We start from the raw sequence: 57,671 nt of genomic DNA, 5'->3' as shown, positions 1-57,671 counted from the left end.
GCCCTTCAGCCAGGTGATCTTGTTCTTCTTGAACAGGAACTCGATCCCGCTCGTCATCTTCTCGACGATCGCATCCTTGCGGCCGAGCATCTTCGCGACGTCGATCTTCACGCCGTCGACCGTGATGCCGTGGTCGGCCAGGTGATGCGACGTGTTCTCGAACTCTTCCGACGATGCGAGCAGCGCCTTCGACGGAATGCAGCCGACGTTCAGGCACGTGCCGCCGAGCTTCAGCGCGCCGGCCGGGTTCTTCCACTTCTCGATACAGGCAACGGTCTTGCCGAGCTGCGCGGCGCGGATCGCGGCGATGTAGCCGCCGGGGCCGGCACCGATCACGACGACGTCAAATTCCTTGGACATGACAATCCTTTCTACTTGTACGTCCGCAGGTTCGCGCGCGTGCGCGAACCTGCGGAACGGGTCAATGCAGTGAGACTCGGCTTACAGGTCGAGCAGCAGACGTGCCGGATCTTCCAGCGCATCCTTCATCGCGACGAGCGACAGCACGGCTTCGCGGCCGTCGATGATGCGGTGGTCGTACGACAGCGCGAGGTAGTTGATCGGGCGGATCACGATCTGGCCGTTCTCGACAACCGGGCGCTCCTTCGTCGCGTGCACGCCGAGGATGGCCGACTGCGGCGGGTTGATGATCGGGGTCGACAGCATCGAGCCGAACACGCCGCCGTTCGAGATCGAGAACGTACCGCCCGTCATTTCCTCGATCGACAGCTTCCCGTCCTTCGCCTTCTGGCCGAATTCGGCGATCTTCTTTTCGATCTCGGCGAGGCTCAGCTGATCCGCGTTGCGCAGGATCGGCACGACGAGGCCGCGCGGCGAGCCGACAGCGATACCGATGTCGAAGTAGCCGTGGTAGACGATGTCGTTACCGTCGATCGACGCGTTCACGAGCGGGAACTTCTTCAGCGCGTGCACGGCCGCCTTCACGAAGAACGACATGAAGCCGAGCTTCACGCCGTGTTCCTTCTCGAACTTGTCCTTGTACTTCGAGCGCAGGTCCATGACCGGCTGCATGTTGACTTCGTTGAACGTCGTCAGGATCGCGTTGGTCTGCTGCGATTCGAGCAGACGCTCGGCGATACGCGCACGCAGACGCGACATCGGCACGCGCTGTTCCGGACGATCGTTCAGCCAGGTCGTTGCCGACGCGGGCACCTTCACTTCCGGCAGCGACGGCTTCGCGGCAGCGGCCTTGGCCGGTGCGGCGGCCGGAGCGGCCTTCGGTGCGCTGCCTGCGGACAGTGCGTCGCCCTTCGTGACTCGGCCGTCGCGGCCCGAACCTGCGACGTCGCCCGCCGACAGGCCCTTCTCGGCCAGCAGCTTCGAGGCAGCCGGCGATGCGGTTGCCGACGATGCCGTTGCGGCGGCCGGCTGTGCGGCCGGTGCGGCGGCAGCAGGCGCTGCGGCCGGCTTGACTTCGGCGGCGCCAGCCGCTGCTTCGGCAGCACCTGCCTTCGCTTCGGTGTCGATCGTCGCGATCAGCTGATCGGCAACCACGGTGTCACCGTCGTTCTGCAGCACTTGCGCGAGCACGCCCGCTGCCGGTGCCGGCACTTCGAGCACGACCTTGTCGGTCTCGAGTTCGATCAGGATTTCGTCCTGCGCGACTGCTTCGCCCGGCTTCTTCTTCCACTGCAGCATGGTCGCTTCCGAAACCGACTCCGAAAGCTGGGGGACTTTGACTTCTACGATAGCCATGTGATTTTCCTGGATGCTTAATCTGGGTAATGACGAGGTTCGTGCGATTCCTTCGGCCGGTGCGGCGCGCCACGCGCCCGGCAGGCCAAAAGAGACGGGAAAGCGCCGCGCGCCTTCCCGTTTCGCTTCCGTCGGTTATTTCGCGATCGATCCGCTCTTCAGGCGGCCGAAAGCACCTTCGATCAGGGCCTTCTGCTGCTCGTAGTGCTTCGCGTAGTAGCCAACCGCCGGCGAGGCCGAAGCCGGACGGCCGCTGTATGCCAGCTTCTGCCCTTCCTTCATGCCTTCCTTCAGATGGTGCTCGACGTAGAACCAGGGGCCCTGGTTCTGCGGCTCGTCCTGCACCCAGACCACTTCAGTCGCGTTCTCGTACTTCTTCATTTCGGCTTCGAACTGCTTGTGCGCGAACGGATACAGCTGCTCGATACGGATGATCGCGACGTCGTTCGCCTTCGCTTCGCGGCGATGCGCGACGAGGTCGTAATACACGCGGCCCGAGCAGGCCAGCACGCGCTTGACCTTCTTCGCGTCGATGCCGCCGTCGGTTTCGCCCAGCACCGGCTGGAACGAACCCTTCGCCAGTTCCGACAGATCCGACACCGCTTCCTTGTGACGCAGCAGCGACTTCGGCGTTGCGACGATCAGCGGCTTGCGGAACAGGCGGATCATCTGGCGGCGCAGCAGGTGGAAAATCTGCGCCGGCGTCGTCGGCTGAACGACCTGCATGTTGTGATCTGCACACAGCTGCAGGAAACGCTCGATACGCGTCGACGAGTGTTCCGGACCTTGCCCTTCATAGCCGTGCGGCAGCAGCATCGTGAGACCCGACACGCGGCCCCACTTCACTTCGCCCGACGAGATGAACTGGTCGATCACGACCTGCGCGCCGTTGACGAAGTCGCCGAACTGCGCTTCCCACAGCACGAGCGTGTTCGGCTCGGCGGTCGAGTAACCGTATTCGAAGCCCAGCACCGCCTCTTCCGACAGCACCGAGTCGATCACCGTGAACTTCGCCTGGCCTTCGGCGATGTTCTGCAGCGGCACGTACGTACCGTCGTTCCAGCGCTCGCGGTTCTGGTCGTGCAGCACCGCGTGACGGTGCGTGAACGTGCCGCGGCCCGAGTCCTGGCCCGTCAGGCGCACCGAGTAGCCCGATGCGACGAGCGACGCGAATGCGAGGTGTTCGCCCATGCCCCAGTCGAGCGGCTGGTCGCCGCGCGCCATGTTGCGGCGGTCGTTGATCACGCGCTCGACGAGCGGGTGAACCTTGAAGTTTTCCGGGACCGTCGTGATGCGTTCGCCGAGGCGCTTCAGTTCGGCGAGCGGCACGGCCGTATCGGCTGCATCCGTCCACTTGCGGTTCAGGAACGGAACCCAGTCGACTGCGTACTTGCTCTTGTAGTTCGACAGGACCGGGTCGACCGTGTGGTGACCGTCGTCCATCGCCTTGCGGTACGCCTTCACGTAGTTGTCGGCGTCTTCCGCGGTGATCACGCCCTGCTGCACGAGCTTCTCGGCGTACAGCGCACGGGTGCCCGGGTGCTGCGCGATCTTCTTGTACATCAGCGGCTGCGTGACGGCCGGCGTGTCCTGCTCGTTGTGACCCAGCTTGCGGAAGCAGACGATGTCGATCACGACATCCTTGTGGAACTGCATCCGGTAGTCGATCGCGATCTGGATCGCGAGCACGACAGCTTCAGGATCGTCACCGTTCACGTGCAGCACCGGCGCTTCGATCATCTTGACCACGTCGGTACAGTACAGCGTCGAGCGCGCATCGCGCGGGTCCGACGTCGTGAAGCCGATCTGGTTGTTGATGACGATGTGCAGCGTGCCGTGCGTGCCGTAACCGCGCGTCTGCGCGAGGTTCAGCGTTTCCATCACGACGCCCTGGCCAGCGAAGGCCGCGTCGCCGTGGATCTGCACCGGCAGCACCTGCAGGCCGTCTTCGTCGCCGCGACGGTCCATCCGCGCCTTCGCCGAACCTTCGACCACCGGGTTCACGATTTCGAGGTGCGACGGGTTGAACGCGAGCGACAGGTGGACCGGGCCGCCTTCCGTCGACACGTCCGACGAGAAGCCCTTGTGGTACTTCACGTCACCGGCCGGCAGGTCGTCGACGTGCTTGCCTTCGAATTCGGCGAACAGGTCGGCCGGCATCTTGCCCAGCGTGTTGACCAGCACGTTCAGACGGCCGCGGTGGGCCATGCCGATGATGATTTCCTGCACGCCGCTCTTGCCCGCGTGCTGGACGACTTCGTCCATCGCCGCGATGAAGCTTTCGCCGCCTTCGAGCGAGAAGCGCTTCTGGCCGACGTACTTGGTGTGCAGATAGCGTTCGAGACCTTCCGACGCCGTCAGGCGATTCAGGATGTGCTTCTTCTTGTCGGCCGAGAATGCCGGCGTCGCACGGGTCGACTCCAGGCGCTCCTGCCACCAGCGCTTCTGCTCCGGATCGCTGATGTACATGTACTCGGCGCCGATCGTGCCGCAATACGTGTCGCGCAGACCCTTGACGATGTCACGCAGCGAAGCCTGGTCGAAACCGAAGTACAGGTTGCTTGCGCTGTACGTCTGGTCGAGGTCGCCTTCGGAGAAGTCGTAGAACGCGGGTTCGAGTTCGGGAATGGCGGGACGTTCGCGACGCTTCAGGGGGTCGAGATTGGCCCATTGCGAGCCGAGGAAGCGATAAGCGCTGATGAGCGACTGAACATGGACCTGCTTGCGCGCGGTCGCGAGGTTGCTCGTGCTTTCGCGCGGGATGAAGGCATTGGCCTTCGCACGCTCGGCGAACGATTCGACGATCGGGAAATGAGCGACGTCATTGGCACTCGAGCCGTCCGTTGCAGGCACATTCTGCAGCGCGTCGAAATACTCTCGCCAATTCTCCGGCACCGACGCCGGATTGTTGAGGTATGCATCGTACAGTTCTTCAACGTACGAAGCATTGCCGCCGAACAGATAGGAGTTCAGCTGAAACTGCTTCATTACATCTGACATTTTACGCTCACCTTTCTTCGAGCTTCTCGAGAAATAGCGGGTTACTCAACCTTCCGCGACACGGCCTGACCGTTTAGCGGATTGCGAATCAAGTCTTGCTTGGAAGGACCTAAAACTTGCGTGCGCGCAGCATATCACAGAACCGATACCGGAGTTCACGGCGAAATGTGCCTGAAAGCACCGCGCGACGGGGTTTTGCCGGATTGCCACGACCTGCGGGAACAGTGTTTTGCAGGTCATCCGGTTGCACATCGCGCAGGTGCAAAAAAGGCTGCCCGAAGGCAGCCTTTTCCGTGATGCAGCGAACGGTCGAAATGCTTAGTCGACCGCGCCTTCGCGGCTCGCGCGGCGACGCTCGTGCTCCTTCAGGAAGCGCTTGCGCAGGCGGATCGACTGCGGCGTCACTTCGACGAGCTCGTCGTCGTCGATGAATTCGACCGCGTATTCCAGCGACATCTGGACCGGCGGCACGAGACGCACGGCTTCGTCGGTACCCGAAGCACGCACGTTGGTCAGCTGCTTGCCCTTGATCGGGTTCACGACGAGGTCGTTGTCGCGGCTGTGGATGCCGATGATCATGCCCTCGTACAGCGCATCGCCCGGCTTCACGAACATGCGGCCGCGATCCTGCAGCTTCCACAGGGCGTAGGCCACCGCTGCGCCGTCGTCCTGCGAGATCAGCACGCCGTTGCGGCGCTCGAAGACCGAACCGTCCTTGACCGGTGCGTACGAATCGAAGATGTGGCTCATCAGGCCCGTGCCGCGCGTGAGCGTCAGGAATTCGCTCTGGAAGCCGATCAGGCCACGTGCCGAGATCTTGTATTCCAGACGCGTACGGCCACGGCCGTCCGACGCCATGTCGAGCATTTCGCCCTTGCGGCGACCCAGCTCTTCCATCACGCCGCCCTGGTGTTCGTCTTCGAGGTCGACGGTCAGCAGCTCGAACGGCTCGTGACGCACGCCGTCGATTTCCTGCATCACGACGCGCGGACGCGACACGGCCAGCTCGTAGCCTTCGCGACGCATGTTCTCGACGAGAATCGTCAGGTGCAGCTCGCCGCGACCCGACACTTCGAACACCGTTTCGTCGCCCGTATCCTTCACGCGCAGCGCGACGTTGTGGTTCAGCTCCTTCATCAGGCGGTCGCGGATCTGGCGGCTCGTCACGAACTTGCCTTCGCGGCCCGCGAGCGGCGACGAGTTGACGAGGAAGTTCATCGTCAGCGTCGGTTCGTCGACGGTGATCATCGGCAGCGCTTCCGGCGTGTCGATCGCGCAGATCGTCGCGCCGATGCCGACGTCTTCAATACCGTTGATCAGCACGATGTCGCCCGCTTCGGCCGACTCGACCTGCACGCGCTCGAGGCCCTTGAACGACAGCACCTGGTTGATCTTGCGGTTCAGCACGTCGCCTTCCGGGCCGAAGCGCATCACGACCGGCTGGCCCGGCTTGATGCGGCCGCGCGTGATACGGCCGACGCCGATCCGGCCAACGTACGTCGAATAGTCGAGCGACGTGATCTGGAGCTGCAGCGGCGCTTCCGGATCGGCCGGGCGAACCGGCACGTGCTCGAGGATCGCCTCGAACAGCGGGCGCATGTCGCCATCGCGCGCAGCCGGGTCGAGCGACGCGTAGCCGTTCAGGCCCGACGCGTAGACGATCGGGAAGTCGAGCTGCTCTTCGGTCGCGCCGAGCTTGTCGAACAGGTCGAACGTCTGGTTGATCACCCAGTCGATACGCGCGCCCGGGCGGTCGATCTTGTTGACGACGACGATCGGCTTCAGGCCGAGCGCCAGCGCCTTCTTCGTGACGAAGCGCGTCTGCGGCATCGGGCCTTCGACCGCGTCGACCAGCAGCAGCACCGAGTCGACCATCGACAGCACGCGCTCGACTTCACCGCCGAAGTCCGCGTGCCCCGGGGTGTCGACGATGTTGACGTGCGTGCCTTCGTATTCGACCGCGCAGTTCTTCGCGAGAATCGTGATCCCGCGTTCCTTTTCGATGTCGTTCGAGTCCATCACACGCTCGGCGACTTGCTGGTTGTCGCGGAAGGTGCCGGACTGGCGAAGCAGTTGGTCGACGAGCGTCGTCTTGCCGTGGTCGACGTGAGCGATGATGGCGATATTGCGAAGGGCGCGGGTCATAGAAACCTGGAAATCGTTTGAACGCGCAAACGCGCCCGCTCGTTTTCACGGGCGCGCGCTGTTGCAGCTTGGAAAGCCACAAATTATAGCACGTGAGAATGTCGAGAGCTGACCGACACGATGTAACGTGCCAAGACGGACTGCTCCGCCCTCTCCCGAAACCGGCAACCCATCCGGCCCCGCCGCCCGCAGCGGCGCCAAAAACCTTATCGAGACAAGGGATTCTCGAGCGACGAAGCACGCCCTTTGCCGTTCGATTAACATTTGCCGCGGCAAGCAATTGTGCCTATACTGCTGCCTAGTCAACTATTGCAGCTTCAGGGTTTTATGTCGGATTCTCCTACCCAACCGCCCGTTTCGCCACTGTCCACGTATCAGATGAACGACAGCGTCGGTTATCTGATGTCGCGCGTGAAGTCGGTGATGACCAACCTCGTCACGCAACGCACGCAGGAAGAGCTCGGCATCACGGGCACGCAGGCGAGCATGCTGTTCATGATCGCGGTCGGCAAGTGCTCGACGGCCGCCGAACTCGCCCGCGAATACGGGATCGACGCAAGCGCGGTCACGCGCCTGCTCGACCGGGTCGAGAAACGCGGCTTGCTGTCCCGCGTCCGCAGCATCGAGGACCGGCGCGTCGTGCGCCTCGAACTCACCGACGAAGGCCGTGCGCTTGCCGAACGGCTGCCGCCGATTTTCCGCAGCGTGCTCGATCAGGTGCTGGACGGGTTTACGCCGGAAGAAGTCGGGTTCCTGAAGAGCATGTTGCGCCGCATTCTCAGCAACTATTGCGAGACGGCTGGCGCCAGCATCGCGTAATAGTTGCCATAACAATTACTTTTGACAGATTAATGTAAGGAAATCCTTGCAGTGTCCATCATTCATTCCGAGTCAGGGGTTAGCGCGATGAAATCCTCCCCGTTGTCCGAGCGCGCCGGATCGTGCCGCGCCGCCGTCGCCGCCGCGGTCGCCGCACTGGCGCTGGCGGGCTGCGCGAACTACTTCGGCATCAAGAGCGACAAGCAGATCGCCCCGGCGTCGCAATTCGAATCCGCCCAGAGCCTGCCGGCCCAGGGTGGCCAGTGGCCGGCGCTCGACTGGGCCAACCAGTTCGGCGATCCGCAATTGCCGAAGCTGATCGACGAAGCGCTGCAAGGCAATCCGTCGATTGCGCAGGCGCAGGCACGCATCGCGAAGGCATCGTCGTACATCGAATCGTCGCGCTCGAACCTGATGCCGAAGGCCGAAGCCAGCTATTCGTGGACACGCGAGCTGTACTCGTCGAACGCACTGTTCCCGCCCCCGTACGGCGGCCAGTGGTACAGCGAAAACAACGCGCTTGCGAGCGCGTCGTGGGAACTCGACCTGTGGGGCAAGAACCGCGAACGCCTGCACACGGCCGTGTCGCAGGAAAAGTCCGCCGAAGCCGACATGCAGCAGGCGCGCATCACGCTCGCGTCGTCGGTCGCGCGTAGCTACAACTCGCTCGCGCAGCTCTATGCGCTGCGCGACATCGCGCAACGCGAGATCACCAATCGCGAGACGGTCGGCAAGATCACCGACGGCCGCGTGTCGGCCGGCCTCGACACCAACGTCGAACGCCAGACGGCCCGCGGCAACATCGCGACGACCCAGGCTTCGCTGTCCGACCTCGACGGCCAGATCACGACGGTGCGCTACCAGCTCGCCGCGCTGCTCGGCAAGGGGCCGGATCGCGGGCTGCAGATCGCGGCGCCCGTGATGAACCCGAGCGGCGAAGTCGCGCTGCCCGGCAACCTGCCGGCCGATCTCGTGTCGCGCCGCCCCGACATCGTCGCCGCGCGCTGGCAGGTCGAGGCCGCGATGCACGACGTGAAGGAAGCGAAGGCCGAGTTCTACCCCGACGTGAACCTCGCGGCCGGTTTCGGCTTCGATGCGTTCGGCTGGGGCAAATTCCTGAACTTCGCGAGCCGCCAGGCGCAGTTCGGCCCGGCGATCCACCTGCCGATCTTCGACGCCGGCGCGCTGCGCGCCCAGCTCAAGGGCCGCTACGCGGACTTCGACCTGTCGGTGGCGAACTACAACCAGACGCTGATCAGCGCGCTGAACGACGTCGCGACGCAGGTCGCGTCGATCCGCGCGGTCGATCGCCAGATGGGCGACGCGCAACGCGCACTCGACGCGTCGACGCGCGCCTACGATCTCGCGGTGATCCGTTACAAGGCCGGGCTGTCGCCGCAACTGCAGGTGCTGACGGCGGACAGCAACCGCCTCGCCTCGGAGCAGACGGTGACCAACCTGAAGATGCGCCGCCGCGACATGCAGCTCGCACTGATCAAGGCGCTGGGTGGCGGGTTCGATGCGACCGGTACGCCGCTCGCCGCGCCCGACACCACCAAGCCGACAAAACAGGCCGCCAACTGATCCGGCGCCACCACTACGCAGACACTCGAAATAACGGACGGAGAAAATCGCCATGAGCGACCAACAAAACGCCGCCAGCGCGCAGCCGCAGGGCAACGGCAAGCGCAAACGAATGATGACGCTACTCGTCGCGGTCATCGTGATCGCGGCCATCGCGTATGGCCTGTACTACTTCCTCGTCGCACGCTTCCATGAAGGTACCGACGATGCGTACGTAAACGGCAACGTCGTGCAGATCACGCCGCAGGTAACGGGCACCGTGATCGCCGTGAAGGCGGACGATACGCAGACGGTCAAGGCCGGCGATCCGCTGGTCGTGCTCGACCCGGCCGATTCGCAGGTCGCGTTGCAACAGGCGGAAGCCAATCTCGCGCAGACGGTGCGCCAGGTGCGCGGCCTGTTCGTCAACGACGACCAGTACCGCGCGCAGGTCGCGCTGCGCCAGTCCGACCTGTCGAAGGCCCAGGACGACCTGCGTCGCCGCATGGCCGTCGCGCAGACGGGCGCCGTGTCGCAGGAAGAAATCTCGCACGCACGCGACGCCGTGAAGGCCGCGCAGGCATCGGTCGATGCCGCCCAGCAGCAGCTCGCGTCGAATCGCGCGCTGACCGCGAACACGACCATCGCATCGCACCCGAACGTGATGGCCGCCGCCGCGAAGGTTCGCGACGCCTACCTCGCGAACGCGCGTAACGTGCTGCCGGCGCCGGTCACCGGCTATGTCGCGAAGCGCTCGGTGCAGGTCGGCCAGCGTGTGTCGCCCGGCAACCCGCTGATGTCGGTGGTGCCGCTGAATGCCGTGTGGGTCGACGCGAACTTCAAGGAAGTCCAGCTGAAGCACATGCGCATCGGCCAGCCGGTCGAAATGACGGCGGACATCTACGGCTCGTCGGTCACGTACCACGGCAAGGTCGTCGGCTTCTCGGCCGGCACGGGCTCGGCGTTCTCGCTGCTGCCGGCGCAGAACGCGACCGGCAACTGGATCAAGGTCGTGCAGCGCCTGCCGGTGCGGATCGAACTCGATCCGAAGGATCTCGACAAGCATCCGCTGCGCATCGGCCTGTCGATGCAGGTCGACGTGGACATCAAGGACGAACGCGGCGACCAGCTCGTCAACGCGCCGAACACCGTCTACGAGACCAACGTGTTCGCGAAGTACGGCGACGAAGCCGACGCCGAAATCGCACGCGTCATCGCCGAGAACGCAGGCGGCAATGCGCCGGCCCCGGCCGCGGCGAAGCAGAACAGCGCCGCGAAAATGATGTAACCGTTCCGACTCCGGAAAGACAACCGACATGGCACAGGCTCCTGTCTCGTACCCGCCCCTGCAGGGCGGGAAACTTTTGCTCGGGACGATCGCGGTATCGCTCGCGGTGTTCATGAACGTGCTCGACACGTCCATCGCGAACGTCGCGATCCCGACCATCTCGGGCGATCTCGGCGTATCGTCCGACCAGGGCACGTGGGTCATTACGTCGTTCGCGGTCGCGAACGCGATCTCGGTGCCGCTGACGGGCTGGCTGACCGATCGCTTCGGACAGGTCCGCCTGTTCCTCGCATCGATCATCCTGTTCGTCATCTCGTCGTGGATGTGCGGCCTCGCGCCGAGCCTGCCGTTCCTGCTCGCATCGCGCGTGCTGCAGGGCGCGGTCGCGGGGCCGATGATTCCGCTGTCGCAGTCGCTGCTGCTGTCGAGCTATCCACGCGCGAAGGCGCCGATGGCGCTGGCGCTGTGGTCGATGACGACGCTGATCGCACCGGTCGCGGGTCCGATCCTCGGTGGCTGGATCTCGGACAACTATTCGTGGCCGTGGATCTTCTACGTGAACATCCCGGTCGGCATCGCCGCCGCGCTCGCCACGTGGTCGATCTATCGCACGCGTGAATCGACGATACGCCGCGCACCGATCGACGGTGTCGGCCTCGCGCTGCTCGTGCTGTGGGTCGGCTCGCTGCAGATCATGCTCGACAAGGGCAAGGATCTGGACTGGTTCTCGTCGACGACGATCGTCGCGCTTGCGCTGATCGCGATCATCTCGTTCGCGTTCTTCGTGATCTGGGAACTGACCGCCGAGCACCCCGTCGTCGACCTGTCGCTGTTCCGTCGGCGCAACTTCACGGGTGGCACGGTCGCACTGGCAGTCGGTTACGGGCTCTACTTCGGCAACCTCGTGCTGCTGCCGCTGTGGCTGCAGACCCAGATCGGCTACACGGCGACCGACGCCGGCCTCGTGATGGCACCGGTCGGGCTGTTCGCGATCCTGCTGTCGCCGTTGACCGGCAAGTTCCTGCCGCGCACCGATCCGCGCTACATCGCGACCGCCGCATTCCTGACGTTCGCACTGTGCTTCTGGATGCGCTCGCGCTATACGACAGGTGTCGACGAGTGGTCGCTGACGCTGCCGACGCTCGTACAGGGTATCGCGATGGCCGGATTCTTCATCCCGCTCGTGTCGATCACGTTGTCCGGCCTGCCCGGCCACCGCATTCCCGCGGCGTCCGGCCTGTCGAACTTCGTGCGGATCATGTGCGGCGGCATCGGTACGTCGATCTTCCAGACCGCGTGGGACCACCGCAACAACTTCCATCACGCGCAACTGGTCGAGCAGACGAACGTGTACAACCCGACGTTCAACCAGGCCGTCACGCAGATGGGCAACCTCGGGCTGACGCAGGACCAGGCGCACGGACTCATCAACAACCTGGCGACGCAACAGGCCGCACAGCTCGGTGTGAACGATCTGTTCTACATCTCGGCGGCGATCTTCGTGCTGCTGATTGCGCTGATCTGGATCACCAAGCCCGAACGCTCGGGCGGCGGCGATGCCGGAGCGGCGGCGTCCGCGGCGCACTGAACGCCGTCCGGCCGCAGCGCCGCGCGATCAAACGCACCAAACAAAAAACCCGGTCGATTTCGACCGGGTTTTTTTATGCTACCGAGCGCTTGCGCCGCCGCATCATGCAGCCGTCACGACGAGCCGCTCCGGTGCGAGCACGCCATTCGCCTTGCGTGCCACGCCGAGCAACCGCGTTGCGTCGTACACGCGCACGCGCTCGCCATCAGCCGCCTCGAGCGGCCCGAGTTCCGACAGCGGCAGGCGCTGGCCATGCAGGAACCGCTTCGCGGATGCCTCGTCGAGACGAACGGACGGAAACGTCGACAGCAACGCATCGACCGGCTGCAGCCATGCATCGCGAGCCGATTCGGCCGCATCCGACAGCGCGTCGAGCGTCACCGCATGTTCGAGCGTCAGCGCACCCACGCCCGTGCGACGCAGCATCGTCAGATGCGCACCGCAACCCAGCGCCTCGCCGATATCCTCCGCGAGCGTGCGCACGTACGTGCCCTTGCTGCAGGTCACGCGAAACGTCACGTCGGGCAGTTCGCAAGCGAGCAGCTCGAGTACATGGATCGTCACATTGCGGCCTTCGCGCTCGACGGTCTGACCCGCACGCGCGTATTCGTACAGCGGCTTGCCATCGCGCTTGAGCGCCGAATACATCGGCGGGACCTGCACGATCTCACCCGTGAAGCGCACGAGCGCGGCTTCCACCGCCGCCTGGTCGCATTCGACGGGCCGCGTGTCGATCACGTCGCCTTCCGCATCGCCGGTGGCCGTGCGCTGGCCAAGACGCATCGTCGCTTCGTAGGTCTTGTCGGCCTCGAGCAGATCCTGCGAGAACTTCGTCGCCTCGCCGAAGCACAGCGGCAGCAGGCCCGAAGCCAGCGGATCGAGCGTGCCGGTGTGACCGGCTTTCTTTGCGAGAAGCAGGCGCTTCGCGCGAATCAGCGCGTCGTTGCTCGACAGGCCGACCGGCTTGTCGAGCAGGAGGACGCCGTCCAGCACGCGCCGGGGCACGCGCGGACGTTGGGGTGCTGCATTCGTCATAGGCCGGTCGAGCTCAGTCGTCCTTGGCCGGCGCGTCGGCCTCGTCGTCGTCCTTCGCGCGCGTCGAGTTCGCTTCCTTGATCAGGCGCGACATCTCGACGGCCTTCTCGATCGTCTGGTCGTAGTGGAAATGCAGCGTCGGCACCGTATGAATGTGCAGACGCTTGAACAGCAGGTTGTGCAAGTGACCCGACGCATGATTCAGCGCCTCCTGCGTCTTTTCAGGATCGCCGGTGAGCGCAGTGAAATAGACCTTCGCGTGCGCATAGTCCGGCGTGAGCTCGACGCTCTGGATGGTCACGATGCCGATACGCGGGTCTTTGACCTCGCGCATGATGAGTTCGGACAGATCGCGCTGAATCTGGTCGGCGATCTGAACGTTGCGATTGGGGGAAGTACGTTTCCTGGACATGATCGATCCGTGATCCGTTTATCAGGATAAAGCGGCGGCCACGATTGGCACACCACCATGAAAATGGGCGGGACAGGCCCAAGCCTGCCCCGCCCATGAGCCGATGCGCGACGATTACAGCGTCCGCGCGACTTCGGTCACTTCGAAGACTTCGAACTGGTCGCCTTCGACGATGTCGTTGAAGTTCTTCACCGACATACCGCACTCGAAGCCCTGCTTCACTTCCTTCACGTCGTCCTTGAAGCGCTTCAGCGATTCGAGTTCGCCCGTGAAGATCACGACGTTGTTGCGCAGCACGCGCACCGACGACGAGCGCTTGACGATGCCGTCCGTCACCATACAGCCGGCGACCGCACCGATCTTCGGCACCTTGAAGACCTGGCGCACCTCGACCATGCCGGTGATGACTTCGCGCTTCTCCGGCGCCAGCATGCCCGACATCGCCGCCTTCACCTCATCCACTGCGTCATAGATGATGTTGTAGTAACGGATATCGATGCCGTTCGATTCGGCCAGCTTGCGCGCCTGTGCATCCGCACGCGTGTTGAAGCCGATGATGACCGCCTTCGATGCCGTTGCGAGGTTGACGTCGTTTTCGCTGATGCCACCCACCGCGCTGTGCACGATCTGCACGCGCACTTCGTCGGTCGACAGCTTGAGCAGCGACTGCACGAGTGCTTCCTGCGAACCCTGCACGTCTGCCTTGATGATGAGCGGCAGATTCTGCACTTCGCCTTCGCCCATCTGCTCGAGCATGCTTTCCAGCTTCGCGGCCTGCTGCTTCGCAAGCTTGACGTCGCGGAACTTGCCTTGACGGAACAGGGCGATTTCACGCGCCTTGCGCTCGTCCGGCAGCACGATCACTTCCTCGCCCGCGCCCGGCACTTCCGACAGACCCTGGATTTCGACCGGGATCGACGGGCCGGCTTCCTTCGTCGGCTTGCCGTTCTCGTCGAGCATCGCGCGAACACGGCCGTAAGCCGTACCGGCCAGCACGATGTCGCCGCGGTTCAGCGTACCGGACTGCACGAGGATCGTTGCGACCGGGCCTTTGCCCTTGTCGAGCTTCGCTTCGATCACGATGCCCTTGGCCGGCGCTTCGACCGGTGCCTTCAGTTCCAGCACTTCGGCTTGCAGCAGCACGTTCTCGAGCAGATCGTCGATACCCGCGCCCGTCTTCGCCGACACCGGCACGAACGGCGAATCGCCACCGTACTCTTCCGGCACGACGCCTTCCGCGACCAGCTCCTGCTTGACGCGATCGAGGTTCGCATCCGGCTTGTCGATCTTGTTGATCGCCACGACGATCGGGACACCACCCGCCTTCGCGTGGGCAATGGCTTCCTTCGTCTGCGGCATCACGCCGTCGTCGGCTGCCACCACCAGCACCACGATGTCGGTCGCCTTCGCGCCGCGTGCACGCATTGCCGTGAACGCTTCGTGACCCGGCGTGTCGAGGAACGTGATGACGCCACGCGGCGTATCGACGTGATAAGCGCCGATGTGCTGCGTAATGCCGCCCGCTTCGCCAGCGGCAACCTTCGCGCGGCGGATGTGGTCGAGCAGCGAGGTCTTGCCGTGGTCGACGTGACCCATGACCGTGACGACCGGCGGACGCGGCAGTTGCTCCGCATCGGTACCCGTTTCGCCTTCGACGAGCAGCGCTTCCGGATCGTCCAGCTTCGCGGCAACCGCGCGGTGGCCCAGTTCCTCGACGATGATCATCGCCGTTTCCTGGTCCAGCACCTGGTTGATCGTGACCATCTGGCCCATCTTCATCATCACCTTGATGACTTCGGAGGCCTTGATCGACATCTTGTGCGCGAGATCGGCAACCGACACGGTTTCCGGCACGTGCACTTCACGGACGATCGGTTCGGTCGGCGCCTGGAACGTCGAACTGTCCTGGTGACGGCCACGGCCCTTCGGGCCGCCGCGCCAGCCGCGGTCGACGCCGCCGCTCGAATCACCGCGCGTCTTGATGCCGCGGCGCTTCGACGCGTCGTCCTGCCAGCCGCCCTTGCCTGCGCCCGGTTTCTTGTTGCGGTCGCCCGCGCCTGCCGGCGCCTGCGTCGTTGCCGGGGTGGCAGCGCCGGCCGGCTTCTTGACGGCCGGACGCGCCTGCGCGCCTTCCGGCTTCGCCGGCTTGTGCAGCGTACCCTTCGCTTCGGCCGGCTTCGGCGGCTCGACCGGCTTCGGCGGCTCGACCGCCTTGACCACGGCCTTGCGCGGCGTGTTCATCATTTCGCGGATCGCGCGCGCCTCGGCTTCTGCCGCCGCACGACGCTTGCTGATCTCTTCCTGCTCGGCGCGCGCCTTGTCCGCCGCCTCGCGGGCTGCGTCCTCGGCCTTCTTCGCCGCTTCACGCTGGGCCGCACGTTCGGCGGCCGCGCGCGCTTCGTCCTGCGCCTGCGCGGACTGCGCCTGCGCGGACTGTGCCTGCGCGGACGGTGCGCTTGCCGTTTCCTGCTCGGCCGCGGCGGCCTGCTGCGCTGCTGCCTGCTGCTGGGCCGCAGCGGCTTCGGCCGCGACACGCTTCGCCGCCGCTTCTTCCTCGGCGCGACGGCGCTCCGCTTCAGCCGCTTCCTCGCGGGCGCGGCGTTCGGCTTCCTCGCGCTCCAGGCGTTCCTGGCGCTCGCGCAGTTCCTGCGCTTGCTTCTCGAGCAGCTCGGCCTCGCGGCGCGCTTCTTCCTCGCGACGCTTCAGTTCTGCATCGTCGTCCGCTTCGGCGACCTGCGCCTGACCCTGTTCCGCACCCTCGCTCACGTCGTCGCGCTTGACGAACGTACGCTTCTTGCGGACCTCGACCTGAATGGTGCGAGCCTTGCCCGTCGCGTCAGATTGCTTGATCTCCGACGTATGCTTGCGGGTCAGCGTGATCTTGCGCTTGTCGCCGTCGGTTGCGCCGTGCGACTTGCGCAAATGATCGAGCAGACGCGCCTTGTCCGTTTCGGACAGCGCATCGTCTTCACTCGCTTTCTGGACGCCCGCTGCCTGCAGCTGTTCGAGCAGCACACCAGCAGGCATTTTCAGTTCCGCGGCAAATTGGGCTACGTTGTTACTCGCCATTCATTCCTCTTAGTGCAAGGACCGATTCCTTGCTGTTAGCATCGGGTCAGGCCATACGGCCGCCATCAAATCAGTGCGCCATGGTCATTTCTCACTGGAACCAATGTTCACGTGCTTTCATGATCAACGCCTTAGCGGCATCCTCTTCCATTCCGGTCAGGTCGACCAGTTCATCCACTGCAAGCTCGGCGAGATCGTCTCGCGTCTGCACACCGTGTTCGGCCAGCTTCGCGAGCAGCTCCGGCGTGATGCCGTCGAGGCTCTTGAGATCCAGCGCTGCGTTCTCGACTTTTTCTTCGTTCGCGATAGCCATCGTCAACAGCGCATCGCGTGCGCGGTTGCGCAGTTCGTGCACGGTGTCCTCGTCGAACGCTTCGATCTCGAGCATTTCGTTGAGCGGCACGTAGGCGATCTCTTCGAGGCTCGTGAAGCCTTCGTCGATCAGGATGTCGGCAACTTCTTCGTCGACATCGAGACGCGCCATGAACAGTGCACGCAGCCGGTCGCGCTCTTCACCCTGCTTCAGGGCGGATTCGTCCGGCGTCATGATGTTGATCTGCCAGCCGGTCAGTTCACCGGCGAGGCGAACGTTCTGACCGCTGCGGCCAATCGCGACAGCCAGTTCGTTCTCGTCGACGACGACGTCCATCGAATGCTTTTCTTCATCGACGACGATCGACTGGACAGCTGCCGGCGCGAGCGCGCCGATCACGAACTGGGCGGGATCCTCTGACCATAGCACGATGTCGATGTTTTCGCCACCGAGCTCGTTGCGCACGGCCTGCACGCGCGAACCGCGGATGCCGACGCAGGTGCCGATCGGATCGATCCGCTTGTCGTAGGCGATGACGCCGATCTTCGCGCGCACGCCCGGGTCGCGGGCAGCCGCCTTGATCTCGAGCAGGCCTTGCTCGATTTCCGGCACTTCCATCTCGAACAGCTTCATCAGGAACTCGGGCGCCGTACGCGACAGCTCGATCTGCGGGCCGCGCGCGGTGCGGTCGACCTTCGCGATGTACGCACGCACACGGTCGCCCACGCGCAGATTTTCCTTCGGGATCAGCTGATCGCGGCGCAGCAGCGCCTCGACACGGCCCGATTCGACGATGAAGTTGCCCTTGTCGAGGCGCTTCACCGTACCGGTCATGATCTTTTCGCCACGCTCGAGGTAGTCGTTCAGGATCTGCTCGCGTTCCGCGTCGCGCACCTTCTGCAGGATCACCTGCTTCGCGGCCTGCGCGCCGATGCGACCGAACTCGATCGACGGAACGGGTTCCTCGACATACTCGCCGACTTCGACGTCGGCATTCTGCTCACGTGCTTCGAACAGCAGGATCTCGCGATCCGGCTCCTGCAAGCCTGCCTCGTCGGGCACGACGAGCCAGCGACGGAAGGTTTCGTGCTCGCCGCTTTCGCGATCGATATGGACGCGGATTTCGGCGCCTTCGTCGAACAGCTTCTTGGAAGCGGAAGCGAGCGCAGCCTCGAGGGCGCCCAGCACCACATCCTTGTCGACGTTTTTCTCGCGCGCCAGCGCATCCACCAGCATCAACACTTCGCGACTCATTATTTGCGGCTCCTAAAGTCAACTTGCGGAATCAGGCGGGCTTTATCGATATCGGCCAGCGTGAAATCCAGCATGGCTGCCTCGCCCTTCTTCCCCTCAAATTCCAAACCGATCGTTTCGCCATTCGGCGCGTGCAGAATGCCCCGGTACGTCTTGCGCCCGTCCAGCGGCTTTTTCAAGGTCACGGAGACTTCGCTGCCAGCGAAGCGCTCGAAGTCGGCCAGCTTCTTCAACGGGCGGTCGAGCCCCGGGGACGAGACTTCGAGCCGTTCGTAATCGATGTTTTCGACCGTCAAGACGTGCTGGAGCTGACGCGTGACCTTTTCGCAATCTTCGAGCGAGATGCCGGCAGGCTGATCGATATAGATGCAAAGCATGCCGCGCCCGGTGCGCTCGAGATCCACCAGCTCGTAGCCGAGCCCGGTGACCGTGGTTTCTATCAGTTCCGTCAGTTGCACTGTGTCCTCTCAGGTGTTCGCGCCCGCCGCTCGCGATTCACCCGCGGGCGCGCGCCTTAGCCGGCGCAGGAAGCGCTACCCGAGATGCCTAACCGTTTCAGCAAAAAAAAATGGGCGGAACGCCCATCTTCTTACTGGTGGTCGCACCTGAGCCGCACATTGAATCCGTACGCCCAGCGACTCCGCGATTATAGCGATTTTTGGCGCAAACGCCAAGCCAGCCGGTAAAAGCAGCGCGTCGCGCGCCTTTACGGACCAAAAATACGAAATCGGGTTATCCGATCAGCCGGCCCCTTCCTGCCAGGCCGGAGATCGGTCATGCCCGCTGCGGCGCAGCGGCACGCGACATATATATAGTCGAAAGCGATCGGCGCAATGCGGCGCACCGGCAAAAATCGGCCAGACGCCGATCGGGCCGGCATGCCGGCGGCCTTGCGCCGCCGTGCGCCGATACGCGTTTAGCGGCTGCGCGGGCGGCTGCGCTGCGGACGTTGGCCGCCGCGCGGGCCGCCGCCGCCGTTGCCGGCGCCTTCAGCCCGATTGCCGTTCGGATTGCGATTGCCGCCAGCCTTGCTGCCACCACGCTTGCCGCCCGCGCCTTCGCGCTTGGGGCCCGCGCCGTACGATGCGCGATTGCCGTCGACGTCGCGGCCGCCACCAGGGCGGTTGCCGTCACGGCCACCCGCGCCGCGGTTGCCATCACGAGCGCCACCGGCACGGTTACCGTAGCCCGACGGCGAAACCGGCAGGCTGCCGTAGCCGCTCAGGCCCGGCAGGCCCGGCCCGCCGCGCCGGCCGCCACCGCGACGCGGCTGGTCGAGCTGCCCGTGCGTCGTCAGCACCGGCTCACGACCGATGAAACCCATCGACGTCTCCATCGGATCGGGCTGGCGGCGCTCGACCTGGCCGGCACCGCCGCGCTTGCCCTTCTCCTCGGTCGGCGCCTTCAGGCCGACGGTCGCCATCAGCTTGCGCACCTGCGCATCGTCAAGCTCCTCCCAGCGGCCGCGCTTCAGGCCGCGCGGCAACGGGATCGGGCCGTGACGCGTACGGATCAGGCGGCTCACCATCAGGCCGACCGCCTCGAACATCCGGCGCACTTCGCGGTTGCGGCCTTCGGCCAGCGCGACGTGATACCAGTGATTCGTCCCTTCGCCGCCGCCATCGCGGATGCGCAGGAAATTCGCCGGACCGTCGTCGAGTTCGACGCCGTGCAGCAGCTTTTGCCGCATGCCTTCGGCCAGCTCGCCGACGACGCGCACCGCGTACTCGCGCTCGACGCTGTAGCGCGGATGCATGAAGCGGTTCGCGAGGTCACCCGAAGTCGTCAGCATCAGCAGACCTTCGGTGTTGAAGTCGAGACGGCCCACTGCAAGCCATTTCGCCGTCTTCATCGGCGGCAGGCGATCGAACACCGACGGGCGGCCTTCCGGATCCGCGTGGCTGACGATCTCGCCCGTCGGCTTGTGATACAGCAGCACGCGCGGCGGCTTGTTCGGCAGCTTGCGCTTGACCGGCTTGCCGTTGATCCGCACCTGGTCGGTCGGCATGATGCGCTGGCCGATGTGCGCGGGCTCGCCGTTCACCGACACGCGGCCGGCGACGATCAATTCTTCCATTTCGCGGCGCGAGCCCATGCCCGCTTCCGCCAGCACCTTGTGGAGCTTCGGCGCATCGTCGTCCGGCGACAGCACGCGCTTGTTCGCCGGCTGGTTGCGGCCGCGACGCAGCATCGGCGCACGCACGCCGCTACCGCCCGCGGAGTTGTCCGCGTCGAATGCGGGCGACGTCACGTAAGCGAACAGCTCGTCCTGGGACGCCTCGCCTTCCGCCTTCGCCGGAGCACCTTCAGCCTTCGGAGCGCCGCGTCGGCCCTGCCCGCCCTGGCCAGTCTTCGCCGCGCCTTCGCGCTTGCCGGCCGGCTTGCGGGCACCCTTGGCCGCACCTTCCTTGTTGCGCGGCGCGCGCGCCGGCTGCGCTTCGGCCGCCTCGGCCGGCTGCGCATCCGCGCCTTCGCCGCCCGGCTGCTCGCCTTCGGCGCCCTTCGACTTGGCTGCCGCGCGGCGCCGCGCGATCAGGCTGCGCGGGCCTCGCCGCAAACCGCGGCGGGGACGCTCGTCGCCACCGGCCGAAGCGTCCTGCTCCGGCGCATCGTCGGCGCGCGCTGCCTGCACGGCAGGCGCGGACGATTCAATATCGTGGATATCTGTCAAAACAACCTCAAAATGTCAGGTCTCGCGCCCGGCGCGGGCGCGGCAAGAAGTTGGCCGCGATCAGGCGCGACGCTGTTTGGGTTCTGCTTCGTCGTCCGGCAGCGCGTCGGCGCCGATGGGCGCACTGGCGCTTCGTACGGCATCCGCGAGACTGTCGGACGTGTCGTCCAGCATCTCGTCGTCCGCGGGACCGGAACGGGAGGCGTTGGCCTGGCCAACCTCGCCGGGCATGTCGCCGGCCGCTTCCGCTCCGCCTCCGGCAGCCGCTTCGGCGGCCGGCTTGCGATCTTCCTCGCTCCAATCCGCGCGCAGCGGCTCGGGCTGTACACCGGTCGGCACTGCTTCGGCGCCAACCTGTTCCGTTTGTTCCGTTTGCCCGCGATCAGCCTCGAGCGTATCGCGGCCCGCGATTTCCTGCGTCGACGCGACGTCGGCCGCCCCATCCTCGCCCGGCAATTCGGCCGACTGGCCGGCGGGCACTTCACCCGTCAGCGTCTGCGGCACGTCGCCCGCTGCGTCGTCGGCAACCGGCATGTCGCCGTCGAAATCCATTGCCTGCTGCGCCAGCAGCGCAGCCTCGATGTTCGCAGCCGGCTCTTCGAGCGCCGGCAGGTCGTCAAGCGCCTTCAGGCCGAGATCGTCGAGGAACTGCTTGGTCGTCGCATACAGCGCCGGACGCCCCGGCACGTCGCGATGACCGATCACCTCGATCCAGCCACGATCCTCGAGCTGCTTGACCACCTGCGTATTGACCGTGACGCCGCGAATCTCTTCGATGTCGCCGCGCGTAACGGGCTGCCGGTACGCGATGATCGCGAGCGTTTCGAGCACCGCGCGCGAATATTTCGGCGGCTTCTCGGGATGCAGGCGATCCAGATAATGACGCATCGCCGGCTTGCTCTGAAAGCGCCACCCGGTCGCCAGCGCCACCAGTTCGACGCCGCGACCGGACCAATCCTGTTTCAGATCTTCGAGCAACGTGCGGACCGTGTCAGCCGACACGCCGTCGGCAAAGAGCTTGCGCAAATCGCCGAGCTTCAGCGGTTCCTGCGCGCAGATCAAAGCAGTCTCGAGGACGATCTTCGCCTCTTGGGTATTCATGCAGCTAGGCCAGACCCTGTGGTCAAACGAACCGGATCAACAAACAGACGAAAGGAACGGAAGACGCGCTCGCCCGATTCTGATCGGTCATATTGATGGGAGCACGAACCGGGGGCGGCGAACCAACTCAAGGCCAGGCCCAGACCGGACGGAACAGCACGGCTCAACGACGGAACCGCGTGACTGAGCGCCATATTACGCAAAATTGCCCGGTGCGTAAAGATGAGCCGAGCAGGCCACCGCCCGTGCGGCGCGTCCGCTCCGGCCCTGCTTCAGCGGCCGGCTGCGCCGCGCGCGAGGAACCGGCGCAGCCGCTCGACGCCCGCGTCGAGTCGCGCCGGATCGCAGGCATAGCACCAGCGCACGAACCCTTCCCCCTCCGGGCCGAATGCGCGCCCGGGCGCAAGCCCGAGCCCCGCGTCGCGCACCAGCGTCTTGCAGAACGCGAGGCTGTCGGCCGCGCCCGGCAGGCGCAGGAACAGGTACATCGCACCCGGCGGAGGCGGCACCTCGACACCCGGCAGCGTCCGCAGCGCGGCGACCAGGTGATCGCGCGCGTCATGCAGCGCCGCGACGAACGACCGCACGAACGGCTCGCCGTCGCGCAACGCGACCTCGCCAGCGGCCTGCACAAAGCCCGGCGCACACGACGTGTTGTATTCGACAAGCTTCGACAGGTCGCCCATCACCGCTGCCGGCGCAATGAGCCACCCGAGCCGCCAGCCCGTCATCGCCCACGCTTTCGAGAATGAATTCACGACCACGACCCGCTCGTCGCGCGACGCGATATCGAGGAACGACGGCGCACCGCCCTCTTTGAACGCAAGCCGCTCGTACACTTCGTCCGCGACCAGCCAGATGCCGTGACGACGGCAATGGGCGAGCACGGCCTGCTGCTCGTTGCGCGACATCGTCCAGCCGGTCGGGTTGTTCGGCGAGTTGATCAGCAGCATCCGCGTATCGGGCGTCAGCGCCTCGAGCAGCCGGCCGACATCGAGATGCCAGCCCGCGTCGCCATAGCCGAGCGGCACGCATTCGACGTGCGCGCCGAGAATCTTCGGAATCTCCACGAGGTTCGGCCACAGCGGCGTGACCGCGACGACGCGATCCCCCGGACCGGCCACCAGCTGCGCAGCCAGCATCAGCGCGCTCACCCCCGAACTCGTCACGGCGACCGTATCGGCCGCCGTCGCGCCGTGACGCGCGCCAACGTAGGCTGCGATCGCATCGCGCAGCGGCGCCGTGCCGAGATTGTGCGTGTAGAAGGTCGCGCCGTCGCGCAGCGCCGCTGCGGTGGCGTCGCGGATGAAATCCGGCGTCACGCGGTCGGATTCGCCGAACCAGAACGGCAGCATGTCCGGCACGCCGAAGCCGGCGTTCGCCACTTCCCGGATCAGCGACGGCCGCAGCGCATGCACCGCGGCGCGCGCCGCCGGCTCACCGGTCATCGGAAGGAAATCTGCAGAATGCGTCATCGAGAACCACCGCCGAGGAACACGATCCGCGTAGTGTACCGGCCGGCAAGCCGGGCCGGCGCATGCCTGCGTGCGTCAGTCGAGATCCTCCGCCCTCGCCGGCATCTGCCGCACCAGCTCCCAGATCGCCTGCGCCGCGGGCGACAACGACCGGTCGCGGCGGCGCACCAGCTCGACGGTGCGTTCGGTGCGCGGCGTGAGCGGCCGTGCGACGAGCGTCGAGCCCGCCGGCAGCGGCAGCGACAGCCACGGCTGCACACTCACGCCGACGCCGGCCTCGACCAGCCCGAACACGGTCGCCGAATGCCCGAGCTCCTGCATGACCGTCGCGTTGACGCGATGGGTGGCCAGCGCCGCGTCGATCAGCGGCCGGCTGCCCGACGCATGATCGAGCAGCACGAGACGTTCGCCGTCCAGCGCCGTCCACGGCACCTCGGCACGCGCGGCGAGCGGATGGTCGGCGCGCGCGACGAGGCAAAACGAGTCGGTCATCAGCGGCTCGCACACGAGATCGGCGACCGTCAGCGGCCCGATCACGACGCCGAAATCGACTTCGCTCGACTTCACCTTGCGCAGCACGTCGCTCTGCACGTCGTCGCGCAGGCCGAGCGTCACGAACGGGAACTGGCGTTCGCACGATGCCACCACGCGCGGCATCAGCCTGCATGCGATCGTCGGGCTCGCCGCGACGATCACCCGCCCGCGACGCTGCTCGCCGATCTCGCGAATCTCGCGCAGCGTGTCGTCGAGATCGTCGATCAGGCGCGACACGCTCGCGATCAGGTTCGCGCCGACGTCGGTCAGTTGCACGTCGCGCGTCGTGCGATCGATCAGCTTCAGCCCGAGTTCGGCCTCGAGCTCACGTACGCAGCGGCTGACCGCGGACTGCGTGAGCCCGATCTCGTCGCCCGCGCGGCTGAAGCTCCTGAGCCGCGCGACCTCGATGAATACGCGAAGCTGACGCAGCGTGACGTTCATCCCCTGACCTCATCAATCGTCGATATCGATGCAGGATTGTAATGCGCGAATCGGGCCTCGGCGGCCGAATCCGGCACCTTCCGCGAATGTTTCGCTGCGGTGCAATACATTCGCAAACGCACGTGGTACGGGCGAACTGCACAAGATTGGTGATTGTCCCGATTTGCTGCCAGGTTATTTTGGCGTCTTATACGCCCCTAGCTGACTTAGCCGTTAGCTCGCTGCCAAGCGGCTCTCGAGGGATTGGCCTCCGACATGGCACGCTTCGTGCATTACCTGGCGCACAGGGCGCAGGTTTCGTCGGACGGAAGAGCAGAAACGCCGCTGCCGGCCAACCGGACGCCCCCACCCGGCACTCAATGATCGAGTGCTTGAAGAGTGCGCGGCGCAGGGCAGCGCACCGGAGTTAGCTTCGCTGAGGTGAGGACATGATGCTGTTCGACGATTTGAGAGATAACGAGTGGGCGCTGGTCGAGGGTCTGTTTTGCTCGGAACCCGCACGGAGTGAGCGGCGCGGCCGTCCCCGCGTGGAAGCCCGCTCGGTGGTAAACGCCGTGCTGTGGGTGCTGTCGACGGGTGAAGGCTGGTCGAAGCTGCCGGGCCGCTACCCGTCGCCGCCGACCTGCCGCCGCCGTTTCGACGAATGGCAGGCGGACGGCACGCTCGCCGAAATCGTGAAACGACTCGGCACGAGCGGCCGGCAGATCTCGCTGCGCGGACGCATCGGCGCAAGCGCCGCGAAGCCGCCCGCACCGCCGAGCCGCGACCGGCTGCGCGGCGCCTTCTGGACCAATCCGGAATCCTGGCGCGCGCCCGTCAAGATGGCGTAACGCATGCTCGATCGGGCGGCTTCGGCCGCCCGGTTGTTTTCTGCGACGCGACTTTTTCGCGACGCCTGCATTGCCGTTCATTACCGTTGTCGTGCCGCGATACATCTATTTACCAATATTTACAGCAAGCCTGCACTCCCACGCTTACCTTAGCGACATATCAACAGGCCGCGCCGACGGCTTGAAGGGAGCCCCGCCATGAAACCAATGTCACTGCTCGTCGCATGCGGCATTGTCGTTTCCATGGCGCTGACCGCCCCTGCCCACGCCGACGATCGCGCGAAGCCGCCCCATCGCCAGCAGGATCACCGGAACACCCTTCGCCAGCCGCCGTCCGCAAATGCCTCCAGCCGGGAAACCGTGCCGCGCGGCGACCTGCGCGGCGACATCGCCAGCAACGCGCGGGCGCGCATCGGCTCGCAGCCGTCCGACGTGCCGCGTCATCCGTAGTCCCGCCAATTTCAGGAATTCGCCAAAGAAAATGCCCGCTTTCGGGAACTGCGCCGCATACGGCGAGTCACATCCGTTGCCATGAGCACAGCGTGGCAACAGCAAAAGTATCCGGTACGCCCGTATCCTCGCGATACGGGCTTTTTTTTGCATCGCCGGCCTGCGCGACGATGCACGGGGCGGGATGGTGCGGGCGCTACAGGCGGCTTTCGAGAATCGCCACGGCGCTCGCTTCGCTCAATGCGTAGTCGTCCATACGGCGATCAGTCCAGGAAAGTAATTTCTCGTCGCGCTCGAGGCGCGAGAATTCGGCTCGACCACTGTCGGTCAGTATGGCGATGTCGACCGGAGCATGAAAACCCGGCGCGGGGGCAACGGTCTTCTGCCTGACCGTGTCCATCAACCCGAGCGAACGGAGATACTCGAACACGCCCGGGCGGCGTGCCCACGGTACCTGGCGGTACTGCACTCGTCTCAATGCGTCGAGCACCGCTTCGTTGGAATACGTGGCCATCTCGATTCTTTCTTAAAGTGCAGCGACAATGCGAAGCGGCGCGCCGGGCGGGGTTTCCGCCCGCCGAAACCGCCACCGATTCTGGAGGCCGACGTTCTTCGGCGTCGCGTCAGGGCCGGATCGTCAGCCGTCCATAAAAAGACACCTTACCCCAATCAAATTGATTCTGTTCGATTCATTTGTACTTCTCTTCATCTGTTTCATGCTCTGCCGCAAGCAGCGTCGAACCATTTCGATCGTCGCCGTTGCGCTGTTCTGGCTGCTTGCGACAGGCTGGCTCGCAGCGCCGCTGATCGCCTGGACCGAGGCCGGCGTCACGCCGGTCGAGCACCCGGACATGCACGGGCGGACCACGCTGATCCTCATCGGCGCCGGCACACGCCGCACCGACACGGGGCTGCAACCGCCACCCGACGGCGTCGCGCGCATCCACACGGTTGCCGCGCTCTATCGCACGTGTCTGCAGCGGGCCGAGCGCTGCACCGTGGTGATGTCGGGCGGCGACCCGCAGCATCACGGCGAAACCGAGGCGGCCGTATACGGGCGCCAACTCATGGCGGAAGGCGTTGCCTCCGCCGACCTCGTGCTCGAACCCAACAGCCGCACAACCTACGAAAATGCGAAATTCACTGCGTCTATACTACGCTCACAGTATGACGACGCACGCATTCTCGTCACGTCGTCGTACCAGATGCGCCGCGCCCTGCTCGATTTCCACCGTTTCGGCATCGATCCGCAGCCTGTTTATGCGAATCTCCGACGCGCGCAAACGGGCTGGCTGCCGCGCTGGCGCAATGTGGCCAACGCCGAACAGGCACTGCACGAGCTGGTCGGCATCGCACAATTCCACGTCTATCGATGGCTTGGATGGTTTTGAAGACAGCGCGAAAACGGGCGCGGAAACAAGCGCCCCGCCCCGGATGGCACGCGCGTGACGAAGTGCAAGAAGTGTTGCGCGACTTCAACGGGGCCTTGCATCGCGCCGCGATCCGGTGCACATTGATCCGTCACTTTTGTTACACTCGACACGCACTCGATTGCAGTCGCCAGACTCAACGGCAACACTCGGGTTCATCACCACTTAGCGGAGGTAAAGCAATGAAGAAGACGTCCCTGGCTATCCTGGTAGCGATGTCGGCGCTGACTGGCGCAGCGTATGCGCAAGAGAGCACGCAGATCCAGACCATCACCGATCCGGCCAAGATCGCCGAGATCGAGCAGCGCGCACAAGCGCTGCAACAGCAGCAAGCGGCCGAAGCCGCTCAGCCGGCGATGCAGGAAGAGCATCACCACGGCAAGAAGGCTGCTCATCACAAGGCAGGGGCGAAGAAGGCCGGCAAGAAGACTGCCAAGGCTGCAGACGCTGCCAGCCAGTAAGTTCGGCGGCACCGCACATGCGAAAAGCCGAATCCGGGCAACCGGGTTCGGCTTTTTTGGTTGCGGCGCCCGCGCGCTGTGCTAAAGTCGCGCACCGAAATTTTCCACCCGTGCGCACCCCGGTGCGGAGGACAGCATGAGCAACATTCAACTCGATATCGAGTGGACCGAAGCCGCCACTCGCCAGATCAAGCAACTGATGCCCCGCGGCTCGACCGACGCGTTCCTCGCGCTGCCGCCGATCGAGTGCCTGCCGATGGAGGGCGACGTGCTGTTCCTCGGCCCGCAAGGCAAGCAGCAACCGTTCATCGTGGCCGAGCGCCAGTATCACCATGACGGCGACGCCGACTGGACGATCATCCTGATCCTCGACGTCCCCAGCGCGTCGCACTGACGCGCCGCTGCGACCGGACACGTCCGGTCGCCCCCATCCGGCTCAGACGAGCTTCGACAGCACGCGGATTTCGGAACGTTCGATCCAGTCCGCGGCCGCTTCGCGATAAGCGAGGATGTGCGCAGAACGCGCATGGACGGCCAGCGCCTCCTCGCTCTCCCAACGCTCGACGAATACGAATCGCGCGGGCTCCCTCAGATCCCGATGCAGGTCGTACTGCAATGCGCCGGCTTCGTTGCGGGTCGGCTCGACGATCCCTTCGAGCGCAATGCGCAGCTTTTCCTCGGCGCCCGGCTTCGCCACGATCAGCGCCACGACTGCAATTTCCGCCATTCCCGCCTCCTTCATCCGAAAAAGTTCGAGAATACGCGAATCACGCATCGCGCATCGGCCGCGCAGATAAGACACGGCACGACGGCGGCCCGCCAAAAAAATAGCCCGCGCTTCAGAGAAGCGCGGGCGAAACCGTCGCCCTACGAGGATAGGCGACGGGGCCATCGAGATCCGCACGCTGGCGCGGATCGTCATCGGTTGCGCCGACGCATGTCGCGCCGGCATGTGAAGACGCCGATACCGTTGATCCGGCGCTCGCTGCGCACGCCCGGTATCTGACGTCATCCTCCCTGTTTCGACAATTCCAACATATAAAGCAGGTTGCGTGCCAGCCAACTCATGCCGATCATTTCGTTGATTTAAAAGGACATTTTTTAACGTCGGCGACAATGTGACAGGTGTTCTGCCGTCGTAACGCGCGGATGTTACGTAACGTCACGAGCAGGAACCGAACGACCCGGACACGCACATGCGCCGGCGAACGGCCATGAAAAAAGCCCGCCGAAAGGCGGGCTTTTTCAATGATGCGGAGAAGTGCCGGGATCAGCGAAGCTGATTCACTAGCAGCCCCATGATCTGGCGTGCCGCCGACGACGAGTCGATCCCGCCCGCATCGTCGACGATTGCAACGCGCGTCTGGTCGGCCGTCAGCGCCTTCACGTTGACACGGTACTGCTTCGCCTGCTTTTCCTTCTTGCCATGGAACAGCTGACTCCAGAAACCCTGCTCGGCCGAGGTCAGATCCTTCGGATCGACGTAGCGCACGAAATACAGGCCCTTCGTGCGATCGCGATCGTCGACCGTGAAGTTCGCGCGATCGAGCGCGAGGCCGACGTGCAGCCACGACCGGTCGTACGGCTCGCCGAGCGTGACTTCGGACGGCACGGCCGCGTCAGCGGCATCGTTGCCTTGCGCCGACGTACGCGTGACGTTCTGCGCCGCAATCGCTGCGGCAGCCTTCGACGATGCGTCGGCGTCGGCCTTCTTGTCCTTCGGTACCGTGTTGTCCTTGATGTTCGCGACCGGCGGCTCGCCGTTCTTCGCGCGCTGCTCGTTCTGTGCGAGCACGGCCATCAGCCGCTTCAGGTATTCGGTCTCGAGCGCCGGATCGTTCGGCTTCGGCTCCCACTTGCTCGAATCGTTGTTCGCGCCGGTGATCGCCTCGCGCATCCCCTTCTGGCTGATGAACACGTAGGTGCCGCCGTTCGGCGCCGTATCGAGACGCGTGCGGTACTTGTTGCGCTCGGCCGTCACGTACGAATTGCCCATCGCCTTCGAGATCACGCTACGGATCAGGCCGTCGTTGATCTGCGGATGGGTTTCGTTCCAGTCGGTTTCCATCACGCCCTTGTCGCGCTGGTCGACGACGAGCAGGAAGCCCTGCTCCTGCCAGAAACGGCGAACCTGCGGCCAGATCGAGGCCGGCTGCTTGCCATCGATCACGAGCCAGCTTTCGGTGCCGTCACGCTGGATATGCATGCCGGCCACGGCCGGTGCGACGGTGTCCAGCGCAGGCGCTGCCTGCTGGACCTGCTGAAGCGCGGACAGGGAAGTCGCGCCGCCCTGGGGCGGCAGCGAACGCTGATCGGCCGTCTCGTCGAGCATGTTGGGCGGCACTGCGAGCGACGCTTCCTTCGATTTCGAATCGCTCTTGTAGTCCACTTTCGTGGGCGACGACGTACCGCAACCGGCAACGAGTACGCCGGTGGCGAGCACTGCAGCGAACCGCATGGTAAGACGAAGATCAGTCATGTTCGGGGAATCCTCTTCCGCTAAATCACGGCGCTTTCCGTGGATCAACCTTGCATTTTACCGGGGCCGCGCCGCGATGTGCAAAAAAGCGACGGGCAAGAAAAAACCCGCGCCAGCCTGAGCTGACGCGGGTTCTTTGTCTGGTCGGGGCGAGAGGATTTGAACCTCTTCGAACCTACAGTGGAATAAGGCTCTCCGGGCAGTGCGTCAGTCAAAACCGCCGTGCCGATTGACACAGTTCGATGCAGCGTAGCATGGGCGAGCGCAGAAGCCCGTGCTGGCAGTCTGGCAAGTCTCTTACAAGGAGCGTTAAGGAGCGTTCGTCATCTCAAGGGCGGGGCGCTTGGCTCCTCCCCAAGCGTAGACAATGTCGAGCAAGAAACAGGGCCACTACGAGTGCGAACCAAATTGAAGGCAGTCAATCGTTCGGCGCAGGCTGCGCAATCAGGACCGCACCACAAGTTGTTTTATGCCCCTCCAACGCCATCGGCTGCCCAAAATCCTCACACCCGTCCTCCCCTTCGGCAATTTCAAACAGATGCGGCGCACAAAGCGGGCAAGTCACTTGATCCCCCTTGCGGGCAATGGGAATCTTCGCTGTGCCCCATGTCGAAGATGGACTACCCGAAATCACCTTGCCGCCGTGGCTTGTCGCATCACCAACCACAATCTGCGCCCGTCCGTGCAAATTTGCTCGTTGCATCAATTGCCCCTCCGGATCAATGAGCGGCACCCGCCCCGGCCGAAAAGTCCGGAGCCTCGAACGGCGGAGCCTGATACGTCGTGTCGATCGTGTAGCCGGAAGCTTTCAGTTCAGCTTCTTTCTTTGATCGCTCGTTCCCTGCCGGTTTCAACTCGTTAGATATGAGTTTCTTCCAGTTTCTTCTGCGTTCAACACTATCTGTAAAGTATGGGGTGTAGTGATCAGATGCAGTACTGACTTGAATGTCGGTCAAATAGTATCCCATTCCAGGGGATCCGGATGGTTGATGGGATAACGATAAAGTAAGAAACACTCCATCAGCATAGAAAATCCATCGTGGCTCAACGGTAATCAAGCTCTTCCATTCTTCCATCGTCGGTATATAGGTGGAATCCAATGAGTAGAGAGTTCCGGATTCTGAGGTGGCATACTTCATGGCCTCTCTACCAATGAGGCGAGGGGATGCGGCATATATATACCTTTTCCATCCGGCGGCTCGCAGTTTGCCAAGCAGGGACATGATTTTTTCGCGCCCCTCTTCATCTGAAATTGTTTTTGATGATGAGATATTAAAATTTACATCCCAATTATCAACACCATCCTCGGGGCTATCTTTGTCGCCCAAGCCAGTTACAATCATGGCGTTATCGATATCGAAGGAATAAGGGCCTTGAATATATTTTACCGATCCGAGTTTCTCTGTGCCATCCCAGTGCATTTGGTATGCATACACACCAGATGGATGATTCATAACAGAAAAACCCTGATTCTGGGCATTGGATTTCCCGTCGGCCCCGAACTTTATCGTGACAACTTGAGGCGTCATTGGTTTGTCCTTTTTCTCTTGAATGTTCATCAATGCAATAATTGCGAAACATGCGGAAAGGACCGCTAAAGCGTATACAAATATTTTCATCGGCTTTCGCATGAATGGCTCGAATAATGGTTCGCGATCAGTAGGCCAATCATGTCAAGCCGCCCATTGCGGCAATTGCCTTTAGTTCACTTAGCATGTAATTGCGCTGCTTTTGCATGAGAAAATGAAATAATTTCCCGGTGTCTTTAATCCACGCCATTCGTTGCTTGTAATCTTCAAGGATTAGATCCTTCGGGGCGTTGGAGCGATACTTCATGTCGGACGTTTCATCTTGGGCCGTGAAGCTCAATTGCAAAGGTGGGATTAACGCGTGGAACGCACGCGCCGGCGCAGCCCACCACTTTTCCGAGCTGGTCGCTTGATCCATAGTTCGCTGAAATTTAAGCTTGCCGATGAATTTCGTGTCATTATATATCAGTCCTTGCAATACTTCGCCCTGCTCATGTTGTGCCATTACCCAAAGATGATTGAAGGCAAAGTTGTTTTTAAAGGTACTGTCGGTCGTTTCTTCCCATTGCTTGACCAAATTGAAGCCGATGGATACTCGCGGAGTCCATTTGAAATATCCGGGATTCTCCGAATTGGAGCCAAGGAATTTACCGGATCCCGCATCGTCCATTGAGGCGCTGGCTTCATTGATCACCGGACACTTTGGAACCACGTCGGCCGCCCACTGCTGTCGCATCAGGTTCTTCTGCACGGTGGGATGGTATTGCCGACTATCACGTTGCTTGGCGCAATCCTGGAACGCCACTGGGTCCGCCGCATATCCGTAGCACCAGACGAGAAGATCGTTATAAATCCACAGATTACCTTTTCCCAATCCTTCATGGACGATACCCATGCCGGGCATCTTGTCTACCTGCCAACTTTCCAAATTAGCTGAAACCTGTTTGGCCGCAAACGCACCTAGACCAGTCCAATAAAACCGACCAAGCTTGTCCTTTTCTCCGAGATGAAAATCCTCAAGAAACATGCGTGCGTAGCTTGATGCCACCCGACGGGCTCTTGCCCCATAGTTTTTTCCGACAAACGATGCATCGCCGGGTTCAATCTTGGTTTCTGAAATGGAATGTGAACTGAATCGATAATCGGGCGTTCCATCCTTCAGGACGGGAGTGCGCGTATCCAGTTGGGCCATCGCATATTGATGGGCGAGCGACCAGATGATTTTGCAATCACAATTCGCGTCAATGCACGTATTGCTTTTTGGGTTGGTAGTATCTTCTGCAAGATTGGCCATTTTTCAACCTTTACTTATCTGCGTCCGTGAAGAATTCGTCCCAGTGAATGCCAAATTTAACATTTTCTTTCTGAGCTGTATTCAAGGTTGCCGACCGGCCGAGATTATTGGTCTGGAAAACATGCTCTCCGGAGTCGGACGTCATTCGATAGGCAACACCCGGCAGAGATCGCCCTGAGGGAGTGAGCATTCTGAAAGTTTGGTCGTTCGCCTCAACGGCGGGTGTACCGTTCGACGCAACCCCCATCGGCTTGGGCGGCATGTTGCTTACTTGAGCGTTAACCTCATAAACGCCACCACCCACCGTAATCTTGCCGCTTTTCAGGCTGATATAGCTGTCGCCGCCGTGCAACATCACTTCGTCAGTTGCTTTGATCGTGATGCGGTTCGCGGTCTGCGTAATTTCGAGCTTCGCAAGCAGATTGAGGTTTTTCTGCAGCGCCTTGAGATCAAGGTCTCCAGCGTATGACACCATTCGAATGCCAAGTTTGTACGCAAAGAAACGAATCGCGTTGCGGGCAGTGGCCAGCAGATTGCTGCCGCTGCTGACACTGACATGTGCGCCACTCGTGAACGCCATATGTTCACCGCTTGCAAGATGGGTACTGCCTGCTGTCGTCGCCTCAATTCCTGCCGGTGATGCGAAAACCAGATGGGGCCTCGACAGTTCCGGAAACGCGTCGCTCCCTTGTCCACTACCCGCCCCTCTGACTTCGTCGCTCTGCTTCCGAAGTGCCTTGGCAACCTCGGGCTGATCCTGCGCATCCTGCGCTTGCGCTTGGACTGCCGCGTTGGCAAGCGTATCGTGCAAGTCCCTCGCTTGTACCAAACGCTGCACCGTCTCGCCCATGTCCTTCACTGCGGCCGCCGCACCCGAGCGAGCCTCTGTTGTCACCAACATTCCTTGGTTCGCCCGCAGCACGCCCCACGAGTCGGTGGCCAGTTCCCAACCGATTCCGCGTGCTTCCCCACGCCCTTCATTGCCTTCAATGCGCGTGTTGTACCCGACCACTAGGCGAGACCGCTCATGATCGCTCGCGACTTGCACTTGAAGTTTGCCCGGCGTGTCGTCGGCAACGATATGGTTCGCCATCGTACTGGCCAAATCTCGCGAACGTAGACCAGACAAGGCTTGGTTATCCGGGAGCTTCCACTGGACAAAATTGACGCCGTTCGGCACGCGGCCCGTGATAAGGGGGCGATCGGGGCACCCATCCAAGAATGACACGACGACTTCATCGCCGATACGCGGGACGTGGATCATTCCGAATCCCTGTCCCGCCCACGGATGACTCACGCGCACCCAGCACGAACTCCGCGTATCGCGTTGGCCGACTCGATCCCAATGGAATTGGATCTTGGATCGGCCTAACTCATCGGTATAAATACTCTGCTCTCGCGGACCAACCACGGTCGCGGTTTGCATCTGCATAACGGGCTTCTGGTGCTCAAACGGGCTGCGGAAAGGCACGGATTTACGTTGCGCCTCCAACTCAATCAGAAAGAACCCTTCGGAGCCATCGTGATGGGACACGCGGGACGGACGTGCTCCGTCTTGATTCGCCAACGCCTCTGCCAATTGGCGTTGCAAACTCCCAGGGAGATTTGCATGATGGATTGAAACCGGAAGATTATTCTCGACCATCCAAAGCACTTCGATAGTGGCAAACTCGTTACGCTCCGAGGAGTCAGGATCGTGTTGTGGATGCCCAACAAGTGTAAATGACCGTCCCGCATCAGCGCTGCGCAGTCCGCCAGTGCCGTAAAACCGCTTGGCACGAGACTCCCACTCTTCCATGCGAATTTTAGAGAGGTGATCCCCACGCTCCTGCTCAAGATACGTATACGGACCGGTGTACTCGTACATCTCCAACTGTTCCGGTAGTTCATGGGACATCGTCGGGATGTTTGTACCCTTCGGATTCGCGAGCGGTGCGGGACTCTTGTAGTCGAACGTGCGAGTGGTCAGCGCAGCGCTATGGAGGGTGCGCAGGCCGGACCAGTGGATCAATCCATCGACCTCGCTATTCACACCATCGCGCGAGAACTGCACTGAACGCACGACAAGCGGCTCACACGAATCCAAACGATCCGTGATTGTCAGGGTATGAGATTTTCCGTCACTGGCCTGCGTCCAAATGCTGAACAGCCCCTCCTCCTCCATCAACCGATGAACGAAATTCCAATCGTCCTCATACTGAGTGCAATATGATTTCGGCGGAAGCGGCTTCGAAAGTGCAAAACGGAATCGGCCTCTCGCTTGCGAATGTGTGTTGAATACGTCCCGGAGGATTTCATCCACCGGTTTGTCCTGCCAGATACGTTGATCGCGACGAAATTTCAGAAAATGCATCCACGAGGCGAAGCTAATTTGGAGGCTGGTTAGCCCGCCTTCCGACCCCAGCCGCCGCACTGCATAAACGTAACCGTGCCGTGGAAGGTAGGAGTGGTCGGCCTGCTGGAGCCATAGAGTTATGGGCTGGCCGATCAGCCTCGTCAGCTTGAGATCGCTGCGCGTCGACGCCACATCGAGCGTGAAATCGTAATGTCGTCCAATTCTGGACCGGCCTACAGTGCGCGTAGGCAGTAACACATTGTCCCCGAGCGGGGTGTCGAGTTTCAGCAAGCGATCTTGCTGGATCGGCCCGCCTTGAATCGCCCTCATGATGTCTTGCACACTCATCCCGATCCTTTGTATTACTTTTAGCTTACTTGTCGCCAAGATAGCCCAGGTTCTCTCGCCGGGTATTCCAAAGCCGAATAGCTAGTGCTTTCCCTTACTCGCGCCTCGTTTCCGTCAACCAATGCAAACCCATGAAAGGTTTTCAATAGCATCAGCACTGCCATCACCGATGTGCGCCCCCATGTCACTCCCATCAGTTCCGTCAGCCCCTTAGAACATCTGTCGGACTATTAGACGGGAAGACACGCCCATCCCGCAACGGAATGGCGGAAGGTGCCGCGGGCGCGGGGTCAAAGGCGATAGTCCCGCTGGCACGGCGAACGCCAACCATCAGCATTCCGAGGCCAACGCAAACCGCATTGGTCCCCAGTGACGGACCTCGTCGGAATCCTTTACATATGTTGCAGCCGCTCGTGCCAGAACTACTCGCGTTCAATGAGTATGCCGCGATGTTTCACCACGACACCTCGGGCGGTCACACGCGAACCGATGTCAACGATGGCGAACTGCGCCACTTCGCCTCCGCAGGACTTCGCTTCATCCAAATCGGCAAGCTCTTTTGAGAGATGTATTTCTCACGATGTGACCGCTTCCCGAGAACGGTTAGTCCGGTTAGCAACAATCAACCAGTGACTTTGTTGCCGCCCCAAAGGCCACAAAATATTGGCGCGCATCGGCGCTCGGCAAACTATCGTCGCGTGGTGAGGTTCACCATCGAGCGGAATGTAGGCATCGGCCCCACGCTTAAGCGTCACGAATGGGGCGGGTGTGCTCTTATAGCCCTGAGAACATCAAACCGCCGCCGGCAATCGGCAATCGGCAATGATCTCGTGCGCTCTCGTGCCGGCCTCGGCTCGATTGCTTGTCCTGAGGCTTGCCCGGAAGGCATCGGTCTTCGGTTTGCCCGTCTTTGGATTGCGGAAGTGTTGTTGCAGGTCTTTGGACACGCCGATCCGGAGGTGGAACACGGACGAGCCGGGTCGCAAATAGACGCCGGTGGGAAGGGTTGCCAAGTCAGTCATCTCCGCATCGTTGTACGACGGGATTGACACACCAGGAAAAAGGAAAGGCCTGGAAAGCTACGTCAGACAAGGAAACCCTTTACTGACAAGCCTTCCAGGCCTTGATTCCTGGTCGGGGCGAGAGGATTTGAACCTCCGACCACCTGCACCCCATGCAGGTACGCTACCAGGCTGCGCTACGCCCCGAAAGAAGAAAAGTATAACAGACACTTTTCAGATTTAGAATCGGGTCGCATGCATTTTGTGGATGTTCTTGTGAAATTTTTTGGCGTGACGGCAGGCGGACGCGCGAATGCCGACCACCGGCATCCGCATCGCACTCACCGCTTGCGCGCGACACACATGACCGTCAGGCCGGCGACGCGATTAAAGCGGAACATCGGCAATTCGACGCGGCAGACCGCCTTGAGCAGGCCATTGACGAACGGATGGTGGCGTCGCAATTGCGACGCCGGCTCGCGCGGATGCGAGCGCGCCCGCTCGCCCAGCCGCAATGCGGCCGCAAGCGGGAACGTCAGACCGAAATAATAAGCGCCGTGCTCGACGTCGAGCCCCGCACGCCGGACCACGTCCTCGAGGCCGCCGAGCGTATACCTGCGCTTGTGCTCGAGGAAATCGTCGTGGCCGCTCCAGAGGAACTGGAACGCGGGAACCGTGATCAGGAACCGGCTGCCGGAAGGCGCCCCCATCACATACTGCGACAGCAGCCCGACATCGTCGTCGACATGCTCGAGCACGTCCATCAGCAAAACGAGATCGGCATCGAATCGATCGACGGACCGCCGGAAGTGAATGGGCTTGCCGGCCGTCTCGCCGTCACTGTCGTCGGGGTAGCTCGTATCGACACACCACGCTTCCGTCGCCTGCGTGCGTTCGAGCAGATGCTTCGAAAAAAAGCCGGAGCCGGCACCGACGTCGAGTATCCGGTTCGCGCCCGACGCGCCGAGGAACCGGCGGATCGCGCTCGCCTTCGACGCGTAGTACCAGTGATCGCCCACCCCCGCACCCAATACGTCGACTTCCTTCAGATCCATGGCGCTTCCCCGTGATGGCTACCGTGCTGTGTTCGATCCAGCCACTGATGCCGATCTTACTCGCCGCCGCCGCCGATCGTATCCGTCGATGCCCGGCTCGCACCGACAATCCGCATGCACCCCTAGTCGAAAAAGACGATGGCCGCTTCGCCGCAAATCGCTACCGTGCGCTTAGCCGGCGCGAGATTGGCGTGCGCGGCGCGCCGTCCGACTGCATGCCGATCGATCCGGCCCGTCCGGCTTTGCCGCGTCGAGCGGGAAGCAGGGTGCGGCTCCGGTCGCCGCCGCGGTCGCGGCTTCTTGTCACCCTCTTCGACACAGGGCATCGAATGCATCAGAAAAACGAAATTTCCCGTCGACAGTTTCTCCGGCTGAGCGCCGGCACGATAGGCGTAGCGCTGGGGAGCGCCTCGTTTCTATCGGCATGCGGAGGCGACTCGATGTCGGTCGCACCGGTCGCGACACCGCGACTGGCTTCCGCGTCGAACTTTCGCGACACGGCCGGACCGGACGGAACCGGCTACGTGACGACCGGCGGCGCAAAGATGAAGAAAGGCGTGATCTATCGCTCGTCCGCGCTCGCCTTGTCCGCCGCCGATGTCGCGACCGTCGGGACGCTCGGCATCCGGCAGATCTGCGACCTGCGCACGCCGGCCGAGATCAAGACGCAACCGGATGTGACACTCGCCGGCGCCGCCTGGCAAAACCTCAACGTGCTCGGCGCCGCCAGCATCGATCCGCTCCCCACCAGCGGCGCAACCGCGACCGCTTTCATGCTGAGCATGTACCGCGCATTCGTGACGTCGGATACCGCGCATGCAAGCTATCACGCGCTGTTCAGCGGCTTCGCCGGCACCGGCGAAAACCTGGTGTTCCACTGCACGGCCGGCAAGGATCGCACCGGCTGGGCGACCGCCATTCTGCACACGATCCTCGGTATCCCGCAGCAAACGATCGTCGACGACTACCTGCTGACCAACACCTACAGCGCAGCCGATATCGCCGCTTCCGTCGCCCATGCCCAACAAGCCGGCGGGCAAAATGCGGCGGACATGATGACCGCGCTCCAGGGCGCCCATGCCGACTATCTGAAGGCGGCATTCGATCAGGTCGCCGCGTCGTACGGCTCAATGGCGTCGTATATCGAGAGCGGCCTGCAACTCGACCAGGCCAAGCAGAACGCGATCCGGCAGCGCATGCTGGTGTAACCGGCCGCCACGCCGCGCATCCGGTGAAATCCGCGCCGGCCAAGGCCGGTCGCGGGTTTCACCGCCGCCTCGAATGACGCGGGCCGGTGCCCCCGCACAAACCAAACGACCGTTTGAACCGGCCGTCCGTCCCTCCCGAATCCATTGTCCCGCAGCCCGCCGGCACGCCCCGCCCAGGCGTCCATTGTTTGGTAACGCCGCTCTAGCGCGCTATGACACACTGCACGGCATCGACGCTCGCGCCGTGCAGTGGCGCGCGCCGCCGTCGATCACGACAAGACATGGAGACAGACGATGCGGAATGCGGTCCGGCGCGGCCATCGCTCGCCTTTGGCAATTTTCAACTGGTTTTCCGGCCTGCGGCGCACGCCCGGTCCGGTGTCGCACTCGCCATCCCGCGTGTTCGGCTGCGGCGCACTGGCGCTCGCGCTGCTCTGCGCAGGCTGTGCGGAATCGGCCGCGCAGCGCGACGGCAACCCGCCGGCCGCGTCGACGAAGATCGAACGCACCAAGGCCGAACGCCTCGCACGCGAGCAGCAGGTCGCGCGCACCGTGCCGTCGCTCGCATCGATCAGCCTCACGCAACCGCGCCCGTTCACGCTGCGCGACTCCGGCCAGAACGGTGCGATGACGTTCCTGCGCGACGTCGATTTCCGCATCGTCAACAACCTCGGCTTCTTCATCCATCAGCTGTCGGCCACGCTCGTGCCGACGCAGGCCGGCGCGCCCATCGTATTCGACGATCCGACGAGCTTCCAGATCGACGTGCACGAAGGCACGGTCACGCTCGACAACGCGAAGCTGACCGCCCTCTTCAACACCTACATCTTCGGCTACCGCAACGCGCCGCTGCGCAAGCTGGCCGTCTCGGCCGGCGACGGCGTGATCCACCTGCAAGGCGAGATGCAGCGCGACGGCTGGGTGCCGTTCTCGCTGACCGGCACGCTCACGATCCGCGACGGCAGCCAGCTCGTGTTCCACCCGACCGGCGTGCGCGTGTCGGGCATCAACGCGCAGCCGGTGATGCGCGCGGCCAACGTGAAAATGGCCGACCTGCTGAAGGTCCAGACGCCGATCGCGCAGCTCGCCGGCGACGATCTCGTGATGGCGGTCGACAAGCTGATGCCGCCGCCGCGCCTGAAGCTCACGATCACAGCGCTGCGCGTAACGCCAGCCGGCCTCGACCTGAAGCTCGACGACGGTACGCATGCCGGCTTCGCGATGCCCGCGAACGCGCCGCAGCAGGCGATGTACATCCGCGGCGGCGACGTGAAGTTCATGCGCTCGATGCCGATGAACGCGGACATCCTGATCGGTCCGGTCGATCCGTCGAAGCGCGACCAGACGTTCGTGTTCGACCTGTATCACTATCGCGACCAGGTGTCGGCCGGCTACTTCAATTTCGACGAAAGCGGCGCGATGGCGATCCGGATGCCTTCGTACACGGGCCCGGCCAGCGGCGCACTGCTCGGCAATGCGGGGGCGCGCCTGAACGACAGCTTCCTCGCCGCGCAGCAGACGACGCTGCGCGACGTGCGCCAGCACTGGGAAGCCTACGCGCTCGCGGCGGACGCCGTGCGACCCGGCATGCAGAAGGTCGCGATGCGGCGCACGTCGCCCCCCCCGTTCAACGAACGGCACGTGTCGAACCGCAATCCGACGATCCATCTGCGCAACGTCGACTTCAACCTGTCCGGCGATATCGGCTTTCATGTCGAGGATCTCGACGTCGAACTCGTGTCGAAGCGGCCCGGCGAGCCCGTCGATCTCGACGATCCGAACCAGTACGACATTCGCATACTCGGCGGCACGGTCGTTGAGTCGTGGAAGGCGATGTCGGCGCTGTTCAACAACTACCTGCTCGACTACTCGCCGCGCTCACTGAACGATCTGCAACTGAGCGCGGATGGCCCTAACCTGCGCGTCCAGGGCGGCATCAAGCTGTGGAATCACGTGCCGGGGGTCTGGCTGCCGACCGACATGAAGGGCTCGCTGACGGTGCTCGACGACCGCCACCTCGCGTTCAAGCCGTCGCAGGTGGCGGTGCTCGGCATTCCGCAGGCGAAGCTCTTGCGCTCGCTCGGCATCGAGCTCGCGTCGCTGACGCCGCTGCAGCGGCGCGGCGCGGAACTGCGCGGCGACACGCTCGTGCTCGACCAGTACACCGTGTTCCCGCCGCCGATGCTGAACGGCAAGCTCGGGCAGGCGACGGTCGAACGCGACGGACTGCGCCTCACGTTCCGGCGCGCGGCGGGCGCGCCCGCAACGAAGCCGCCGCAGATCGATGCACCGAGCTACATGTGGATGGAAGGCGGCGACATGAAGATGTTCAACGTGCTCGAACTGAACGTGCGCGCACTGATCCGGAATACGGCCGAGGCCGGCCCGATGCGTTTCGACCTATACGGCTACCGCAGCCAGGTCGCGCAAGGCTCGGTGCGGATGCTGCCGGACGGCACGCTGGTCGTCGACATGGGACAGAAGAATCCGCTCGCGTCGCGCTGATCATCGTGTGCGGCCCGCATGAAAAAAGCCCGGTGGCGCACTGCCAACCGGGCTTTTCCATGCATCTCGTTCGCGCTGCGCGCTCAGTCGTGCTTCAGTCCGTCGAGCACGTCGAGCAACGCCTGCCGCAACGCAATGACGTCGACGGTTGTGCCCGGCTTGCCCGGCACACGCGTATCGACGGCAGCCTGCCCGTCGGGCTCGACCCGCTCTGCCGCGGCCCGCTGGCCTCCCGGCGAATCGAGCCGGTTGCGCGCACCGTTGATCGTGAACCCCTGCTCGTACAACAACTCGCGAATCCGCCGGATCAGCAGGACCTCGTGATGCTGGTAATACCGGCGATTGCCGCGCCGCTTCACCGGCCGCAGCTGAGTGAATTCCTGTTCCCAGTAACGCAGCACATGCGGCTTGACCCCGCACAGTTCGCTGACTTCACCGATCGTGAAGTAGCGCTTCGCGGGAATCGGAGGCAAGACGACTTTCTCAACCGTAGTGGTCATCGTCGGTTAACCGTCGGTAAAGGGTGCGCGGCGGCCGCGCGGGGGCATCAGCGCGAGGAGCTTACTCCGTGCCGTTTTCGACCAGTGCCTTCAGTTTCTGGCTCGCGTGGAAGGTTACCACCCGGCGGGCCGCGATCGGAATCGCCTCGCCCGTCTTCGGATTGCGGCCCGGACGCTGCGGCTTGTCGCGCAACTGGAAGTTGCCGAAGCCCGACAGCTTGACGCTTTCGCCATTCTCGAGCGCGTCGCGGATCACCTCGAAAAACGCCTCGACCATGTCCTTCGCTTCACGCTTGTTCAGCCCGACGCTGTCGAACAGCAGCTCCGCCAGCTCCGCCTTCGTCAGCGTGGGCGTCTCGGTGGACGCCGGCGCCGAAGCGTCGCGGTTCATGGCGCTGCGTTGCGCCGTCAGGAGGGCTTCGAATTCACTCGAGGTCATGTCGTTCATATCTGCCATACAGCGCGTTGAATCAAAACTTACGATGGGGAAAAGCCGCCCGCGAACGGGCGGATCCTCTCCTTAGCCGCGCAGGCGCGCACCAGCACGAGCCATCCGCTCGACCAGCGTCTGGATCGCCTGATCGACGACCTCGTCCTGTAGCGTGCCAGCCGCATCCTGCAGCGTCACGCGGAAGGCAAGGCTCTTCTCGTTCGCGGCAAGACCACCGGAAGTATTTGATTTTGCACGAAATTCGTCGAAGAGTACAACCTTCTGAACGAATCGGCAGGCCTCTTCGGCAAGCGCCTTCTTCATTTCGTCGAAAAGTGCCTGAACCTCGACCGCCTGATCGACGACAACGGCGATATCGCGACGCACCGGCGGGAATTTCGACACGTCGGTCGGTGCCGGCAGCGCACGCGCGATCAGCGCGTCCGCGTCGATTTCGAACATCACCGGTGCGTGCGGCAGCTCGTACTTCTGCATCAGGCGCGGATGCAGTTCGCCGATCCAGCCGACCGCACGGCCATCGACCTCGATGCGTGCGCTGCGGCCCGGATGAAGGGCCGGATGCTCAGCCTTCACGAAGCGTGCGGCCGCCGGCGCAAGCAGCGCCTCGAGATCGCCCTTCACGTCGAAGAAATCGACCGCGCGGGTGGCGACACCCCACTGCTCGTCGACTGCCGGACCGTACGCCAGCGCGCCGACACGCTTCGGCTGCGCATGACCTTCGACCGCCAGTTCGCCGGCCTTCACCGACGAATCCGTGAGGAACACGCGGCCCGATTCGAACACGCGCACGCGATCGGCGCGGCGATTGAGGTTGTGGCGCAGCACGGCGATCAGGCTGCCGAACAGCGTCGTGCGCATCACCGAAAGCTGGCTCGCGATCGGGTTCAGCAGCCGGATCGGGTTGTCGTTGCCCGCGAAATCGCGCTCCCACTCCGCATCGACGAAGCTGAAGTTGACGGTTTCCGCGTAGTCGCGCGCGGCAAGCGCGTGACGGATGTCGTGGATCGAGCGCCGCGTCTCGTTGGTCGCGCGCATTTCGCTCGTCGCGACCGGCGGACGCGCCGGGATCTTTTCGAAACCGTAGATGCGCGCCACTTCCTCGATCAGGTCTTCCTCGATCTCGATGTCGAAGCGGTGCGACGGCGGCGTGACGAGGAATGCGTCGTCTTCACGCTCGAACGGCAGGCCGAGGCGCGTGAAGATGCTGGCGATCTCGTCGGCGCCGATCTTCACGCCGATGATGCGGTTCGCGCGCGACACGCGCATCTTCACCGGCGCACGCTGCGGCAGGTTCACCGACTGATCGTCGACCGGGCCTGCCTTGCCGCCGCAGATCTCGAGAATCAGTTGCGTGATGCGCTCGACGTGCTCGACGGTCGTCGCGTAGTCGACGCCGCGCTCGAAGCGATGCGCCGCATCGGTCGAGAAGTTGTACTTGCGCGCGCGGCCGCGGATGCTGTCCGGCCACCAGAACGCAGCTTCGAGATAGATGTTGGTCGTGTCGAGCGTGACGGCCGTGCTGTCGCCGCCCATGATGCCGGCCAGGCTCTCGACCTGGCGGTCATCCGAAATCACGCCGACCGTTTCGTCGAGTTCGACCGTGTTGCCGTTGAGCAGCTTCAGCGATTCGCCGCGCTTGCCCCAGCGCACCTCGATGCCGCCGTGGATCTTGTCGAGATCGAACACGTGCGACGGGCGGCCGAGCTCGAACATCACGTAGTTCGAGATGTCGACGAGCGCGGACACGCTGCGCTGGCCCGAACGCTCGAGGCGCTCGACCATCCACTGCGGCGTCTTCGCGTGCGCGTTCACGCCGCGGATCACGCGACCCGAGAAACGGCCGCACAGATCCGGCGCGGCGATGCGCACCGGCAACGTTTCGTCGAGCTCGACGCGCACCGGGCGGATGTCGACCGGCGTCAGCGGCGCGCCGGTGATCGCGGCCGTCTCGCGCGCGATACCGAACACGGACAGGCAGTCGGCCTTGTTCGGCGTCAGCTTGATTTCGAAGACCGTGTCGTCGAGATTGAGCGTCTCGCGGATGTCCTGGCCGACCGGCGTGGCTTCCGGCAGGATCAGCAGGCCGCTGTGATCCTCGGACAGCTTCAGCTCGCGCGCCGAGCACAGCATCCCCTGGCTCTCCACGCCGCGCAGCTTCGACAGCTTGATCGCGAACGGCTTGCCGCCCTCTTCCGCCGGCGGCAGTTCCGCACCGACCAGCGCGACCGGCACCTTGATGCCGGGCGCCACGTTCGGCGCACCGCAGACGATGTTCAGCGTCGCGCCGGTACCGGCGTCGACCTGGCAGACATTGAGCTTGTCCGCATCCGGATGCTTGACGACTTCGAGCACGCGGCCAACGACGATCTTCGACGTCGGCGGCGCAGCCTTGCTCAGCGATTCGACTTCGAGCCCCGCCATCGTCAGCGCGTGCGACAGTTCGTCGGTCGTCAGCTGCGGGTCGACAAAGGTTCTCAACCAGGATTCAGGGAATTGCATGGATGTCTACGTTCGAAACAGGTTAGATCGACGCCCGGGCCCCGTCGGATCGTCCGTCGGGGCGTGCGCGGGCACAGGTCGGCGCGGCGAGCGGCGTTATGCGAACTGGCGCAGGAAACGCAGGTCGTTCTCGAAGAACAGCCGGAGATCCTGGACGCCGTAGCGCAGCATCGTCAGACGCTCGAGGCCACTGCCGAACGCGAAGCCGATGTAGCGCTCGGGATCGAGGCCCATGTTGCGGATCACGGTCGGATGCACCTGCCCCGAGCCGGAGATCTCGAGCCACTTGCCCGCGTTCTTGCCTTGCTCGAACATCATGTCGATCTCGGCCGACGGTTCCGTGAACGGGAAATACGACGGACGGAAGCGCACGAGGATGTCGTCGCGCTCGAAGAATTTTTTCAGGAAGTCGGTATAGACGCCCTTGAGGTCGGCGAAGCTGATGTTTTCGTCGATCCACAGCCCCTCGACCTGATTGAACATCGGCGAGTGGGTCGCATCGCTGTCGACGCGATACGTGCGGCCCGGCGCGATCACCTTGATCGGCGGACGGTTCATGCGCGCGTAACGCACCTGCATCGGGCTCGTGTGCGTGCGCAGCAGCAGCTGGCGGCCGTCGGCATCCTTGCCTTCGACGTAGAAGGTGTCCTGCATCGAACGCGCCGGATGGTTCTCCGGGCTGTTCAGCGACGTGAAGTTGTACCAGTCCGTCTCGATTTCGGGGCCGTCGGCCACATCGAAACCGATCGAGCCGAAAATCTGTTCGACCCGCTCCCACGTGCGCATCACGGGGTGCAGGCTGCCTGCGCCGGCGCCGCGGCCCGGCAGCGTCACGTCGATCGCTTCGGCAGTGAGGCGCTGATTCAGCAGCGCGTCGGCCAGTGCCTGGCGACGGGCGGTCAGCGCGGCTTCAACCTGCTGCTTCACGACGTTGATGCGTGCGCCTTCGGTCTTGCGCGTTTCGGGATCGAGCTTGCCGAGGCCCTTCAGCAACTCGGTCAGCGCACCCGACTTGCCGAGAAATCGTGCTTTCTCGTTTTCGAGCGTGGTGATGTCGGCAGCCTGTTCGAAGGACTGCTGCGCGTCGGCGACAATCTGGTCCAGATCCATAGATCCCATCATTTCCAACGTCATTCGGTCTTGGCGAGCGAAACTGCTCCACCAAACAAAAAAGGGGCTCGGAAGAGCCCCGTTTTCGCTGCAGCGGCCGAGACTACCGGAACATCGCTGCAACTAACCACGCAGTGCTAATTTCGCAATTAGGCTGCAACGGCGGCTTTCACCTGCTTGACGATCGCAGCAAAAGCAGCCTTGTCGAACACCGCCATGTCAGCCAGCACCTTACGGTCGAGTTCGATCGACGCCTTCTTCAGGCCGTTGATGAACACGCTGTAGGTCATGTCGTGCTGACGAACTGCCGCGTTGATACGCGTGATCCACAGTGCGCGGAACACACGCTTCTTGTTGCGGCGGTCGCGGTACGCGTACTGACCAGCGCGCATCACCGCTTGCTTGGCGATGCGGTAGACGTTATTGCGGCGGCCGCGATAACCCTTGGCCAGGTTGATGATCTTCTTGTGGCGGGCCCGTGCGGTTACCCCACGTTTGACTCGAGGCATGTTTCTCTCCTTAGAGTATCAGTTGAGGGGTTACGCGAACGGCAGCATCGCGCGGACGGAGTTCAGATCGGAATCATGAACTGCCGTTGCGCCGCGCAGGTGACGCTTGTTCTTCGTGGTTTTCTTGGTCAGGATGTGGCGCTTGAAGGCTTGACCGCGCTTGACGGTACCGCCCGGACGCACCACGAAGCGCTTTGCAGCGCTCTTCTTGGTCTTCATCTTAGGCATGACGAACAACTCCAGTTTATTAGATGGCGATGGGTGTGCGGTTGGCTTGCGCCCTTGACCCGCCCTTCGAAACCCAGTCCACTTGTGTACGGCGTGCCGCTTGCGCAGCCGCCGTCATTGTTGGCGCGCCGCCCTGACCGGGCAACGCGCCGAACCACTGTCGAACCAGCGCGCAACGCGCGCGGGCCCGTTACTTCTTTTTCTTCGGCGAGAGCACCATGATCATCTGGCGCCCTTCCATCTTCGGCATCTGCTCGACCTGGCCGACTTCCTCGAGATCCGTGCGCAGACGCTCAAGCATCCGCATACCGATCTCCTGGTGAGCCATTTCACGGCCGCGGAAACGCAACGTGATCTTCGTCTTGTCGCCCTCTTCGAGGAAGCGCACGAGGTTGCGGAGCTTGACGTTGTAGTCACCGTCATCGGTACCCGGGCGGAACTTGACTTCCTTGACCTGGATGACCTTCTGCTTCAGCTTCGCTTCGTGCTGCTTCTTCGATTCCTGGTACTTGAACTTGCCGTAATCCATCAGACGGCAAACCGGGGGAACCGCTTGCGGCGCGATTTCCACCAGGTCAACATCCAGTTCTTCCGATTTACGGAAAGCATCAGCGAGTTTTACGATACCGAGCGGTTCGTTCTCGATCCCGACCAGGCGCACTTCCGGCGCAGTGATTTCACCGTTGATGCGGTGCGACGACTTATCAGTAGCGATGTTACGTTTCCTCTAAAAATTAAAAAAACGAGCCGCGCTGCCAGGGCGGTTACTTGAACGAGCGCAGGTCTTCCTGCAGACGCTCAACGAAGGCTTCGACCGGCATTACGCCAAGATCGACGCCGCCACGGGCACGCACGGCTACCGTTTGCGCATCACGCTCCTTATCGCCCACGACGAGGAGATAAGGCACCTTTTCCAGCGTGTGCTCGCGTATTTTATAGCTAATCTTCTCGTTGCGCAAATCGGCCGCCACTCTAACCCCTTGTTTTTGCAACGTTTGGGCCAGAGAGTGCGCATATTCGGCCTGACTTTCGGCGATATTCAGCACAATTGCCTGGAACGGCGCGAGCCAGGCGGGCATTGCACCAGCATGGTGCTCGATCAAAATGCCGAGGAATCGCTCCATCGAACCGACGATTGCGCGGTGCAGCATCACCGGCCGGCGGCGGCTGTTGTCCTCCGCCACGTACTCGGCGCCGAGGCGCTCCGGCAGCACCATGTCGAGCTGCAGCGTGCCGCACTGCCACGAACGGCCGAGCGCATCCTTGATGTGGTACTCGATCTTCGGGCCGTAGAACGCGCCTTCGCCCGGCAGCTCTTCCCACGTGAGGCCGCAGGCCGTCAGTGCGTCGCGCAGGCCCTGCTCCGCGCGATCCCACGTCTCGTCGGTGCCCGCGCGCTGCTCCGGACGCAACGACAGCTTGATGTCGATGTGATCGAAACCGAAATCCTTGTACACGCTCATCGCCAGCGTGTTGAACGCGATCGATTCCGAGATGAACTGGTCTTCCGTACAGAAGATGTGCGCATCGTCCTGCACGAAGCCGCGCACGCGCATCAGGCCGTGCAGCGCGCCCGACGCCTCGTTGCGGTGACACGAGCCGAACTCCGCGTAACGCAGCGGCAGATCGCGGTACGAACGCAGACCATGCTTGAACACCTGGACGTGGCCCGGGCAGTTCATCGGCTTGATCGCGTAGTCGCGCTTCTCCGACTCCGTCGTGAACATGTTCTCGCGGTAGTTCTGCCAGTGGCCCGACGCTTCCCACAGCGACCGGTCCATGATCATCGGCGTCTTGATCTCGAGGTAGCCGGCGTCGTTCACGCGGCGGCGCATGTACTGCTCGACCTGCTGCCACAGCGCCCAGCCCTTCGGATGCCAGAACACCATGCCCGGCGACTCTTCCTGCATGTGGAACAGGTCGAGCTGCTTGCCGAGCTTGCGGTGGTCGCGCTTTTCCGCTTCCTCGAGCATGTGCAGGTACTGGTCCTGGTCTTCCTTCTTGGTCCAGGCCGTGCCGTAGATGCGCTGCAGCTGCTCGTTCTTCGAATCGCCGCGCCAGTACGCACCCGCGACCTTCATCAGCTTGAAGACCTTCAGCTTGCCGGTGGACGGCACGTGCGGGCCGCGGCACAGGTCGGTAAAGCCGCCGTGCGAGTACAGCTTGATTTCGTCGCTTTGCGGAATCGATTCGATGATCTCGGCCTTGTACTTCTCGCCAATGCTGCGGAAGTAACCGGCCGCCTCGTCGCGCGACACGACGCGGCGCGTGACGGGCTCGTCCTTCTTCACGATCTCCTGCATGCGCTTTTCGATCTTTTCCAGATCTTCGGGCGTAAACGGGCGGTTGTACGAGAAGTCGTAATAGAAGCCGTTGTCGATCACCGGGCCGATCGTCACCTGCGCATCCGGGTACAGTTCCTTCACCGCGTAGGCGAGCAAGTGCGCCGTCGAGTGACGGATGATGTCGAGACCGTCGGCATCCTTGTCCGTGACGATCGCGAGCGATGCGTCGCGGTCGATCACCGTCGACGCGTCAACGAGCTCGCCATCGAGCTTGCCACCAAGCGCAGCCTTTGCAAGGCCGGGACCGATCGAGGCTGCAACCTCGGCAACTGTCACCGGATGCTCGTATTGTCGAACTGAGCCGTCAGGCAAGCGTATCGAAACCATAGCAATCTCCGTGATGCCGACAGTGGGCGGCAGACCAGGTACGCGGAATGAAAATCACGCGTGAAAATTTCGCGACAAAAAAAATGCGGCCCCGCTTTCGAGGGGCCGCATTCGATACTTCACTCAAACTGAAAGGGCGAAAACGTTCCTCGACTAGCGTCGCTCCGAAGTAGTTTCGGTCAACGTTCGCGGTGTCATAACCGTATTCGCCTTGTTCGCGTTGAGTAATTTACTGCATCGAACACCCGGAGGCCGGGCATTCTCAATTCGTTGGTAGGCTCGATTGGACTCGAACCAACGACCCCCACCATGTCAAGGTGGTGCTCTAACCAGCTGAGCTACGAGCCTAGAGAAGCTAAGATTATATGGAGCTGCTACAGGTTTGGCAAGGGTTTTTATGCGGCCGCAGCAAAATAATGGGGCGCCAACCCCATCATGACTTCCGCCCCGCCCGCACCACGCCCTGCACCTCGCCGAGCAGCGTGCACGCGCGCTGCACCTGCGCCGAATTCGACACCTCGACCGTGAACTGCATGAATGCCGCATTGCGGCGGCTCTGCGTCTTCACGCCCACGACGTTCATCTTTTCGCGCGCGAACACTTCGGAGATGTCGCGCAGCAACCCTTGCCGATCGCTTGCCTCGATCATCAGGTCGACCGGATAGACGGACGCACCGCGCCCGCCCAGCACGTCGGCCGACCAGGTCGTCTGCAGCACGCGTTCCGGCGCGCGCTCGACCATCCGGCGGAACGTCGGGCAGTCGGTGCGGTGAATCGACATCCCCTTGCCGCGCGTGACGAAACCGCTGATCGGATCGGGCGGCGCCGGACGGCAGCAGCGCGCGAGCTGGGTCAGCAGCGCGTCGACGCCCACCACCAGCACGCCGGTGGACGCGCCGTGCGCCACGCTTGCACCGCTGCTGCGCTTCTCGAAATCGGCTGGCGCCTCGGGCGCCGGTTCCGGCGGCGGCGCATCGGACAGTGCGTGCTCGACGTTGCGCAGGCTGAACTCTTCCTTGCCGACGACCGAAAACAGCTCCTCGGGCGACTTGAAGCCGAGCTTCGCGGCGAGGTTGTCCAGGCTGACCGACGTCTTGCCTTCGCGCTGCAACGTCTTTTCGACGAGCGCCCGGCCGTGCGCGACGTTTTCTTCCTGCTCGATCGAGTTGAACCACGCACGCACCTTCTGCCGCGCGCGCGGGCTCTTCATGTAGCCGAGCTGCACGTTCAGCCAGTCGCGCGACGGTCCGCCCTCCTTCACCGCGACGATCTCGACCGTCTGGCCGTTCGCGAGCGACGTATTCAGCGGCACCATCACGCCGTCGACACGTGCGCCACGACAACGGTGGCCAAGCTCGCTGTGCAGGTGGTACGCGAAATCGACCGGCGTCGCGCCCTGCGGCAGCGCAATCACGCGCGCCTGCGGCGTCAGCACGTAGATGTGGTCGTCGTCGAGCGACGTCTCGCGCAATTGCGCCCACGCCTGGTCGCCCGACACCTCGGTGCCGTCCTCGACGTCGTCCTTCCACGCCAGCAACTGGCGCAGCCACGCGATCTTCTCGTCGTACTTGTCGCTTGCCGAGAACTGGCCGCCGTAACCGCGCGCGCCGGCCTCCTTGTAGCGCCAGTGGGCGGCCACGCCGTACTCGGCGAAACGATGCATCTCCTGCGTGCGGATCTGCACCTCGAACGCACGACCGTCGTCGCCGATCACGACCGTATGCAGCGACTTGTAGCCGTTCGGCTTCGGCCGCGAGATGTAGTCGTCGAATTCCTTCGGCACCGGCTGCCACAGGTGATGCACGATGCCGAGCACCGCGTAGCAATCCTTGATGTCCGGCACGATCACGCGAAACGCGCGCACGTCGTACAGCTCGGAAAAATCCAGTTCCTTGCCGCGCATCTTGCGCCAGATGCTGTAGATATGCTTCGGCCGGCCGCTCACGTCGGCCTGGATGTTCGCTTCCGCCAGCTCGTGCTGCAGCCGCCCGATCGCCTGCGTGACGTATGCCTCGCGCTCGATGCGCTTCTCGTCGAGCAGCTTCGCGATCCGCTTGTAGGTGACGGGATCCTCGAAGCGGAACGCGAGATCCTCGAGCTCCCACTTCAGTTGCCAGATACCGAGACGGTTCGCGAGCGGCGCATAGATCTCGAGCGTCTCGCGCGCAACGTCGGGCGGCGGGTCGATCTTCATGGCCGCGTAGTAGCGCAGCGACTGCAACCGCGACGCGAGCCGGATCAACACCACGCGGATGTCCTGCGCGAACGCAAGCAGCATCTTGCGCAGCGCCTCGATCTGCGTGCGCCGCTCCTCCGCCGCGTCGCGCCCGGCGTCGGGCACGGCATTCTGCGCGGCACGCAGGCTGACCGTGCCGAGCCTCAGCAGCTTGCGCACGTCGGACACGAGCCGCGCCACTTCTTCGCCGAAACGCTCGGTGAGCTCACGCTCCGGATTGCTCAGGTGCGGCGTCAGCACGAACAGCGCGGCGGCCTGCATCGCGGACGGATCGACGTTCAGCGTACGCATGATCGCCGCGGTGCCCGCCGAGTGATCGGCGAGCAGCTCACCGGACGACAGGCGCGCGTCGCCGGCCCGCTCGCGCACGAACGCGAGCACGTCGTCGAACGACGGCGCCGCGACGGGGGAAGCGGAAACGGACTCGGTCATTGCACGGCCTGGCGGAATACGGTCATCGTCGGGTAACGCCCAGTTCAGCTCCGCTGCGCGGCGACCACCACGATTTCGACGAGCAGCGCCGGATCCGCGAGCTTCGCCTCGACGGTCGCGCGCGGCGGCGTGTTGCCCTGCGCGACCCATGCGTCCCATTCCGCATTCATGCCGTCGAAGTTCGCCAGATCCGAGATGTAGATCTGCACCGACAGCAAATGCGCCTTGTCGCTGTTCGCTTCGGCGAGCAGGCGATCGATGTGGCCGAGTACTTCGCGCGTCTGGCCCTTGATGTCCTGCGTGGTGTCTTCGGCGATCTGGCCGGCCAGATACACGGTACCGTTGTGGATCGCGGTTTCGGAGAGACGGGCCCCGACGTGGTGACGAATGACTGCCATGGAATGTTCCGGTCGTGAATGGGTAAGGAAATCGGACGGCAGCACGGCCCGCGTGCCGCCGAACCGCATATTATGACGCGTTTATGCGTCGCCTTCGACGAAAAACCGCCGTGCGAGCGCAATCTGGTCGGCGCTGACGAATGCCGGCGCGTGGCCGGCACCCGGAATCTCCGCGTGCGTCACATGCCGGCCGCGACGCACCATGTCGGCCACCGTCTCGCGCGACAGCAAGTCGGACGTCTCGCCGCGCACGACGAGCAGCGACGCCTCCGTCGTCTCGATGGCATGCCACAGCGCGGCCTCGCCAAGCGCGGCCAGTTCGGGCGTTGTCGCCTTGAACGGCTCGGCGATGCGCGGATCGTAGCGCATCGTCCAGCCGCCTTCCGGCAGCTCGCGCAGCAACGGCCCGTTGATCTCGCGCCACTCGTCAGCACTCAGCGCGCCGAACGGCAACGACAGCGACGTCAGATAGTCGATGGCCTCCTGCTCGGTGTCGAAGCGCGGCTGCACGCCGAGATATTCGCCGATGCGCGTCAGCGAATCGGGCTCGATGCGCGGACCGACGTCGTTGACGATCATCCGGCGCAGCGGCGAACCGGGCAGCCCCGCGAGCGCCATGCCGATCAGGCCGCCCATCGACGTGCCGAACCAGTCGACCGATTCGACGTCGAGCCGTGCGATCAGCGTCACCATGTCGGCCACGTACTGCGGAATCGCATAGAGCCGCGGATCGGCCAGCCGGTCAGACCGGCCACGTCCGGCGACATCGGGGCAGACGACGCGATACGTATCGGACAGCGCGGCGGCGAGCCGGTCGAAATCACGCCCCGAACGCGTCAGGCCATGCACACAGACCAGCACACGCGGATTGGCGGGATCGCCCCACTCGGTATAGGCGATGCGATGAAGGCCGGCGGCACTCGCACACTGCACGCGCCGCTGGCGGGGAACCGGAGGATTCGCTGGGGTCGTTGGCATCGTTGGCATCCTGTCGAGAACGGGGGGCGACGCGCGGGGCAACGCTTGCGACGCCCGATGCCAACGATTGTAAACCGCTTCCGTCGCACGGGTCGGCTCATCGGGCCCCGAACCGGCGTCCCGCCGGTGCGCAATGACAAACGCCCCGCCTGCCGTCGGCCGGCAGGCGGGGCGTCGAATCCGCGCCGATGCGCGGCGGGTTTATGCGACCGCGCTGACGTCGAGCGGCGCGCCCGTCTTCGCCTGGATCTCGTCGGCGCTCACGCCGTCGGCGAGCTCGAGGACCTTCAGGCCGGCCGGCGTCACTTCGATCACGCCGAGATCGGTGATGATCAGGTCGACCACGCCGACACCCGTCAGCGGCAGGTTGCACTCTTCGAGGATCTTGTGCTGGTCGCCCTTCGCGACATGCTCCATCAGCACGACGACACGCCCGACGCCCGCGACGAGGTCCATCGCGCCGCCCATCCCCTTGATCATCTTGCCCGGGATCATCCAGTTCGCGAGGTCGCCCTGCTTGCTGACCTGCATCGCGCCGAGGATCGCGAGATTGATGTGGCCGCCGCGAATCATCGCGAACGAGTCGGCCGACGAGAAGATCGACGAGCCCGGCAGCGTCGTGACGGTCTGCTTGCCGGCGTTGATCAGATCGGCGTCGACTTCGTCTTCGGTCGGCGACGGGCCGATGCCGAGCAGGCCGTTCTCCGACTGCAGCCACACCTCGACGCCTTCCGGCACGTGGTTCGCGACGAGCGTCGGCAGGCCGATGCCGAGGTTCACGTAGAAGCCGTCTTGCAGTTCCTTCGCCGCGCGCGCGGCCATCTGGTCACGATTCCAGGCCATGTCAGTCTCCTTTCGCGCGTACGACGCGTTGTTCGATGCGTTTTTCCGGCGTCGCGTTCAGCACGATGCGCTGCACGAAAATCCCCGGCGTATGGACCTGGTCCGGATCGAGCGCGCCGTTCTCGACGATCTCCTCGACCTCCACCACGGTGATCTTGCCGGCCATTGCGCACATCGGGTTGAAGTTGCGCGCGGTGCGGCGGTAGATCAGGTTGCCGGACTTGTCGGCCTTCCACGCCTTCACGAGCGCGACGTCGGCCGTCAGCGACGGCTCGAGCACGTAGTGGCGGTCGCCGAACTGGCGCGTTTCCTTGCCTTCCGCGATCACGGTGCCGTAGCCGGTATTCGTGAAGAAGGCGGGAATGCCCGCGCCGCCCGCGCGCAGCTTCTCGGCGAGCGTGCCTTGGGGCGTGAATTCGAGCTCGAGTTCGCCGGCCAGGTACTGACGCTCGAACTCCTTGTTCTCGCCGACGTACGACGAGATCATCTTCTTGATCTGGCGCGTTTCCAGCAGCAGACCGAGGCCGAAGCCGTCGACGCCCGCATTGTTGCTGATGCAGGTGATGCCCTTGACGGCCGAATCGCGCAATGCCGCGATCAGCGCCTCGGGAATCCCGCACAGGCCGAAGCCGCCCACCGCGAAGGTCTGTCCGTCGCGGACGATCCCTTCCAGCGCGGCAGCCGCGCTTGGATAGACTTTGTTCATCAGTTGTCCCTTCCTCTATGGAAACCAGCAAAACCGGTTCACGCGCCCACCTGGGCCGCAAGCCTGCCGCATCATTCTATGCATGCGCGGCAGTGCCTGCGTCGAAGCGCGCTGTTTTTATGTCGCGGCAACCCGCCACGAGATGCCTGAAAGGGTACGATGCGGCGCGGATGCGGCACAATACGCAAAAATACATAAGCGTTTGCCTCCGCTTGCCCGCGCCATGCCCGCTCTCGATTACCAGACTGCCTTCCACCTCGCGCCGCTCGGTCTCGTGCTGTCGCGCGACCGCGTGATCGAGGATTGCAACGACGCGCTCGCGTCGATCTTCCGCTGCGCGCGGGCCGACCTGATCGGAAAATCGTACGAGGTGCTCTACCCGTCGACGGACGAATTCCAGCGCATCGGCGAGCGCATCGCGCGCGTGATGGCCGCGAACGGCATCTACTCGGATGACAGAATCATGAAGCGCGCGGACGGCGAGCTGTTCTGGTGCCACGTGACGGGCCGCGCACTCGACCGCACCGCGCCGCTCGCGGCCGGCGTGTGGACCTTCGAGGATTTGAGCGCGACGCGCCGCGTCGCGGTCGAGCTGACCCCGCGCGAGCGCGAGATCGCCGCGCAACTCGCCACCGGCAAGACCAGCAAACAGATCGGGCGCGTGCTCGACATCAGCTCGCGCACGGTCGACATCTACCGCGCACGGCTGATGCGCAAGTACGGAACGAGCAATACGCCGGAGCTGCTGCAGCGCCTGCTCGGGCAGTGAACGCGCAATGGATGGCGCGCCCGAATGACGATCGGCCGCGCATGGCGGCCGATTCGGGTGACAACAGGCATGGCGACTCACCGGCACGCCGCGCCGGCGTCACCGCATCGGCACTCAGCCGACCTTCGCCGCGAGCGCGCGCTCGATCGTGTCGCGCAGCAGGCGCGGCAGTTCCACCGACTTGCCGAGCGCGTAATCGACCCACACGCAACGCGCGTTGCCACGCGCATAGACATGCTGCGGATCATCCGCGCGCGTGAGTTCGAACCCGGTGTCGAAACTGCTTCGGCCCGGTTTCGCGGCCGACATCTTCGCGATCACGTCGCCCGGATAGTGCAGTTGCTTGAGGAATTCCATCGACGCCGTGACGATGACGGGCCCCTGCCCCTCGCCGTTGCCGCCGGCGATGCCGAGCTGCTCGAACCACGAAATCCGCGCCTGCTCCATGTAGCGGAAATAGACCGTGTTGTTCACATGGCCGAACGCATCCATGTCGCCCCAGCGGATCGGCATCGACATCTCAAAAACGGGGGAGTAATCGCTTGTTTCACTCATTGCAGTCTTCTTTGTTGCTGAATGTCATCCGCTCAGGCGAGGCCGAAGCCGTCATCGGCGGAGATAATCGAGCCATTGATGAACTGCGACTCGTCGGCCGCGAGCAGCAACAACAGCCCGTCGAGATCCTGCGGCTTGCCGACGCGCCGGCGCGGCAGTATCGACTGCAGCTTCTGGCCCTGCTCGGATTCCCACAGGTAATGATTGATTTCGGTATCGATATAGCCCGGACAGATCGCGTTGACGTTGATCCCGTGGCGCCCCCACTCGAGCGCCATCGCGCGCGTCATCTGCACGACCGCGGCCTTGCTCATCGCAAACAGCCCGATCTGCGGGAACACGCGCAACCCGGCCACCGACGCGATGTTGATGATCCGGCAAGGCGGCTTGCCGTTGCTGCTCCCGTTCGCGCGCATGATCATCCGCTTCGCGACTTCCTGTGCGACGAAAAATGCGCCGCGCGTGTTCGTATCGAACACGGACTCGAAATCCTCCGGCGTCACGTCGACGAGCTTCTGCATCGTCGAGACGCCCGAATTGTTCACAAGGATGTCGATTGTGCCGGCTTCCGTCTCCGCATGCGCGACGGCCGCCTTGATGCTCTGGATGTCGGTCACGTCGAGCGACACGACGTGCGCGGCGCCGCCAGCCGCCTCGATCTCCGCGCGCAGTTCCTTCAGGCGCTCGACGCGGCGGCTCGCGAGCACGACCTTCGCGCCGGCCTGCGACAGTACCTGCGCAAAGCGCTGACCGAGGCCGCTCGACGCGCCCGTGACCAGCGCAACCTTGCCTTCCAGATTGATCGATCGACCCATTTGCACATCCCCTTTCGATGTCGTTTCACCCGCCCGGGCGGCACAGCCCGGGCAGCCTTACCCTAGCACAAAAATAGAACGATCGTGCTAATCTACCCGCATGTTGTTGCGGCAAGCGTTTCGTTTCGCAGACAATACGCTCCCGAATAAAAGCATTCTAACGGTTAGAGGAACGCCAATGACCCCCGCAAGCCTCATCGAGCAATACGGCCCGCGCGAATCGATGGAATACGACGTCGTGATCGTCGGCGGCGGCCCCGCCGGGCTGTCGGCGGCGATCCGGCTTAAGCAGCTGGCCGCCGAGAAAGGCACCGAGATCGGCGTGTGCGTGCTCGAGAAGGGTTCCGAGATCGGCGCGCACATCCTGTCGGGCGCGGTGATGGACCCGCGCGCGATCAACGAACTGTTCCCCGACTGGAAGGAACGGGGTGCGCCGCTCGACGTCGAGGTGACGGAAGACCGCTTCCTGTTCCTGTCCGAGAAAAGCGCGGTCACGACGCCGAACTGGGCGCTGCCCGCCAACTTCCAGAACCACGGCAACTACGTGATTTCGCTGGGCAACGTCACGCGCTGGCTCGGGGCACAGGCCGAAGCGCTGGGCGTCGAGATCTTCCCGGG

At 63.5% G+C, this 57,671-nt stretch carries 50 protein-coding genes, 2 tRNA genes and 1 pseudogene (1 of these 53 running past the window's edge); 14 read left to right on the top strand and 39 right to left on the bottom strand.

Annotated features, from left to right (window positions below):
* From lpdA to typA, 4 genes are all read right to left on the bottom strand, one after another.
* Nucleotides 1-360, bottom strand: the beginning of a protein-coding gene (lpdA, locus tag BLA15945_RS02715; protein ID WP_059234664.1) for a dihydrolipoyl dehydrogenase. 1,071 nt of this gene lie to the left of the window's left edge; the window shows 360 of its 1,431 coding nt (coding positions 1-360); it begins with the start codon at nt 358-360; its stop codon lies off the left edge, out of view.
* Nucleotides 361-441: 81 nt separating this feature from the next.
* On the bottom strand, nt 442-1,716 hold the full coding sequence (gene odhB / locus BLA15945_RS02710; RefSeq protein ID WP_059234666.1) for a 2-oxoglutarate dehydrogenase complex dihydrolipoyllysine-residue succinyltransferase: 1,275 nt from the start codon (nt 1,714-1,716) through the stop codon (nt 442-444).
* Between the two features lie 135 nt (nt 1,717-1,851).
* Nucleotides 1,852-4,716 carry a 2-oxoglutarate dehydrogenase E1 component gene (locus BLA15945_RS02705; protein ID WP_174991419.1) on the bottom strand — a complete coding sequence of 955 codons (2,865 nt, stop codon included), beginning with the start codon at nt 4,714-4,716 and terminating at the stop codon, nt 1,852-1,854.
* 318 nt (nt 4,717-5,034) lie between these two features.
* Complete coding sequence (typA, locus tag BLA15945_RS02700) at nt 5,035-6,861, bottom strand: translational GTPase TypA (RefSeq protein WP_059234670.1); 1,827 nt, start codon at nt 6,859-6,861, stop codon at nt 5,035-5,037.
* Nucleotides 6,862-7,188: 327 nt separating this feature from the next.
* On the opposite strand from typA, the gene BLA15945_RS02695 reads away from it, so the two are divergent.
* The 4 genes from BLA15945_RS02695 to BLA15945_RS02680 all read left to right on the top strand — a co-directional run bounded on the left by BLA15945_RS02695 (nt 7,189) and on the right by BLA15945_RS02680 (nt 12,119).
* Complete coding sequence (locus BLA15945_RS02695) at nt 7,189-7,680, top strand: MarR family winged helix-turn-helix transcriptional regulator (RefSeq protein WP_174991418.1); 492 nt, start codon at nt 7,189-7,191, stop codon at nt 7,678-7,680.
* 87 nt (nt 7,681-7,767) lie between these two features.
* The gene (locus tag BLA15945_RS02690; protein WP_059234673.1) at nt 7,768-9,264 is read left to right on the top strand and encodes an efflux transporter outer membrane subunit; all 1,497 of its coding nucleotides are present in this window, start codon (nt 7,768-7,770) and stop codon (nt 9,262-9,264) included.
* Between the two features lie 52 nt (nt 9,265-9,316).
* Entirely contained in the window at nt 9,317-10,531 is a 1,215-nt protein-coding gene (locus BLA15945_RS02685; RefSeq protein WP_059234676.1) for an HlyD family secretion protein, read from the top strand.
* A gap of 28 nt (nt 10,532-10,559) precedes the next feature.
* Complete coding sequence (locus BLA15945_RS02680; protein ID WP_059234678.1) at nt 10,560-12,119, top strand: DHA2 family efflux MFS transporter permease subunit; 1,560 nt, start codon at nt 10,560-10,562, stop codon at nt 12,117-12,119.
* 102 nt (nt 12,120-12,221) lie between these two features.
* On the opposite strand, the gene truB is transcribed toward BLA15945_RS02680, so the two are convergent.
* The 9 genes from truB to BLA15945_RS02635 form a co-directional block, all read right to left on the bottom strand.
* A complete protein-coding gene (gene truB, locus BLA15945_RS02675; RefSeq protein ID WP_059234680.1) occupies nt 12,222-13,154 on the bottom strand; it encodes a tRNA pseudouridine(55) synthase TruB in 933 nt (310 codons plus the stop codon).
* A gap of 13 nt (nt 13,155-13,167) precedes the next feature.
* Nucleotides 13,168-13,566 carry a 30S ribosome-binding factor RbfA gene (gene rbfA, locus BLA15945_RS02670; protein WP_034190142.1) on the bottom strand — a complete coding sequence of 133 codons (399 nt, stop codon included), beginning with the start codon at nt 13,564-13,566 and terminating at the stop codon, nt 13,168-13,170.
* A 114-nt stretch (nt 13,567-13,680) separates the two neighbouring features.
* Nucleotides 13,681-16,635: a translation initiation factor IF-2 gene (gene infB, locus BLA15945_RS02665; protein WP_174991417.1), complete on the bottom strand. Its 2,955-nt coding sequence runs from the start codon at nt 16,633-16,635 to the stop codon at nt 13,681-13,683.
* A gap of 91 nt (nt 16,636-16,726) precedes the next feature.
* Nucleotides 16,727-18,202, bottom strand: coding sequence for a transcription termination factor NusA (nusA, locus tag BLA15945_RS02660; RefSeq protein WP_059234685.1), 1,476 nt, complete (start codon nt 18,200-18,202; stop codon nt 16,727-16,729).
* Entirely contained in the window at nt 18,202-18,660 is a 459-nt protein-coding gene (gene rimP, locus BLA15945_RS02655) for a ribosome maturation factor RimP (protein WP_011351796.1), read from the bottom strand. Before rimP ends, nusA begins: the two co-directional genes overlap by 1 nt.
* Nucleotides 18,661-19,118: 458 nt before the next feature.
* On the bottom strand, nt 19,119-20,873 hold the full coding sequence (rluB, locus tag BLA15945_RS02650) for a 23S rRNA pseudouridine(2605) synthase RluB (RefSeq protein WP_059234687.1): 1,755 nt from the start codon (nt 20,871-20,873) through the stop codon (nt 19,119-19,121).
* A gap of 60 nt (nt 20,874-20,933) precedes the next feature.
* Nucleotides 20,934-21,974, bottom strand: coding sequence for an SMC-Scp complex subunit ScpB (gene scpB, locus BLA15945_RS02645; RefSeq protein WP_174991416.1), 1,041 nt, complete (start codon nt 21,972-21,974; stop codon nt 20,934-20,936).
* A 272-nt stretch (nt 21,975-22,246) separates the two neighbouring features.
* Entirely contained in the window at nt 22,247-23,449 is a 1,203-nt protein-coding gene (locus BLA15945_RS02640) for a pyridoxal phosphate-dependent aminotransferase (RefSeq protein ID WP_174991415.1), read from the bottom strand.
* 75 nt (nt 23,450-23,524) lie between these two features.
* Complete coding sequence (locus BLA15945_RS02635) at nt 23,525-24,427, bottom strand: LysR family transcriptional regulator (RefSeq protein ID WP_059234692.1); 903 nt, start codon at nt 24,425-24,427, stop codon at nt 23,525-23,527.
* Between the two features lie 431 nt (nt 24,428-24,858).
* On the opposite strand from BLA15945_RS02635, the pseudogene BLA15945_RS02630 reads away from it, so the two are divergent.
* Nucleotides 24,859-25,254: pseudogene (locus BLA15945_RS02630) on the top strand (transposase); the annotation flags it as partial.
* Between the two features lie 201 nt (nt 25,255-25,455).
* Nucleotides 25,456-25,707 carry a hypothetical protein gene (locus tag BLA15945_RS02625; protein ID WP_174991414.1) on the top strand — a complete coding sequence of 84 codons (252 nt, stop codon included), beginning with the start codon at nt 25,456-25,458 and terminating at the stop codon, nt 25,705-25,707.
* A 196-nt stretch (nt 25,708-25,903) separates the two neighbouring features.
* Here the strand turns inward: BLA15945_RS02625 and BLA15945_RS02620 are convergent, their stop codons facing one another.
* Complete coding sequence (locus tag BLA15945_RS02620) at nt 25,904-26,221, bottom strand: hypothetical protein (protein ID WP_059234696.1); 318 nt, start codon at nt 26,219-26,221, stop codon at nt 25,904-25,906.
* 160 nt (nt 26,222-26,381) lie between these two features.
* Here BLA15945_RS02620 and BLA15945_RS02615 point away from each other — a divergent pair, with 160 nt between their 5' ends.
* From BLA15945_RS02615 to BLA15945_RS02605, 3 genes are all read left to right on the top strand, one after another.
* Nucleotides 26,382-27,098 carry a YdcF family protein gene (locus tag BLA15945_RS02615; RefSeq protein ID WP_059234698.1) on the top strand — a complete coding sequence of 239 codons (717 nt, stop codon included), beginning with the start codon at nt 26,382-26,384 and terminating at the stop codon, nt 27,096-27,098.
* A 221-nt stretch (nt 27,099-27,319) separates the two neighbouring features.
* Nucleotides 27,320-27,598 (top strand): hypothetical protein, encoded by a 279-nt coding sequence (locus BLA15945_RS02610; protein ID WP_059234700.1) that lies wholly within the window; start codon nt 27,320-27,322, stop codon nt 27,596-27,598.
* Between the two features lie 136 nt (nt 27,599-27,734).
* Nucleotides 27,735-27,992, top strand: a complete 258-nt coding sequence (locus BLA15945_RS02605) for a hypothetical protein (RefSeq protein WP_059234702.1) — start codon at nt 27,735-27,737, stop codon at nt 27,990-27,992.
* A 42-nt stretch (nt 27,993-28,034) separates the two neighbouring features.
* On the opposite strand, the gene BLA15945_RS02600 is transcribed toward BLA15945_RS02605, so the two are convergent.
* The 6 genes from BLA15945_RS02600 to BLA15945_RS02575 form a co-directional block, all read right to left on the bottom strand.
* Nucleotides 28,035-28,325 carry a putative quinol monooxygenase gene (locus BLA15945_RS02600; protein WP_059236805.1) on the bottom strand — a complete coding sequence of 97 codons (291 nt, stop codon included), beginning with the start codon at nt 28,323-28,325 and terminating at the stop codon, nt 28,035-28,037.
* A gap of 543 nt (nt 28,326-28,868) precedes the next feature.
* Nucleotides 28,869-30,077: an outer membrane protein assembly factor BamC gene (gene bamC, locus BLA15945_RS02595; RefSeq protein ID WP_174991413.1), complete on the bottom strand. Its 1,209-nt coding sequence runs from the start codon at nt 30,075-30,077 to the stop codon at nt 28,869-28,871.
* Nucleotides 30,078-30,495: 418 nt separating this feature from the next.
* The gene (locus BLA15945_RS02590) at nt 30,496-30,780 is read right to left on the bottom strand and encodes a PAAR domain-containing protein (protein WP_174991412.1); all 285 of its coding nucleotides are present in this window, start codon (nt 30,778-30,780) and stop codon (nt 30,496-30,498) included.
* A 16-nt stretch (nt 30,781-30,796) separates the two neighbouring features.
* Entirely contained in the window at nt 30,797-31,708 is a 912-nt protein-coding gene (locus BLA15945_RS02585) for a hypothetical protein (protein ID WP_174991411.1), read from the bottom strand.
* 37 nt (nt 31,709-31,745) lie between these two features.
* Nucleotides 31,746-32,900, bottom strand: coding sequence for a DUF2515 family protein (locus tag BLA15945_RS02580; protein ID WP_174991410.1), 1,155 nt, complete (start codon nt 32,898-32,900; stop codon nt 31,746-31,748).
* 10 nt (nt 32,901-32,910) lie between these two features.
* Nucleotides 32,911-35,583, bottom strand: a complete 2,673-nt coding sequence (locus BLA15945_RS02575) for a type VI secretion system Vgr family protein (protein WP_174991409.1) — start codon at nt 35,581-35,583, stop codon at nt 32,911-32,913.
* A gap of 398 nt (nt 35,584-35,981) precedes the next feature.
* Between BLA15945_RS02575 and BLA15945_RS02570 the strand changes: the two genes are divergently transcribed.
* A complete protein-coding gene (locus tag BLA15945_RS02570; RefSeq protein WP_174991408.1) occupies nt 35,982-36,146 on the top strand; it encodes a hypothetical protein in 165 nt (54 codons plus the stop codon).
* A 228-nt stretch (nt 36,147-36,374) separates the two neighbouring features.
* On the opposite strand, the gene BLA15945_RS02565 is transcribed toward BLA15945_RS02570, so the two are convergent.
* From BLA15945_RS02565 to BLA15945_RS02555, 3 genes are all read right to left on the bottom strand, one after another.
* Nucleotides 36,375-36,596: a DUF6538 domain-containing protein gene (locus BLA15945_RS02565; protein ID WP_174991407.1), complete on the bottom strand. Its 222-nt coding sequence runs from the start codon at nt 36,594-36,596 to the stop codon at nt 36,375-36,377.
* Nucleotides 36,597-36,714: 118 nt separating this feature from the next.
* Nucleotides 36,715-36,791: transfer RNA gene (locus BLA15945_RS02560), tRNA-Pro, on the bottom strand.
* A gap of 134 nt (nt 36,792-36,925) precedes the next feature.
* Nucleotides 36,926-37,639 (bottom strand): class I SAM-dependent methyltransferase, encoded by a 714-nt coding sequence (locus BLA15945_RS02555; protein ID WP_174991406.1) that lies wholly within the window; start codon nt 37,637-37,639, stop codon nt 36,926-36,928.
* Nucleotides 37,640-37,653: 14 nt separating this feature from the next.
* On the opposite strand from BLA15945_RS02555, the gene BLA15945_RS02550 reads away from it, so the two are divergent.
* The gene (locus BLA15945_RS02550; protein WP_233464109.1) at nt 37,654-38,847 is read left to right on the top strand and encodes a tyrosine-protein phosphatase; all 1,194 of its coding nucleotides are present in this window, start codon (nt 37,654-37,656) and stop codon (nt 38,845-38,847) included.
* Between the two features lie 294 nt (nt 38,848-39,141).
* The gene (locus BLA15945_RS02545; RefSeq protein WP_174991405.1) at nt 39,142-41,352 is read left to right on the top strand and encodes a hypothetical protein; all 2,211 of its coding nucleotides are present in this window, start codon (nt 39,142-39,144) and stop codon (nt 41,350-41,352) included.
* Nucleotides 41,353-41,435: 83 nt separating this feature from the next.
* On the opposite strand, the gene BLA15945_RS02540 is transcribed toward BLA15945_RS02545, so the two are convergent.
* The 14 genes from BLA15945_RS02540 to BLA15945_RS02475 form a co-directional block, all read right to left on the bottom strand.
* A complete protein-coding gene (locus BLA15945_RS02540; RefSeq protein WP_059234711.1) occupies nt 41,436-41,852 on the bottom strand; it encodes a MerR family transcriptional regulator in 417 nt (138 codons plus the stop codon).
* Between the two features lie 61 nt (nt 41,853-41,913).
* Nucleotides 41,914-42,300 (bottom strand): integration host factor subunit alpha, encoded by a 387-nt coding sequence (locus tag BLA15945_RS02535; protein WP_046545481.1) that lies wholly within the window; start codon nt 42,298-42,300, stop codon nt 41,914-41,916.
* A 72-nt stretch (nt 42,301-42,372) separates the two neighbouring features.
* Entirely contained in the window at nt 42,373-44,802 is a 2,430-nt protein-coding gene (gene pheT / locus BLA15945_RS02530; protein WP_174991404.1) for a phenylalanine--tRNA ligase subunit beta, read from the bottom strand.
* A 96-nt stretch (nt 44,803-44,898) separates the two neighbouring features.
* A complete protein-coding gene (gene pheS / locus BLA15945_RS02525; protein ID WP_059234715.1) occupies nt 44,899-45,912 on the bottom strand; it encodes a phenylalanine--tRNA ligase subunit alpha in 1,014 nt (337 codons plus the stop codon).
* A gap of 149 nt (nt 45,913-46,061) precedes the next feature.
* A complete protein-coding gene (gene rplT, locus BLA15945_RS02520) occupies nt 46,062-46,421 on the bottom strand; it encodes a 50S ribosomal protein L20 (RefSeq protein ID WP_004192938.1) in 360 nt (119 codons plus the stop codon).
* Between the two features lie 30 nt (nt 46,422-46,451).
* Nucleotides 46,452-46,649 carry a 50S ribosomal protein L35 gene (rpmI, locus tag BLA15945_RS02515; RefSeq protein WP_004191477.1) on the bottom strand — a complete coding sequence of 66 codons (198 nt, stop codon included), beginning with the start codon at nt 46,647-46,649 and terminating at the stop codon, nt 46,452-46,454.
* A gap of 190 nt (nt 46,650-46,839) precedes the next feature.
* Nucleotides 46,840-47,364 (bottom strand): translation initiation factor IF-3, encoded by a 525-nt coding sequence (gene infC / locus BLA15945_RS02510; protein WP_071734130.1) that lies wholly within the window; start codon nt 47,362-47,364, stop codon nt 46,840-46,842.
* Nucleotides 47,365-47,413: 49 nt separating this feature from the next.
* On the bottom strand, nt 47,414-49,321 hold the full coding sequence (gene thrS, locus BLA15945_RS02505; RefSeq protein ID WP_059234718.1) for a threonine--tRNA ligase: 1,908 nt from the start codon (nt 49,319-49,321) through the stop codon (nt 47,414-47,416).
* Between the two features lie 271 nt (nt 49,322-49,592).
* Nucleotides 49,593-49,669 (bottom strand) — tRNA-Val (locus BLA15945_RS02500).
* Nucleotides 49,670-49,754: 85 nt separating this feature from the next.
* Nucleotides 49,755-51,989, bottom strand: a complete 2,235-nt coding sequence (locus BLA15945_RS02495; RefSeq protein ID WP_174991403.1) for a RelA/SpoT family protein — start codon at nt 51,987-51,989, stop codon at nt 49,755-49,757.
* A gap of 44 nt (nt 51,990-52,033) precedes the next feature.
* Nucleotides 52,034-52,387 (bottom strand): RidA family protein, encoded by a 354-nt coding sequence (locus BLA15945_RS02490; RefSeq protein WP_021162422.1) that lies wholly within the window; start codon nt 52,385-52,387, stop codon nt 52,034-52,036.
* Between the two features lie 81 nt (nt 52,388-52,468).
* A complete protein-coding gene (locus tag BLA15945_RS02485) occupies nt 52,469-53,365 on the bottom strand; it encodes an alpha/beta fold hydrolase (RefSeq protein WP_059234722.1) in 897 nt (298 codons plus the stop codon).
* Nucleotides 53,366-53,566: 201 nt separating this feature from the next.
* Nucleotides 53,567-54,208, bottom strand: a complete 642-nt coding sequence (locus BLA15945_RS02480) for a CoA transferase subunit B (protein WP_006476194.1) — start codon at nt 54,206-54,208, stop codon at nt 53,567-53,569.
* Nucleotide 54,209: 1 nt separating this feature from the next.
* Entirely contained in the window at nt 54,210-54,914 is a 705-nt protein-coding gene (locus BLA15945_RS02475) for a CoA transferase subunit A (RefSeq protein WP_012328363.1), read from the bottom strand.
* Nucleotides 54,915-55,137: 223 nt separating this feature from the next.
* On the opposite strand from BLA15945_RS02475, the gene BLA15945_RS02470 reads away from it, so the two are divergent.
* Nucleotides 55,138-55,683: a PAS and helix-turn-helix domain-containing protein gene (locus BLA15945_RS02470; protein ID WP_174991402.1), complete on the top strand. Its 546-nt coding sequence runs from the start codon at nt 55,138-55,140 to the stop codon at nt 55,681-55,683.
* A gap of 114 nt (nt 55,684-55,797) precedes the next feature.
* Here the strand turns inward: BLA15945_RS02470 and BLA15945_RS02465 are convergent, their stop codons facing one another.
* A complete protein-coding gene (locus BLA15945_RS02465; protein WP_174991401.1) occupies nt 55,798-56,238 on the bottom strand; it encodes an acyl-CoA thioesterase in 441 nt (146 codons plus the stop codon).
* Between the two features lie 32 nt (nt 56,239-56,270).
* Entirely contained in the window at nt 56,271-57,053 is a 783-nt protein-coding gene (locus tag BLA15945_RS02460) for an SDR family oxidoreductase (protein WP_059234728.1), read from the bottom strand.
* Nucleotides 57,054-57,231: 178 nt separating this feature from the next.
* Here BLA15945_RS02460 and BLA15945_RS02455 point away from each other — a divergent pair.
* The coding region (locus BLA15945_RS02455; RefSeq protein WP_174991400.1) for an NAD(P)/FAD-dependent oxidoreductase at nt 57,232-57,671 on the top strand (440 nt) is incomplete at its 3' end.

The sequence above is a fragment of the Burkholderia arboris genome (genome assembly GCF_902499125.1).
GTDB classification, from domain to species: Bacteria; Pseudomonadota; Gammaproteobacteria; order Burkholderiales; family Burkholderiaceae; genus Burkholderia; species Burkholderia arboris.
This window is presented reverse-complemented; position numbering and strand designations above follow the sequence as displayed.

Coding starts and splice junctions, on each gene's coding strand:
- BLA15945_RS02535 (WP_046545481.1), bottom strand. CDS start 42,300: ATGAACGACATGACCTCGAGTGAATTCGAAGCCCTCCTGACGGCGCAA.
- BLA15945_RS02705 (WP_174991419.1), bottom strand. CDS start 4,716: ATGTCAGATGTAATGAAGCAGTTTCAGCTGAACTCCTATCTGTTCGGC.
- BLA15945_RS02490 (WP_021162422.1), bottom strand. CDS start 52,387: ATGGCAGTCATTCGTCACCACGTCGGGGCCCGTCTCTCCGAAACCGCG.
- bamC (WP_174991413.1), bottom strand. CDS start 30,077: ATGACTGATCTTCGTCTTACCATGCGGTTCGCTGCAGTGCTCGCCACC.
- rpmI (WP_004191477.1), bottom strand. CDS start 46,649: ATGCCTAAGATGAAGACCAAGAAGAGCGCTGCAAAGCGCTTCGTGGTG.
- infB (WP_174991417.1), bottom strand. CDS start 16,635: ATGGCGAGTAACAACGTAGCCCAATTTGCCGCGGAACTGAAAATGCCT.
- BLA15945_RS02620 (WP_059234696.1), bottom strand. CDS start 26,221: ATGGCCACGTATTCCAACGAAGCGGTGCTCGACGCATTGAGACGAGTG.
- pheT (WP_174991404.1), bottom strand. CDS start 44,802: ATGCAATTCCCTGAATCCTGGTTGAGAACCTTTGTCGACCCGCAGCTG.
- typA (WP_059234670.1), bottom strand. CDS start 6,861: ATGACCCGCGCCCTTCGCAATATCGCCATCATCGCTCACGTCGACCAC.
- BLA15945_RS02475 (WP_012328363.1), bottom strand. CDS start 54,914: ATGAACAAAGTCTATCCAAGCGCGGCTGCCGCGCTGGAAGGGATCGTC.
- BLA15945_RS02610 (WP_059234700.1), top strand. CDS start 27,320: ATGAAGAAGACGTCCCTGGCTATCCTGGTAGCGATGTCGGCGCTGACT.
- BLA15945_RS02635 (WP_059234692.1), bottom strand. CDS start 24,427: ATGAACGTCACGCTGCGTCAGCTTCGCGTATTCATCGAGGTCGCGCGG.
- BLA15945_RS02470 (WP_174991402.1), top strand. CDS start 55,138: ATGCCCGCTCTCGATTACCAGACTGCCTTCCACCTCGCGCCGCTCGGT.
- rbfA (WP_034190142.1), bottom strand. CDS start 13,566: ATGTCCAGGAAACGTACTTCCCCCAATCGCAACGTTCAGATCGCCGAC.
- BLA15945_RS02575 (WP_174991409.1), bottom strand. CDS start 35,583: ATGAGTGTGCAAGACATCATGAGGGCGATTCAAGGCGGGCCGATCCAG.
- BLA15945_RS02480 (WP_006476194.1), bottom strand. CDS start 54,208: ATGGCCTGGAATCGTGACCAGATGGCCGCGCGCGCGGCGAAGGAACTG.
- BLA15945_RS02625 (WP_174991414.1), top strand. CDS start 25,456: ATGAAACCAATGTCACTGCTCGTCGCATGCGGCATTGTCGTTTCCATG.
- BLA15945_RS02680 (WP_059234678.1), top strand. CDS start 10,560: ATGGCACAGGCTCCTGTCTCGTACCCGCCCCTGCAGGGCGGGAAACTT.
- BLA15945_RS02465 (WP_174991401.1), bottom strand. CDS start 56,238: ATGAGTGAAACAAGCGATTACTCCCCCGTTTTTGAGATGTCGATGCCG.
- BLA15945_RS02540 (WP_059234711.1), bottom strand. CDS start 41,852: ATGACCACTACGGTTGAGAAAGTCGTCTTGCCTCCGATTCCCGCGAAG.
- BLA15945_RS02460 (WP_059234728.1), bottom strand. CDS start 57,053: ATGGGTCGATCGATCAATCTGGAAGGCAAGGTTGCGCTGGTCACGGGC.
- BLA15945_RS02585 (WP_174991411.1), bottom strand. CDS start 31,708: ATGCGAAAGCCGATGAAAATATTTGTATACGCTTTAGCGGTCCTTTCC.
- odhB (WP_059234666.1), bottom strand. CDS start 1,716: ATGGCTATCGTAGAAGTCAAAGTCCCCCAGCTTTCGGAGTCGGTTTCG.
- BLA15945_RS02640 (WP_174991415.1), bottom strand. CDS start 23,449: ATGACGCATTCTGCAGATTTCCTTCCGATGACCGGTGAGCCGGCGGCG.
- BLA15945_RS02685 (WP_059234676.1), top strand. CDS start 9,317: ATGAGCGACCAACAAAACGCCGCCAGCGCGCAGCCGCAGGGCAACGGC.
- BLA15945_RS02545 (WP_174991405.1), top strand. CDS start 39,142: ATGCGGAATGCGGTCCGGCGCGGCCATCGCTCGCCTTTGGCAATTTTC.
- BLA15945_RS02485 (WP_059234722.1), bottom strand. CDS start 53,365: ATGCCAACGACCCCAGCGAATCCTCCGGTTCCCCGCCAGCGGCGCGTG.
- scpB (WP_174991416.1), bottom strand. CDS start 21,974: ATGAATACCCAAGAGGCGAAGATCGTCCTCGAGACTGCTTTGATCTGC.
- BLA15945_RS02580 (WP_174991410.1), bottom strand. CDS start 32,900: ATGGCCAATCTTGCAGAAGATACTACCAACCCAAAAAGCAATACGTGC.
- BLA15945_RS02550 (WP_233464109.1), top strand. CDS start 37,654: ATGGCTACCGTGCTGTGTTCGATCCAGCCACTGATGCCGATCTTACTC.
- BLA15945_RS02605 (WP_059234702.1), top strand. CDS start 27,735: ATGAGCAACATTCAACTCGATATCGAGTGGACCGAAGCCGCCACTCGC.
- thrS (WP_059234718.1), bottom strand. CDS start 49,321: ATGGTTTCGATACGCTTGCCTGACGGCTCAGTTCGACAATACGAGCAT.
- BLA15945_RS02555 (WP_174991406.1), bottom strand. CDS start 37,639: ATGGATCTGAAGGAAGTCGACGTATTGGGTGCGGGGGTGGGCGATCAC.
- rplT (WP_004192938.1), bottom strand. CDS start 46,421: ATGCCTCGAGTCAAACGTGGGGTAACCGCACGGGCCCGCCACAAGAAG.
- nusA (WP_059234685.1), bottom strand. CDS start 18,202: ATGAGTCGCGAAGTGTTGATGCTGGTGGATGCGCTGGCGCGCGAGAAA.
- pheS (WP_059234715.1), bottom strand. CDS start 45,912: ATGGATCTGGACCAGATTGTCGCCGACGCGCAGCAGTCCTTCGAACAG.
- BLA15945_RS02690 (WP_059234673.1), top strand. CDS start 7,768: ATGAAATCCTCCCCGTTGTCCGAGCGCGCCGGATCGTGCCGCGCCGCC.
- BLA15945_RS02495 (WP_174991403.1), bottom strand. CDS start 51,989: ATGACCGAGTCCGTTTCCGCTTCCCCCGTCGCGGCGCCGTCGTTCGAC.
- BLA15945_RS02570 (WP_174991408.1), top strand. CDS start 35,982: ATGTTGCAGCCGCTCGTGCCAGAACTACTCGCGTTCAATGAGTATGCC.
- truB (WP_059234680.1), bottom strand. CDS start 13,154: ATGACGAATGCAGCACCCCAACGTCCGCGCGTGCCCCGGCGCGTGCTG.
- BLA15945_RS02600 (WP_059236805.1), bottom strand. CDS start 28,325: ATGGCGGAAATTGCAGTCGTGGCGCTGATCGTGGCGAAGCCGGGCGCC.
- BLA15945_RS02590 (WP_174991412.1), bottom strand. CDS start 30,780: ATGCAACGAGCAAATTTGCACGGACGGGCGCAGATTGTGGTTGGTGAT.
- BLA15945_RS02695 (WP_174991418.1), top strand. CDS start 7,189: ATGTCGGATTCTCCTACCCAACCGCCCGTTTCGCCACTGTCCACGTAT.